Here is a 57,671-nt window from a genome sequence, read left to right on the forward strand (position 1 = left end):
GTCTTTTTGTGTCTAAATTTCATCATTTGTTGATGTACTAAGGAACATGGATTAAATAAAATACAAAGCTTCATCCTGTCTCTAGCTTCCCTCTCCTTTATAAGGAGAGGGATTGAGGGTGAGGTAAACCAGGGACATAAATTGTATGTTATTTAATTCTTATTCCTAACCACCAAGGGTTGTGCTATGTGAATTAGACTCATGACTCCTCACACTCTAGCAATCTTATCTGATTTGTGAAATCCCCGACTTCTTTAAGAAGTTGGGGATTTCACTTTTTACGAATGATTTATATGCCTTTCTATATTTGCAGATATATATCAAGATAAACGCTCTGAAGACTTATCTATATAAACAAATATATTTCTTGTATAGCATAGTTTAAATATTAATTTATACCTTGTATTCTCTAACAAAAAGCTCGATGATTGATTGAGGAAGGACATAGTTATAGGTTAGTTAATAACAATGTCAATATAACTCATTATTTTTTCTGATTCATCCCAAGAAAATATCTGATATTCCTCTGAAATTTATTCATGTCGGAGTTTAAATAATCCAATGCTACAAGGATGGATTCAAATTGCGTTAACGCTACTAATTATAGTAGGAATCACTCCATTTTTTGGGCGCTACATGGCGCGTGTCTACTTAGAAGAAAGGACTTTTCTCGACCCAGTTTTAAATCCGGTTGAGCGACTGCTTTACGCCTTGGTTGGCGTTACAAGCAAAGAAAATATGACGGGCTGGCAGTATGGGCGGGCAATCGTCTACAGCAACGTAGTAATGGGGTTACTGCTTTTCTCGATCGTTACGAATCAGGGATGGTTGCCCCTCAATCCCACGGGAATAAATGCCCCAACTTGGGATACAACGCTGCATACTACTATTTCATTTATTACTAATACCAACCAGCAGCATTATTCTGGTGAAACCTATCTGAGCTATGCCAGTCAAATGTGGGGGCTGGGTTATCACATGTTCACCTCTGCTGGCACTGGTTTGGCGGTAGGAATTGCTTTTATTCGGGGATTGACTGGTAGATCGTTAGGCAACTTTTATGTAGACTTAATTCGCTCAATTACCCGAATTTTGCTGCCTATTTGTATTGTGGGCGGCATTGTGTTGATCGCTGCTGGTGTTCCCGAAACCCTGGCGGGTGTAGCTGTATTCCCTACCTTGGAAGATCCGAATATTAGTCAGGCGATCGCACGTGGCCCTGTTGCCCACTATGAGATTATCAAGCAATTAGGAGAAAACGGCGGTGGCTTTTTCGCCATCAACTCAGCACACCCCTTTGAAAATCCCAGCGCATTTACAAATTTAATTCAGATCGTGGCAATGCTTTCGATTCCCACGTCCCTGATCTATACATACGGTTTGTTTGCCAATAACACCAAACAAGCGTTGTTACTCTACGGCATGATCGGGGTAATTTTTCTAGGATTTCTGATTGTTACTGCCATTGGAGAATATAACGGCAATCCGGCTGTGAATGCACTGCTGGGTAGTCAGCAACCGAATCTAGAGGGTAAAGAAGTCCGGTTTGGTTGGGCACAATCTGCATTATTTGCCGTAAGTACAACTGGTACTATGTGCGGCGCAGTCAATAGTTTACACGACTCCTTTATGCCCGCCGGCGGTTTTATTTTTCTTTCTAATATGTTCCTGCAAATCATGTGGGGTGGACAGGGTACTGGAACAGCTTATTTGTTTGCCTATAGCATTTTGGCGGTCTTTGTAACAGGTTTGATGGTGGGACGCACGCCAGAATTTTTGGGACGCAAGATTGAAAAGCGTGAAGTTGTACTTGCTAGCTTCCTGATTTTGCTAGTTCACCCGATCGCTATTTTAATTCCGGGGGGAATCGCCTTAGCTTTTCCTGACCAATTGGCAGGGATTAGTAATCCTGGCTTCCACGGCTTTTCTCAGGTGATTTACGAATATGCCTCAGCTGCTGCAAACAACGGTTCTGGGTTTGAAGGTTTAGGAGATTCACAACCTTCACCGTTAGCGATCGCTACAGGTACAAAAACAACTGTAACCGCTTTGTGGTGGAACTTGAGTACCTGCTTTAGTTTACTCGCTGGACGCTATATCCCAATTTTAGGTTTGCTGTTATTAGCAGATAGTATGTCTCGCAAGCAAGCTGTTCCTTACACCACTGGGACACTGCGAACCGATACCGGACTATTTACAGGCGTTACCGCAGGCGTAATTTTAATCTTGGGCGCACTTACATTCTTCCCAGTGCTGGCATTAGGCCCCATCGCTGAAGCCTTTTTTATCGCCAAAGGTATTGGGTAGGGAGTGGGGAGGAAGCAGGGGGAGAAAGAACTAATACCCAATTCCCAATTCCCCATTCCCAATTACGAATTACGAATTACGAATTACGAATTAATTTAATGTATGCCAATTACTACTGATTCTCCTTCAACCCGTACTCCATCTGGAACTCGTGACTCACGCAGGCACACCCCCAAGTCAGATATGCGGGGACTTTATCAAAGAGCAATTCGTGAGTCATTTGTCAAGCTCGATCCTCGAATTACTGTCAAAAACCCAGTTATGTTTGTTGTTTGGGTGGGGACAATTGTCACCTTTTTAGTAACCCTTAACCCAAATCTGTTTGGCACAGTCCAAGCAGATATCAATCAACAACGTTTGTTGAACGGGTTGATTACCTTCATTCTCTTTTTTACACTGGTTTTTGCTAACTTTGCCGAAGCCGTAGCTGAAGGACGCGGTAAAGCACAAGCTGATTCACTGCGATCGACGCGATCGGATACGATCGCTAACAAAATCCTCCCTGATGGTTCTGTACAACAAGTCAATTCTACGGAACTGCGACGGGGCGATTTGGTTAAGGTGGTTGCAAATAATATGATTCCCGCCGATGGGGATGTGATTAAAGGCATCGGCTCAGTGGATGAGTCTGCAATCACTGGGGAATCTGCCCCGGTATTGAAGCAACCGGGTACAGATATTGCCAGTTCGGTTACAGGAGGTACACGCCTACTCTCAGATGAGTTGACAATTCGGATTAGTGCCGATCCTGGACAAGGCTTTATCGATCGCATGATTTCTCTGGTAGAAGGCGCACAACGTAGCAAGACTCCCAATGAGATTGCTTTGACGGTATTGTTGGCAGTGCTAACGCAGGTGTTCTTGATTGTAGTGGCAACTATGCCGCCATTTGTTAGCTACATCGCCAACTTTATCAGCACAGCCTTTGGCCCGGAAGCGGGAAACAGTTTACGTACTGGTGGTAGCGTTGCCATTCTCATCTCCCTACTGGTAGCTTTAATCCCTACAACTATCGGTGGTTTGCTCAGTGCGATCGGTATTGCCGGAATGGATAGGGTTGCCCAATTCAACGTCATTGCTACCTCCGGTCGAGCAGTAGAAGCCTGCGGTGACATCAATACCTTGGTGCTAGATAAGACAGGCACAATCACATTAGGTAATCGAATGGCTGATGAGTTTATTCCTCTGGATAATCACTCATTAGAAGAAGTGGCGCAAGTCTCCCTAGCTGCTAGCTTGTTTGACGAAACACCAGAAGGTAAGTCAATTGTAGTTTTAGCAGAAAAATCTCAGGCTGCGGTAGACTTCAATCTTGACAAAGCCGAAGGTGTGGAATTTTCTGCCAAAACCCGCATGAGTGGCACAAATCTACCTGATGGTAAACAAATCCGCAAAGGTGCAGTGGATGCCATTAAGGGATTTGTCCGTTCTCGTGGTGGTAACGTTCCTGATGATATAGACGCAGCTTATGAGCGAGTTTCTCGGTTAGGTGGTACACCATTAGCTGTTTGCCAAGATGACAAAATTTATGGTGTCATCTACCTGAAAGATATTGTGAAACCCGGTCTGCGGGAACGATTTGACCAACTGCGCCGCATGGGTGTTCGCACCGTCATGCTTACAGGTGACAACCGAATTACTGCTTCGGTAATTGCTGAAGAAGCTGGAGTGGATGATTTCATTGCCGAAGCGACTCCAGAAGACAAAATTGAGGTGATTCGCTCCGAACAATCTCAGGGTAAACTGGTGGCAATGACCGGGGATGGTACTAACGATGCACCTGCTTTGGCTCAAGCAAATGTCGGTGTGGCGATGAACTCTGGGACGCAAGCTGCCAAAGAAGCTGCTAACATGGTGGACTTGGACTCTGACCCCACGAAGCTAATTGACTTAGTAACCATAGGTAAACAACTGCTAATTACCCGTGGAGCCTTGACAACATTCTCCATCGCTAACGATATTGCCAAGTATTTTGCCATCATTCCGACTATCTTTGCGGCTGCTGGAATTGGCGCACTGAATATTATGGGATTAAAGAGTGCCCAATCTGCGATCGTCTCGGCGTTGATTTACAACGCCTTGATTATTCCGGCACTTATTCCGTTAGCACTCAAAGGGGTGAAATTCTTACCTTTAACAGCAGATCAACTACTACGCCGCAACATCTTCATCTATGGACTTGGTGGCATCGTTGCTCCCTTTATTGCTATCAAACTGATAGATATTATCTTACCTTTGTCTTAATTTACTATGAAACCTGTTCGTATCCGCCGCACTATCCTTGCATCACAAGTACTTGAAGAAATAACTGATATCTGGTGTCAATGGCGCAGACAAAAGCTGCCACTGTATTTGTTCCTGGCGATGTGTTTCAACCTAGTGGTTGCACCTCTAGTCTATGCAGCTACAGGTGAAGAACTTACCCGCAGTCAATCTTGGGGATTAGGACTGTTAGGAATGGTGACGCTAGGGCTTTCCATCTATTTATTTTTTGTAATGTTTGTACCGGAGAAATTCTAATGAGTTTTGCACGTGAAGCTAGTAGAGCAGTTCGTTCTACCTTGGTACTCTGGGTAATTGGTGCGATTATTTATCCTTTTGCGATGATTGCTATTGGGCAGATTGCCTTTCCGTTTCAAGCCAACGGCAGTTTACTGAAAAATAGCGCCGGTCAAGTTGTGGGTTCTGCTTTGATTGGTCAACCCTTTACTAGCGATCGCTATTTTAACAGTCGTCCCAGTACCACGAGCTACAGTACAGCCGATCCCAAAAAAGATGATGCCGGAGTTTTGAAAACTGGGGTTTCCGGCGCTAGTAACTTGGCTCCCAGTAATCCCGCATTGCTGGAACGCATCAAAGGTAAAGATGATCCAGACCCCAGCAAAAAAATTGAAGGCGATTTGACTCGTCTGAAAACCGCAGGAGTGCAGCCCACTGGCGATTTAGTCTATACCTCTGGTTCCAGCCTTGACCCTCATATTACTCCCGAAGCTGCGATCGCGCAAATTGCACGAGTAGCCAAAACGCGAGGATTTCAGCCGAACCAACTAGAAACTTTGATTGCTCAAAACACCGATGGTCGCTTTCTCGGCATCTTTGGCGAACCTGGAGTGAATGTGTTGAAGCTGAATTTAGCTCTGGATCGGATTAATGGAAAATAGTAGAGACGCGAAATTGGGCTTCGCTACGCTAACGCCTCTCTACTTTGTGGAATATATTATCTAAGCCTTTAATACCCGATTTCTTTCAGGAGTCGGGTATTTCTTTGTTCGCAAATGATTAAGTCTGACTATATCTCTAAATATATGCCTATTTAGCTAATCAGTAAACATATATTTTACTTTTCTAATCCATTTTGTATATCTGTAAAATATATCTTTAAAAAAATATTTCTTGTATGAAATAATGCACAATAATATTAAAGCTAAAAAAATATTTTGTGTTCAAAAACAACAGAAGTTTAGAGCCAAGCTTGTTTGGTGTTTTAATCCAAACTAATAGTGTTTATCTCGGCATTCATTTAACTGAAATTCAATTACCCGATCGATGCGCTTTTCTAGGAATTTTAAGAGATAATCAAGTCTTTTCAGCAACAGAGAACCCTTCTATTTTCGCTGGAGACTACATTTTAGCAATAGCAACCCATCCGATGATGATTCCCGCTCTCAAAGTCACTCTTAAGAAAATTCATTCTGTTTACTATTCTCTTAACAGTTGCCTACTGGAAGCTCGACCAACAGTCAGCCAAGCGATTAATTCAGATGATTCAGATGTACCAAACAACTTCAATTCCATATATTTATTAGATAAATGAACATTTCCTTTTTCTCCGATCGTGCATCTGACCCAAAGATGATTAAAGATTTAGGTGCTAACATTACAACTTTTGTTTGTATCCTTCTCTAACGAGACGCTGCGTATAGCTTGATTCCCCGCAGGGGTATGCGGTTCATTTTTTATCCTCCGGGGTAAGTCAAAATTCCGTATGTAAATTAAACTTGCACATTTGGGATGCTCCCGTTTAATTTAGATTACCTTGACTGAATCTGAGTCAAATAACTAAAGATTTTTAACATGCATAGTTTGGGGCTTTTTCAACTTTATGTATCCGCCCAAAGAAGTGTTCATCAATCTACCCTGGTTGAAGCAAACCTGGCAAATACAACACATCATGACACCAAACCGCAGGGCGGAGATATACCTTTTGTAGCAGTGTTTTTAGCTCACATTTCCTTCATGATTGTTTGGGGAATTGTCGTTTATCTCGTTTCGTCTGTCTGCAAAGCACTAGAAGATCCTCCAGAAAATGTGGCGCAAGATAAAAACGAAATAGTAAGCATTAAACATGTACAACAACATCCCTGTAGAAGCTGCAAATTTTTTCATAAAAACTCTTATCTAAAGTGTGCAGTAAACCCTGCCAATGCTCTAACTAAAGAAGCGCTCAATTGCTCTGACTACAGTCCTAAATAAGTGAGTCTATTTTCCCATTTTGATTTTATTTTCTGTTGCTGAAGCCTTTCAAATCGCCATAAAAAAATAAGTTTTAATTCCTCATTTTTAGATTGGAGTTGGTATTTATGAATCTCTTGTTACGACCTTTGATTGCGATGGCATTTTTCCTTACTCCCTCTTTAGTTACCCAAGGCAATAATTTGCTTCTAAATCATGTAATTCAACAGCTTCAAGAAACCAGAAAATGTTTTGGCTGTAATTTATCGGGAGTTAACTTTTCCGGGGCAAACTTACAAAGAATCGACTTGCGATCGGCAAATCTTCAGGGAGCTAACCTCAAAAATGCTAATCTCCGGTATGCAAATTTAGAGTGGGCAGATATTCGGAATGCAAATCTGCAAGGAGCCGATCTAACTGGAGCGATTCTCAAAAATACATTGCTAGCTGATGCTGATTTACAAAAGGCAAATTTGGAAGCGTCTAACTTAGAAGGAACGGATTTTAGAAATGCTAATCTTAGCCACGCTAATTTAATCAAAGCTTCAAAAAACAACGATATTCAGGGTCGCAATTCTATTACTCTCTGTGAAACAGTATTGCCAAACGGAATGATATTAAGTCGCTGCGAGCGGCAACCTAATATCTGAAAAATCAGGTTCGATCTATTGTGACTACTGAATTGTTAGATTCTCTCCAACTTTTAGAGCAACATCACCGTTAATCGGTATTGGTAGCGAGTAAATTAATGGCACAACCAAATTATCAAGATAAAAATAGCTTTTTCTACCCTCGAAGTCGCTATTACGGTCAAATTAAGCCAGAGAACCTAGTATTTAATGCCAACCTCCAAGAATTTGCTCAAAGAGTTGGTTATATCACTAATTTAGAGACTGCTGGAAAACTATCTCCAGAAGAAGCTTTCTGTCAACTGGAAGCACTCTGGAAACAGTTAGTAAATAGTAAAATTAAGCTGGAAATCAGTAGTGATATATCAGTTTAATTTAGTTGGACGATCGTGATGCAGTGATTAGTAATCTGAGAACGTTTAAACATAGTTTGACAAGTACAAACTTCATTTGAGAACCCTAAACATATTTTATGAAATCAAAAGAGACGATATTTGTTATTCCGACTCATCGATTGAGAGATGTAGCACAGACCATCGAAAAGTATGATGAGAATTTCCGGGCAAATGGTCATGCTGTAAAAATTATCGTTTTTGATGATTCCAGCATTGCCAACCACGAGAAATATTACCCACTTTTAGAGCAGACGAAGACAGTCAATGATGTGTATTATGTCGGCCCTCAGCAGAAAGAAGAATTTATTACATTTTTAAATGAAAGACTGCGCGATCGCAAGCTAGAATCACTCGTCAAAAACTTATTCCGACCTAGTTACGGAGGAAATCGCAACTTCACGCTAATGTATACCCTTGGTCATTTAATGGTCAGTGCAGATGACGATATGCGACCAGATGCATTAATTGAAACTAGCCCAGAATCTTTAACAGGCGATGAAATATGTCGAGGAAAATTAATCAAGTCCACCCAACAAGGCGGCTATGTCCATAAATCTTTTGACTTACTCACGGCTTTTAGTGATGTTCTAGGTAAGAGAGCCAACCAAGTACCAGAAAACTTCGAGGCTGGAGAATTGGTTGTTGATACAGCAATGGATTTAGAAACCAACACAACTAAAGGCTACTTTCGAGAAAACAGCCTGGTCTTACAACAAGGAACAGTCTTGAATAATGCCATCGTCAAAATTGCCCAAACGTTTCGCACAGGAACTAATGATATCGATACACTTGATTTTATTCACATGTATCTCAATGATGAAAATCAAATCAGTCCCAATGACCTGAATGATTTTTATATTCTGACTAATTTTCGACCTGTCATTACTAACAAAAACTGGAGAATGGATTGTGGAGTTGCTGGATATGATAATCAGCTAGGTTTACCACCATTTTTTCCCACGCGGCTTAGGTTTGAAGACTATATCTACAGAATTTGGATACAGCAAGAGGGTATTGCAGCTGCACATGTTGATGCTGTCCAAAATCATATTAGAAATAACTATATGCGTAATCCTCTCGCTAGCGAACTCTTTAATGAGGAAATATGTAGTCTGCTGAAAAAGAAGATTAAGAGCAGTGTTTATCATCTTGATGACCTGGGAATCAAGTTTGATTACTCTGGCGAGGTTACATTGCAAGACTCTGAGGAAATCTTGGAAAAAATCTCTGCTATCCATACTCAGGTAGTTAAAGCCTCAATGTCTGCTCAGAATGAAGAACGTAAGCAGTCACTTCAATTGTTTGCTGAGAACTTATCGAGAGTATTTTATGGGTTTGAACCCGACTTTTTTCAGCAAAACGTTTCCAGAATTATCGATGATGTCATTAGCCAATTTCACGGTTCTCTAGAAATATGGCCAACTCTAGTTGAAATCTGTTACTTCTACAAAGATAAAAAGGATTTACCGCAAATTAGAGTTAAGAATAAGAAGCTAAAGTCCAGAAATAGCGCAAAATTGAGCGAATTTTAACCATAAGCTCTTAATCTCGCCAACAAAGCATCAGCAAGACTTTACGATTCTTCATCTGTAAAGTCTTGCGCTCCACACAGCAGTTTGCTTTTTAAGTGAGGTACAAAACGCAGGACTCAAAATCAGATATAAAGAGTTGTCTCCTGCAAGAACTGCCTCCAAGTAGTTCATGCAAAAAAAAACTGTTGTATCTTTCATGCAATCTGATAAGATTTTCAACAAGTAGAGTAACTGCCTGTTCTCTTTTTCTTGAACCCACCGATCTCGGTTCTTTTTTAGGAAAGGAAAATAAAAAAATGTCTCATTTATTGTGGAAAACTCTGGCACTAAGTCCAGTAGTTTTGGGAGTGACGGTGTTGGTTTCCGCTAGAGTTATGGCTGCTGAAGTAGCAGACTCTTCTGAAGATATAAAGGCAAAAGCTGTTCAGACAGAAGCACCAATAGCTTCTAATGCTTCAATATTTATTCAAACAGAGCAACCAAAAGTTAATCAGCAATTAGTTGCCCAAAAGACTGATAACAATCAGGTTTTAGAAGAGATTAACCGCTACAGCAGTGAAAGCAAGAATCAGAATTCGCTGTCTCAAGTCACATCAGTTTCTCAGTTTTCTGATGTACAGCCGACTGACTGGGCGTTCCAAGCTTTGCAATCCCTGGTTGAACGCTACGGTTGTATTGCTGGATACCCAAATTCCACTTATCGAGGCAACCGGGCATTGACTCGTTATGAATTTGCCGCAGGTTTGAATGCTTGTTTAGATCGGGTTAATGAACTGATTGCCACTGCAACTGCTGACTTGGTGACAAAACAGGATTTGGCAACCCTCCAGCGTCTGCAAGAGGAATTCTCGGCAGAACTAGCAACTCTGCGTGGTCGAGTAGATGCCGTAGAAGCACGGACAGCTGAACTGGAAGCACATCAGTTTTCTACTACCACAAAATTGGTGGGTGAAGCAATTTTTGCCGTCACAGATAACTTTGGCAGCAACGACAACAACAACACTGTTTTCCAAGACAGGGTGCGCTTAGATTTGCAAACCAGCTTTACAGGTAAAGATACCTTGCATACTAGGCTTGCAACTGGTAATGCAGTTGGATTGGCTTTACCAGGTGGCACATTTGAAGGGACTCAAACCTTTAACCTATCCCCTTCTACCAACAACAGTGTTTTTATAGACTGGTTGTCCTATTACTTCCCTCTTGGCAACTCCCAAGTTTACGTAGCTGCTACTGGAGGTATTCACAGCGATTACGTTCCTACCGTCAACCCATATTTTGAGGATTATGATGGCGGTAACGGTGCTTTGTCTACTTTTGCCTCCGAAAGCCCAATCTATCGGATTGGTGGCGGTGCGGGTGCCGGTGTTAACTTAGCCTTTGGTAAAGGTGGCGGTGGCTTTCAACCTTCATTAACCCTTGGCTACTTGGCATCTCAAGCGAATAACCCTGGTATAAATACGGGTTTATTAGAGGGTAACTATGCTGCTTTAGGACAGTTGAACTTAAAAGTAGGCGATCGCTTCACCTTAGCTGCTACCTACGTCCACGGTTATCATAATGGTGGTACTGTTTTATTCGATGCAGGCTCTGCGAGTACAACAACTGGTGTAGTCGGTACTGCACAAGCTAACTTTGTCGGTGCTGGCAATCCATATATCAGTAATTCCTACGGCCTTGAGGCTGCTTTCAAACCGAGTGACAAACTCTCGATTAGTGGCTTTGCAGTTTACAGCGACATCACAGGACTTGGTGCTAATGATAATGGTCAAGTTTGGAGTTATGGAGCCGGGTTAGCTCTGCCAGACTTCGGTAAGAAGGGCAACGTTTTAGGACTTTTCGCAGGTGTTGAACCTTATGTTGGAGGTAATGCTGGTGATAAGCCTTACCACTTTGAAGGTTTCTATAAGTATCGCGTAACCGATAACATCTCGATCACCCCTGGGGTAATTTGGTTAACAAATCCTGGTCAAATTGCTGGCAACAATGATGATGCAATCATTGGGACGCTGAGAACAACTTTCAACTTCTAAAGGTTTATAGCAATTGGCAGTAGGGGCATAGATGTCACTGGTGTCATATTAAAGCTAAAACCACTTTAAAACTTCGTTTCCAGCCCCTGGAAACGAAGTTTTAAACTAGTGCCACGAATAAAGAAAGTGGAGCCTCAATTAGATATTGAGTTAAAGGTTGAAAGGATGACATGCTAATAACTGTTGACGTTGCCCTTCTGACCGTTACTAACCATCCCTAAGACATTCATCCGAGAAAATTTTAGATGATCTAAAGTTCGCTGGATCGTTGACGAGTCTGTTTTGTCCATCTTTACTACTAGCAATATGCCATCAGTATGTGGTGCTAGCAGGTTAGTATCAGCTAGCCCCAAAATCGGGGGAGAGTCATAAATCACCAAATCAAAAGCGTTATGGAAATCTATCATTAGTCGCTTCATCTTTTCAGACGAGAGCAGCTTTGTGGGATCGGGTGGTATTGGCCCAGAAGTTATTACAGATAATTGATTCATTGAAGGTAGTTGCCGGATTACCTCACTCATTGGTAGGTTTGTCAAGATTAAATTGCTTAATCCCCATAAGTTATTTAAACCTGATAAGGTGTGAATCTTAGGTTGGCGTAAATCAGCATCTACAATTAGTACTCTTTGTCCCATACCTGTAGCTACCTGAGCTAAATGAAAAGCAATAGTAGACTTACCATCACCAGGCATGGCTGAACTAATAATTATGGAAGCAATGGGGCGATCGGAACTGAGGAATTGGACATTTGTATAAAGTACCCGCAAAGCTTCTAGAAATTTTGTTGCATAGTTGCTATGCTCTCGATCGGCTAAAACAGCTAACCCAGGAATGCCTTGAAGAATAGGAGTTGGTATTCTGATTATGGGAAATTTTCGTGTGGGGATATGGTCTTGAGTATTTTCGACTTGCTTTTCAAATGGAATATTTCCCAACAACGGCAGTTTGACCTTCTCTTTCAGTGCCTGAACGCTATGGTAGGTATTATCAAGCTTTTCCAGTAGTAGGGCAACACCGATTCCTAAAGCTAGACTAGCAATCAATCCTGGGATTAAATAACGTTTGATGCTCGAATCAGAGATAGGAAATTGCGGCTTACTTGGTGCCTCAAGTAACTGCCAACCAAGTTCTGTCTGAGATATCTGAATTTGGAGATTTTCACGAGTAGAAAGAAAACGATTCAGACTCTCGGTCGCCACCTGTAATTTTCGCTGTAATTCAGTATATTGCCGTGCCAAGATTGGCCATTGTTTGCGCTGTAGTTCAATTTTCCGTTCTACTTTAGCAAGCTCTTGGCTTTGCACTTCTAAAGCTTGAAGTTGAGTCGTTACTGCTGCAATTTTTGTACCTAAAAAGCGTTGCTCTTCGTTTTTTAGCAAGGGTACCAAACTTGCCCGTTTCTGTTTCAATGTTTGCATAGCTGGGTTATTATCTTGCAAACGAGTTGACTCTGTAGCAATTTTAAGGTCTAGTTGCTGTACTTGACCCAATAACTGCTGATACAAAGTAGCATCATTAAGAACTGCCAGCTTGCCATTATTCTGTTGCAAAAAAGATAGATTGGCACGAGCTTCAGCTATTTTTTGATTGATTAATTGTCGTTGCTCAGACAAGTTAGTGACTTGACTAACAACTTGGCCAGATTGGGCTTCTGGGTCAACAAAGTCGTACTTTTGCCGGAACGTTTGCAGTTCTTTCTGAATCTGATCGACTCGATTTTGGATGAATGGGAGTTGTTGCTCAACGAACTTAATCCCTTGACGTAAGTTGGTTTGTCGCTTTTGCCGACTGTAATCTATATAATCCTTAGAAATTTGGTTGAGTACAACTTGAATCTGATTTGGATCGTGGCTTCGATAACGAACTTCTATAATCTTGGTTTCAGCAAACCGAGAAATCGTCATGTTTGCGATCAGCGAATTATAGCTAATATCTGAATACTTAGCTTCCAATTGCTTCACAATCTTTCCCATCAATTCAGGACTTTTGAGAACCTGAATTTGACTTTCATAATCTAGACCAGACTTGCTTACATTAGGGTCTTTGACAATATCCACTACTTTAGTGTCATCATTTACAGGTTCCACTAACAGACGAAAATTGCCTTCATATACTGGTAGCTCCCGGTTTAGTATCAAGCTAACAAAAACAACTGTCGTGAGAGTAATAGTTACCCCTGCGATCGTTAGCGCTCGTCGCCGTACAACACTCAGAAATTGAGGAAAACTCCAATCACTCTCTTCCCCTTCAGACATCGGAAATGGTTGAGGCTGATGAATAAATGGCGGTACAGAGCTACTATTCTGGTTATAACTTGGGGATTTAGAAGAATGATTCTCCATCTATGTTAATAATATAATACGTATTAATTAAGCTACAAAAAAGGTGTATGCCAGTTTTAGTAATCTACGTAAGCCAGCAACTCCACAGAGGTTTCTTATTAGCCCCCAGTTAGAGTTGCAAGCTTCTTGGTGCAACAGGTCATCAATGGGAGGTGAGAATCAAAATTCTGATAATTTGTGGATATCGATTCATCTCTCAGATTAATTCTAACTCTCTGTTATACTTAAGTACACTTAGTTGTAACTCTTAAAGTTGTAGACTTTTTTGTTTTTTTCCGATTCTAGCTGATTAAACAACGATAATAACATCTTTGTTTTAAAGTATACATTTATTTAGTTCCATGTCATAGCTTAAGTTAAGCTTAACCTCTAATCGCATCAAAGTATGATTTGGATAAAGCGGGTGAGAAATTTATTAATATCAATCTAATAACACTGCAAAAATGACCAACTAGACTTAATAAATGTACAAATCTTCAGACATAAAAATTCATGTACAAAACGAGTTTCAGGGATTAAAGATTGACAAATTATACAAAAAATGCAGTCCTAAAAACCAGAAAACATAGGCGATCGCTATGCCAACATCCTCTCTGCGAGACGCTCCGCTAATCACAGAGGGACTGGAAATACGGATAATTTACGTCATCTCAGATTCAAGATTCAGATAATTTAACGCATAAGTCCTAAGTAACTCTTTTATGAAGCTTCTGTTTATGATATTATCAGGAGATGAATTTTTGATGAAATGTAGGAGTAAATTTCAAACATCCTTTTCTCATGGTATTCTGGTAAGTAATTACATATAAAATCGATATTGAATATAGTACTGCATTCAATAGTATATGTAATAAATCTTGCTTAGACAAATTTAAAATTAAGTAAATGAAAACATCAGAAATTCAATGGTCATAAGCTCCCGATTACTTAGCAGACATAAGTTTATAGTAGCTTTTGGTTTGTTTTAGGTAAGTAGAAAGGAGAATTTATTATAAGCCTGTAAAAAAGCACTATTGTGTAGGGTAATCTACATCTATATGATTACCGCAAGCGTTTAGACTGATTGCTTCTTGTTGTGTTCCCATCTCCCAAAATATCGCGTATACAAACTCAAATGAGTATAAATTATTGAGCGCTTTAATTCGCAGATATATCTGTGAATTAAAGTGTGGTTTATGTATACCAATAAATTAATCCTAATCACTTTGCCTGAAGCAAATTGAAAAAATTTGTTAATTCAGGAAAGTAAATGTGTGCAATTATTAATGGCTTGAGCGGTTCAGTAGTATCTTTAACAAGATTTCTACAGCAGGGCATAACATGAGACTTAATGAATGGATTAATCAAAAACTTTTACAATCCATTGCTACCCGATTAGATGTTAAAAATGACTATTCTCTAAAAACTCAGCAATCCATCAAATTGTCTGTAATCACCCAGTTTTTCCCACCAGACTATGCTCCTACAGGACAATTGATTGAGGAACTGGTGAAACAGTTAGGGCAGCAAGGAGTGGATATTGAGGTTTTTACGAGTCAGCCAGGATATGCGTTTGACTCTCAAACTACTGCTTTAGCAGTTGAACGTGTGGGTGGAATCCGAATTCAGCGATCGCGCACAGCCCAACTTTGGCCGGGGCGAATTCGTGGCAAAGCTGTGAATGGTGTCTTATACACCTTGCGGGCTGTACTATATATGCTCCGAGCTTGGCGACGCAGCAACGTATTATTAGTAACTACAGCCCCACCATTTTTACCAATCATCGGATATCTGGCTTATCTGGTGTTCCGACTTCCCTATGTTTGCATTCTCTACGATCTTTATCCCGATATTGCGATCGCGCTGGGAGTAGTCTCAAAGGATAACTGGCTGGCTCGGTTATGGCGTGCCATTAACAAACAGATTTGGCTAAATGCTAAAGGGATTGTGGTTCTTAGTCCAGCCATGAAACAGCAAGTGCTAGCAAATTGCCCGCAAGTAGCCGATAAGATTTCGGTAATTCACAGTTGGGCGAACCCGGAATTGATTGTGCCAATTGCCAAGCAAGAAAACTGGTTTGCCTTGAAGCATAATTTAGTCAACAAATTTACCGTCCTCTACTCCGGGAATATGGGGCGCTGCCATGATATGGCAACTATGCTGCAAGCAGCCCAGCTACTTCTAGATGAGCCAGTTCATTTTGTCTGCATTGGTGGTGGAGCGAAAAAGGATGAATTGATTCAAGAAGTGAATCAATTAGGACTCTTGAATTTTACCTTTCTGCCATATCAAGACAAGCAGGTGCTGCCCTATTCTTTAACGGCTTGCGATCTATCACTAGTGAGTGTAGATGCATCAACCGAGAGTTTAGTCGTTCCTAGCAAGCTTTACTCAGCTTTAGCATCTGGAAGACCGATAGCGGTGATTTGTTCGCAGTATTCATACCTGAGACAACTAATTGCCGAAGCCAATTGTGGTAGCACCTTTGACAATGGAGACAGTCATGCTCTAGCTCAATTTATTCGCTTACTCAGTCGCGATCGGCAATTAGGAGAGCGGATGGGCAAGGCAGGTCGTCAGTATTTGCGATCGCACTTCACACCTAAGATTATCTCTCAACAATACCTTGATGTTTTGCAACGAGCGGTATTACCTGATGGTGTGATATCTATGTCTCAAAGTCATACAAAATAGTTCTTTGAGAAATAATTAGCACAGATTTGTGTAGGTTCCAAAGATTTTTAGCCTCATAACCAATTCTCGAAAATACAGCTACCAATCATTCTCCTTTGCCCCTTCCTCTGGCCTCTGCTACCAGTGAAATGGTATTAGCCAGTTCAGCCGATAGAAAATGGGGTATTTAGAGGAAGTATTTGCCATCATCTCTTGAGTTTGGCGGTACTTTCTCGGTATTGGAGTATAGGCACAATAGACTGTTTTACCAGGGAGATGTACCTTTTTATTGAAGCTAGATTAAAGCCTTGCTTGAATAAAAACTATTAAATATTTTTTAACAAAAATTTAGCTTTTGGAGGGGTTTATTAATGCGTAATTGAAGTGGAAAACGATTCTCACAATGAATTGAGAATAATAGCTAGTAGTTAGGCTGATAGATGATAAGTCGCTTGTGAGTCTTACTTTTTTTCATGCATAAACTTCTAAAAACGATGCTGAAAATAGTTTTGTGTTCCGATTGTGATGAGTTTGATTAAGATCGTATAAATTCACCAGAATATGTTATGCTTTTAGACAGATTGACAGAGATAAATAATTTACTTAATTAAAAAAATCAGGTAATCCTATTGTCTGATAACAAGATTAAGCTTGTTGCCAAATTTAAAAAATAAATTCCTGATTTGAGAATATTTGTCAATCAGCATAGTGTAATTAAATAATACTTATGTTTTAACTTTAGGAGATGGGCTTCGATGGTCTTTTTGATCTCAGTCCCTCCAACGTAACCTTCCGAATTTCACTGTTTATTTACTAGAAGTGGGAGGTCGAATTGCAGAGAAGGTGTGACCGAAATCGGAAACGTTCCAAACGGCGGGATATCTACTGTCCCAATCATGGCTGCTACCTTGAAAGCAGGAGTCAAAAATATCAATTATTTGCCGATCGAGCAGGACAGTTGCAGCAACGGGGCATGAGTCGCCGAAGTGCATTGATGTTGGTAGCAAGCCAAACCACAGTTAGCATCGGGGGAGAATGGTTGGAAGCCTTTTGGTGCGATCGCTGCCAGCAAACAATCTGGTATCACGTCTGCAAGTCAAACGAACGCACCTATAAAGTTTGCGTAGCGCCACAAGAGCTTTGGCAGCAAGTGACAGGAGTAATTAACCCTGAAGGAAACCCTTCTGTTGGAGAATTTACTCGCAAGCAGGCAAAGATGCTTAACTATCAGAACATCAAAGATTTTCAGTTTGTCAATTAATGCTTAAAAGCAGCGGTCTTGAATCAATATTATGAGTAGTAAAGGAATTACCTCAAAGCCAGAGTTAGTAATAGAAGCTGGACGTAGTGAAGAGCAGTATTGGAAAGACCTGTGGCGCTATCGAGAGCTATTTTATTTTCTGGCTTGGCGTGACATTCTAGTTCGCTACAAACAAACAATGATTGGTATGCTCTGGGCACTAATTCGACCATTTTTGACGATGATCGTCTTCAGCGTCATCTTCGGAAACTTGGCGAAATTACCTTCAGAGGGAACAGCACCTTATCCAATACTGGTATTTGCTGCCTTGCTACCCTGGCAGTTTTTTTCCAGTGCCCTCAGTGAGTGTAGCAACAGCCTAATTAGTAATGCCAACTTGATTTCTAAAGTCTATTTTCCGCGCTTAATTGTGCCTGCTAGTTCAGTAATTGTGAGCTTTGTAGACTTTCTAGTTTCTGCGATAATTCTTTTAGGACTGATGGCTTGGTATAATTTTGTTCCCAATTGGCAAATATTATTATTGCCGTTATTTATTGGTATTGCCTTTGCTGCTTCACTAGGAGTAGGGCTGTGGTTGGCAGCTTTGAATGTGGAATATCGAGATTTTCGTTACATTGTGCCGTTTATTGTGCAGTTTGGCCTATATGTCTCACCCGTCGGTTTTAGTAGCAGCATTGTGCCAGAACAATGGCGTTTGCTTTACTATTTGAACCCAATGGTCGGCGTGATTGATGGCTTTCGCTGGGCAATTTTAGGGGGAGATTCCAAACTTTACTGGACTGGATTCACACTATCTCTAGGACTAGTTGCTCTATTACTAGTAAGTGGCATTTGGTACTTCCGCAAAATGGAACGGACATTTGCTGACGTAATTTAGCATGGAACTGTGCAGATGTCTGAGAATATGATTAGTGTTGAAAATTTAAGCAAAAAATATATTATTGCTCACCAGCAAGAGCAAAGCAGTAGCTACAAAGCACTGCGGGATGTAATTGCTGATGGTGCTACATCTTTTGCCAAGGCATTTATCAAACCTAGTGGCAAAAAAATGCCCAACCCAGCGCGGGAAGAATTTTGGGCATTAAAAGATGTTTCCTTTGAGATTCAACAAGGTGAAGCCATTGGTGTGATTGGACGCAATGGTGCCGGTAAATCCACCCTTTTAAAAGTTCTGAGCCGGATTACCGAACCGACAAGGGGACGTATCGCCATTAAAGGGCGAGTGGCAAGCTTATTAGAAGTAGGGACGGGATTTCACCCAGAACTTACGGGACGAGAGAACATTTATCTCAATGGTTCCGTTTTGGGGATGAGTAGAGTTGAAATTAAAAAGAAATTTGATGAAATAGTAGCTTTTGCTGAAGTTGAGAAGTTTTTAGACACGCCAGTAAAGCGCTATTCATCAGGAATGTACGTCCGCCTTGCTTTTTCTGTTGCAGCCCATTTAGAACCAGAAATTTTAATTGTCGATGAAGTTTTAGCTGTAGGTGATTCAGCCTTTCAGAAGAAGTGCTTGGGGAAAATGGGTGATGTAGCCACCAAAGAAGGACGAACAGTTTTATTCGTCAGTCATAGTATGCAAGCGATCGCCCAACTCACCAAACGTTGCATCCTGCTTTCTAAAGGTAACATTCAGTTTGATGGTCATACTGGCAAAGCAGTGCAATTATATCTGGCTGGCCAGAAAGATGAGTCTGCATCACCAGCATATTACCAAGCCCCTATCACCAAAACTGGCAATCATGTAGCTTGGGTAAGGGCACACACCTCTGAAGAAGAAGGAATCCACTGTTGGGGAAACCCGATTACCTTTGAGTTTGCTCTACATGTAACTGAACCCCATGAAAGTCTGCGTTTTTCTTTTCAGATAGTAAATTTTTTACAACAAGCTATTTGTATCTTCTGGTTTTTCGAGTCTGATGCTCCGTTTTGTCGAGAGCCAGGAATATTTATTCTCAGATGTGAAATTCCCAAATTTAGATTATACATGGGTTCTTACACCTTAACTACATGGTTTTCTAACCGTCGTAGCGAGACTCTGCTAGAAAGTCTTAAAGAAATTTGCCCATTTGAAGTAACTATGCATACTTTTGAGCGTCCAGAGTATCAATGGCAAGCTGATGAGTGTCTTTATTTAGAAGATGCTATTTGGCAAACCGTGGAAAAGCATTAATTTGAAGGCAGATTAAGTAATGGCAGTAAATGATGATGTCAAGTTAGGCAAAAACGTAAAGATTTTTCATCCTCATCTTGTAAACCTATACGGTTGCGTTATTGGTGATGATACAAAAATTGGTACATTTGTGGAGATTCAGAAAGATGTCACGATAGGAAGTCGCTGTAAAATTTCATCTCACAGTTTTTTGTGTGAAGGAGTTGTATTAGAAGATGAAGTGTTTATTGGTCATGGAGTCATGTTCACTAACGACCTTTATCCTCGTGCAACCAATGAAGATGGTAGTTTAAAAACTGAAGATGACTGGTATACAGTCAAGACTTTAGTGAAGCGCTGTGCATCTATTGGTAGTAATGCGACCATCCTGCCAGGAGTAACTATTGGTGAGAAAGCCATCATCGGTTCTGGTGCAGTCGTAACTCGTAATGTTCCCGATTATGCAATTGTAGTGGGAGTGCCAGCTAATATTGTAGGTGATGTGCGCGATGGGCTACGCCCTGCCGTAAGCGATCGCCAAAATTTAGAAATATCAGCTAACAGTTTGTGAGAGCCTTACTTCTGTGTTTGTTGAAAACTAAAGCCTTGCAAAGATAAAGATTTTTTAAATAAAAAAGCAATTAATTTGCAATTCACCCAGAAACTATTGCCACCTTTTAGTGGCAGTGGTTAATAATGCATAAAAAATAAATTTTGATTAGTTAAAAGCAATGGCAAATATCATTAATATCGGTGTCATCGGCTATGGTTATTGGGGCCCGAATCTGGTAAGAAATTTTGTAGAGATGCCAGGAGTTCAGGTTAGAACAGTCAGTGATTTTAATCCAGAACTATTGGCAAAGGTGCAAGCTCGGTATCCCGCTATCCAAGTTACAAAAGATTGTCGAGACATATTTATAGATCTTAAGATTGATGCTGTAGCGATCGCCACACCAGTTTCAACTCACTTTGAATTAGCTTTAGCTGCCTTGCAAGCTGGTAAACACGTGATGGTAGAGAAGCCAATGACAACTACCTCCGACCAAGCAGTGCGGCTGATTGAAGAGGCAGAAAAACGCAACCTAGTGTTAATGGTCGATCACACCTTTGTATATACGGGTGCGGTACGCAAAATGCACGATTTGATTGCCACTAATTCCTTGGGTGATATTTACTACTATGATTCTGTCCGCGTTAACCTGGGACTGTTTCAGCATGATGTTAATGTCATCTGGGATTTGGCAGTCCACGACCTCTCAATCATGAGCTACCTATTGCCATCCCAGCCTTATGCTGTCTCCGCTACAGGCATCAGCCACGTTCCTGGAGAACCAGAAAATCTCGCCTATTTGACCTTATTCTTTGAAAAAAATCTCATTGCTCACATTAATGTCAATTGGTTAGCACCAGTAAAAATCCGCCGCACATTGATTGGTGGTAGTCAACGGATGATTGTTTACGATGACTTAGAACCAAGTGAAAAAGTCAAGATTTACGATAAGGGGATTACAGTCAACGGCAACTCCGAAAGCGTGTACCAAATGATGATTGGTTATCGCACAGGGGATATGTACTCACCCAAGTTAGATATGACAGAGGCATTGAAAACAGAAGGATTGCACTTCATTAATTGTATTGAAAAAGGCGATCGCCCCATTACTGATGGAAAAGCAGGACTGCGGGTAGTCAGAATTCTCGAAGCTGCAACCCAATCTCTTAAGCAGCAAGGCCGATTAATTGAACTGAATGTGGCAGAGGTAGCAGCATGATTCCATTTGTAGACCTAAAAACTCAATACCTGAGTATTAAAGACGAAATTGATACTGCTGTTTTAAAAGTACTTGCAAGTACGCAATTCGTTTTGGGCAATGAAGTTAAAGCCTTTGAAGAAGAATTTGCCAGTTACTGCAATGCAGATTATGGCATTGCTGTCAATACAGGTACTAGCGCCCTCCATTTAGCATTACTAGCAGCTGGCATTGGTGCTGGTGACGAAGTGATTACCGTGCCTTTCACCTTCGTTGCGACCACAGCAGCAATTTGTTATACCGGAGCCACACCTGTTTTCGTAGATATCGATCCTGTTTCCTACACAATAGATGTTACCCAAATTGAAAAAGCGATAACCGAACGCACCAAAGCGATTTTACCCGTGCATTTGTACGGTCAACCAGCAGACATGGAGCCAATTTTGGACATTGCTCGCCGTCATGGTTTAGTCGTTATAGAAGATGCCGCCCAAGCTCATGGGGCTGAGTACAAGGGGCAGAGGGTAGGTAGTATCGGTGATATTGGTTGTTTTAGTTTTTACCCTGGTAAGAATTTAGGGGCTTACGGTGAGGGAGGTATGGCAGTCACCAATAATCCTGAATATGCCCATACTATGGGAATGCTACGCGACTGGGGTCAAGAACGCAGGTATCACCATGTATTGAAAGGTTACAACTATCGCATGGATGGCATCCAGGGAGCGATTTTACGGGTGAAGTTACGCTACATCGAAGCCTGGACAGAAGCCAGAAGAACACATGCAGCCCACTATGACCAACTTTTGGCAGAATCTGGTGTTGGTATACCTGCTGTGATGCCTTACAGCCGTCACGTTTATCATGTCTACGCGGTGCGATCGCCTCAGCGAGATGCCCTACAACAAAGTCTGCAAGAGCAGGAAATTCAAACAGGTATCCATTACCCAATTCCTGTCCATCTCCAGGCAGCATACTCTGACTTGGGTTATAAAACTGGAGATTTTCCGCACTCAGAAGCAGCATCTAGCCAAGTTTTATCCCTGCCTATGTATGCAGAACTCAGCACAGAGTCACAAACTCAGGTTGCCAAAGCCGTAATTAGCTTAACATAACCGATAAATTTGATGTCCGATCCAGGTAAAATTAAGATAGTCACAGCTATCCACGGCTTACAACCAGAAAAGCTAGACCCTGACTTTGAAATTCAACTAGCAGAATATTTAAATACTCAATATGAACAAAAATCATTAATCGAATTATATGCCCGCTTTGCTACCAGTGATGGCGACTTTGACGGGCTAATGCGGCGAACTATTTGGCGGGCGGTAGCACGTAAATTCGGACATAATATTCGGATTGGCAATGGCGTAGCTTTTAAGCATCTCGAAACCTTTGAGATTGGGAACCAGGTGTTTATTGGCTCACAAAGCTATATTCAGGGAAGGTTCGATGGTACTTGCATCATTGGGAACCATGTTTGGATTGGCCCACAGAGCTACTTTGATGCCCGTAATTTAATCATTGAAGATTATGTGGGATGGGGCCCAGGTGCAAAAGTACTCGGTTCATCACACACTGGATTGCCGATTGATGTTCCCATCATCCAAACAGACTTAGAAATTAAATCAGTAAAAGTGGAAACAGGAGCCGATATTGGCATGAATGCGGCGATCCTACCTGGGGTAACAATTGGCCGAGGCAGCATTGTTGGTGCTGGTGCAGTTGTAACCAAAGATGTACCACCTTATGCGATCGTCGCTGGTGTCCCTGCTAAGTTTTTACGCTGGCGGGAAGGATATGAACCATCAAAGGAAGAATATGCAAAATAAACGAATTTTAATTACAGGTGGTGCAGGTTTAGTTGGTTCCCATATTGCCGATTTATTGGTAAAGGAAGGAGTTTCAGAGATTATTGTTCTAGATAACTTCACCCGTGGACAACTGAAAAACCTTGCTTGGGCAAAAGAAAATGGCCCTTTAGTAATTGTAGAAGGCGACATTCGGGATCAAAAACTCTTGGGTGAAGTCATGCAAGGCGTGGATATAGTCTTTCACCAAGCAGCAATCCGCATTACCCAATGTGCCGAAGAACCGCGTTTGGCATTAGAAGTTTTGGCAGATGGTACTTTCAATGTGTTGGAAGCAGCAGTGAAAGCTGGGGTAAAAAAGGTAATCGCTGCCTCATCAGCCTCGATATACGGCATGGCGGAGGAGTTCCCAACCACCGAATCTCATCACCCATACAACAACCGCACTCTTTACGGTGCGGCAAAGGTCTTTAACGAGGGCTTATTACGCAGCTTCTATGATATGTATGGGCTGGACTATGTAGCATTACGCTACTTTAACGTCTACGGCCCGCGTATGGATATTTACGGTGTATACACGGAAGTATTGATTCGCTGGATGGAGCGCATTGCAACAGGTCAGCCACCACTGATTTTCGGTGATGGCAAACAGACAATGGACTTTGTATATATCGAAGACATTGCCAGAGCGAATATCTTAGCTGCCAAAGCTGATGTTACTGATGATGTGTTTAATATTGCCAGCCATGTGGAAAGCAGCCTGAACGACCTAGCCTATAGTTTGGCTAAGGTGATGGGGTCAGATTTACAGCCAGAATATGGCCCAGAACGCAAAGTCAACCCCGTGGCCCGCCGACTGGCAGATGTGAGCAAAGCCAAACAATTGCTGGGTTTTGAGGCGCAGGTATCTCTAGAAGAAGGATTGCGTCGGCTAGTGAGTTGGTGGCGCGAACAGAAATTGGCAAAGGAAGCAAGCAATGTCTGAGAAAATCCAATCTATTCCGATCGCTAAACCTTGGCTAGGTGAAGCTGAGGCGGAAGCAGCTAGCCGTGCAATTATGTCTGGCTGGGTAACACAAGGCCCAGAAGTTGCCGCCTTTGAGCAAGAGTTTGCAGCTTACTTAGGAGCAAACCATGCTTGTGCTGTCTCCAATTGCACCACAGCATTGCATTTAGCGCTATTAGCTGTGGGTGTGCAACCTGGGGATGAAGTGATTACCGTCAGCCATTCCTATATTGCCACCGCTAACAGTATTCGCTACTGCGGTGCAATACCAGTGTTTGTGGATATTGAACCACAGACATACAACATCAATCCGATGTTAATTGAGGATGTGATTAGCAAGCAGACTCGTGCTATCCTGATTGTCCACCAGATTGGGATGCCTTGCGACCTCAAAGCCATCCTGGATATTGCTCACCGCTACGATTTGCCAGTAATTGAAGATGCAGCTTGTGCGATCGGTAGTGAAGTTCTCTGGGATGGAAACTGGGAAAAAATTGGCAAGCCGCATGGGGATATCGCCTGCTTTTCCTTCCACCCCCGCAAAGTCATCACCACAGGTGACGGTGGAATGCTTACTACCAACAACCTCGAATATGACAAACAGTTTCGCCTGTGGCGGCAACATGGGATGAGCATCCCCGATACTGTCCGCCACGGTGCAAAACAGGTAATATTTGAGTCATATCCCATGCTCGGTTACAACTACCGCATGACTGATATTCAAGCAGCAGTCGGGCGAGAGCAACTCAAACGTCTTCCAGAAATTGTGGAACACCGACGTTACTTGGCACAGCAATATCAGGAAAAGCTAGCAGATATACCGGGATTAAAGTTACCCACTGAGCCAAATTGGGCAAAGAGTAACTGGCAAAGTTTTTGTGTGCGGCTAACAGAGAAATACGACCAGGTACAAGTGATGCAGGAAATGCTAGATGCTGGCATTTCCACGCGACGCGGGATTATGTGCGCTCACCGTGAAACTGCTTATCAAATCGAACCTTGGTCATGTGGAGTTGAGCCAAAAGCTTGTGAGTGTGAAGTTGGTCAGTGCGATCGGCTTTGGGAGAGTGAGCAAGCACAAGATCGTACTGTCCTACTACCCCTGTTTCATCAGATGACTCAACAGGAACAGGATTATGTGGTAAAAGTTTTGAAAATGGCTTTTAGATAATGTTGGCGACACATAAATTATTCGTAAATAAGATTGTCGTGCCCCTACCCATCTGTGACATTATTTTTCCAAATTGGCATGAGAACTTCTTCTGGCAACGTTTTTATCTTCGGTAGTAATAAAACTTTATTAGGAAATACCTATGAGCATCCTTTTTACCAATCAAGTACCGACCATTCCAAATACCACTGATAACAGTCCCTACGAATTAGGGATGAAATTCCGCAGCGCCAAACAGGGACAAATTACCGCCATTCGCTTCTGGAAAGCCCCTAGTGAAACAGGAACTCATACTGGCAAAATCTGGACTAGAACGGGAACACTCTTGGGAAGCGTCACTTTTACTAACGAGACCGCTTCTGGCTGGCAGGAGAAGGCTCTGAGTACCCCAGTTAACATTCAAGCTAATACAACCTATGTTGTCTCTGTCAACGTCAATGCCTATTATGTCTCCACTTCTGGTCAACTGGCCAGTTCCATAGTCAATGGCGATCTCAGCTCAGTGGCAGACGGTAACAATGGGGTGTTTAATGGGACTCCAGATGCCTTTCCCGTTTATTCTTTCAACAACAGTAACTATTTTCGTGACATCAACTTTGTGCCTGTTGCTCTGCCGACGATTACAAAGATCAGCGGTGATAATCAGAGTGGTGCAGCCCAAAATCCCTTGGTCAACCCCTTAGTTGTTCAGGTCAAAGACAGTGCTGGTAATCCTCAATCAGGCGTAACGGTGAACTTTGCCGTTACCAATGGCGGGGGGTCAGTCTCACCCGCTAGTGCAGTAACTAATGCTAGCGGCCAGGCTAGTACCACGTTAACGCTCGGAGCTAGTCCTGGTGCGACAATTCCTGTTGCTAATACTGTGGATGCCACAGCAGCCAATGTTGGTAGCGTTACCTTTTTAGCAACTGCTAATCCATTAGCGAACACACAAACAGTTTTGACGACTCAAGTTCCGAGCATTGCAAATGCCACTGATAACTCTCCCTACGAATTAGGCATGAAATTCAGCAGCGCCAAAGGGGGGCGCATTTCCGCCATTCGCTTCTGGAAAGCCCCTAGCGAGACAGGAACTCATATTGGCAAAATCTGGACAGCAACGGGAACTCTCCTGGCAAGCGTCACTTTTATTAACGAGACGGCTTCTGGTTGGCAAGAGCAGCTTTTAGAAACGCCACTTAACATAGTGAATACGACCTATGTGGTTTCTGTCAACATAAATGCCTATTATGTCGCCACTTATAATGAACTGGGCAGCTCCATAGTCAATGGCGATCTGACCTCAGTGGCAGACGGTAACAATGGAGTGTATGAATTAAGTCCGAATTCTTTTCCAACTAGTTCTTTCCGGAATACTAACTATTATCGCGACATCGCCTTTGTCGTTGGTAGCACCTTGCTTAAAGTCAGTGGAGATAATCAGACTGGCACAACTGGCGTGGCTCTGCCTAACCTGTTAGTCGTGCAAGTCCTGGACGCTGAAAACAATCCCCAATCGGGAGTCACCATAAACTTTGCCATTACCAGTGGCGGAGGGTCATTATCATCTGCCAGCACAGTCACCAATGGTAGTGGTCAAGCAAGTACGACTTTGACACTGGGATCAATTCCTAGCGGACCGGAAGGTGTGGTAGTAACGGCGACAGCACCAGGCATCGGCAGTATCACCTTCTCGGCTTCAGCTACTCTGGCAAACCCCAATGCCATCTATGTGGAAAACCAAAATCTGGGCACAACTAACTGGAAGCTTGTCAACCGGGGTAATGGCGAGATCGCTGGCTATGCCTCAGCGACTAGTGTGAATAAAGGGGGGTCGCTGGACATTAAGGTTTCTCTTGGACAAGCTGGACAATATACCATCGATGTGTACCGCTTGGGCTACTATGGCGGCACAGGAGGACGGCTGATGGTGAGCAGCGGCACGCTCAATGGCACAACCCAACCCCCCTGTACCTTAGACTCTGATACCCGCTTGGTCGAGTGTAACTGGACAACTTCCTACGTTTTGCAAGTAGGAAATAACTGGACTAGCGGTATTTATGTAGCCAAGCTGACTGACCAGGCGACTGGTGTAATAGCACATGTATGGTTTGTTGTCCGCGATGATAGCAGTAGTGCCGATATCCTCTTCCAGAGTAGCATTTCTACTGTTCTAGCCTATAGCACGACGGGGGGGTACAGCGTTTACAATGCTCAAAGCATTGACGGTCAACGGGCTTTTAAGGTTTCCTACGACCGACCCTTCTCCGAGGCAACCTATGCATCCGACAACCAGGCCGCCTCACCCTTGCGATGGGAATATAATATGGTGCGCTGGCTGGAATCTCAAGGTTACGATGTCACCTACACCGAGAATATGGAGGTTCATACCAACGGACAAAAATTGCTCAATCATAAAGTATTCCTGTCTGTGGGTCACGATGAGTACTGGTCTAAAGAAATGCGCGATCATGTCGAGGCTGGTCGTAATGCCGGAATTAATTTGGGCTTCTTCTCTGCTAATACTTGCTATTGGCGAGTGAGGTTTGAAAATTCTACTCTGGCTGCTGGGCAAGTGAAGCCCAACCGCGTGATGGCCTGCTACAAACAGGATTGGGCATTGGATTCAGTCGCCCAGCAGCAGGGACCATCAGCAGCCACGAATAAATTCCGCAGCGTCCAAAACCAGCGCCCGGAAAACGCCTTGTTAGGAGTTATGTATGGTAGCGACACCTCAAATACCTACGGTGGTTATAATTTCGTTGTTACCAACAGCAGCGATCCTTACTATGCAAATACAGGACTCCAGAATGGCGATCAACTACTTTTGTTAGTGGGCTATGAATGGGATTTTACTGTTAATAATGGATCTGCCCCTGCTGGACTTGTCACCTTGTCTGAGTCGTCAGTCCAGCCCTCTGCCCTATTACCAAACTTCGATGAACCAGCTGGAGAAGAAGCCCTGCCTCCAAATCAGGATTTTACCAAATCCAACTCAGCCCGCTACACCGCTGCTAGTGGGGCTAAAGTCTTCGCTTCCGGCTCTATTCAGTGGGCGTGGGGGCTAGACACCGACGGTGTTAGCCCAGTGCGGGAAGATATTCGCGTCAAGCAAATAACAGTCAATATCTTAGCAGATATGGGAGCTAAACCTCAAAATCCAAATCCCAACCTCATCATCCCCTAAAATATCCCATAAGAAGTATAATATGACACCATTGAAACGTCGAGAATTTGGCCAATTGGCAGCTGCCAGTTTGACTTCCACTGTTGTTGCTGGTCTCTCTACTAAAGCGCTTGCTCAGAATAAGGAAACGCTCAAGGGAACTATTTATGCAGTAAATCTTCTTACCTCCGATAGTCAAAATCTGGAAAACGAAACTCCAGCAGTGGTGTTGAGCACTGCCGACCTAGCGACCGGAAAAATTCTCTCTAAGGTCAATCGCCTAGCTCTATCCGTTGAAAATCCTTCGTCTGTACCGAAAAGTCCTCGGGCCTTCTTTCTTCGCGACTCTAACCGGGTTACAAAAGTCATAAAGCTTGGAGATGGGAGTATTCTAATTTCTACGGTATCTCACAGGAAAAATGGTTATTTTAACCATCTCATTTCTACTGTCGGAAATGCTAATATCCCTGTATTTAGAGGGAAAAAAGTACTGGGCTTCAAGAAATCCAATCAGACTCTTGAAAGTGTGCTAAGCCTTCCCAATAATCAACTTCTGTGCCTAGTCGCAACTGAGGGCATACCGCCTTGTGCCCTGAAAACGCTCGATTTGAAAACTGGGAAAATTCTTTCTAACGATGAGCTGGACTTACCTACACTGACGCCTACCCATAGATTCGCTCACCTATGTCAACTGAAGGAAAATATTTTCGCAACCGAGACCGGCTCAGAAGGCTTCACCAGTTTAATCTCGATGAACTTACAGGAGAAAGCCATACTTACTGGTAAGGTGAAAATTAACAGACTGTCCCCACTAAACTTTAAAGGACGCCCTCTCGTAATTAAAGACTTGAACTTCTCTACTTCCGGTCAATTGTATGCACTTGCTACTAACAATAATGGAAAAAAGAATGGCCTGTATACGGTGGACATAAAAACTGGCAAGATGGAGCTAGTAAGAGACTTTGAAGCCGATAAGTTTGTACTTTCTTAATACAAAGCTTCACATCTAATATCAATTTCACAAAAGAAGAAGCCTATTTAGTATCGATTGCTTGCAGCAACACACTAGAGTCGGGCTTTTTAATTTGATAGGGTAGAGATTTTGTCAAAAGCATGGGTGAGAAATTTGCTTGAGTTGGGAGTTAAGAATCAAAGAATTACCGTCTCAACGTTATTGACAGACCACGGGTTTGTCTGTTGTTTTTCTCTCCCCTGCTTGCTCTGCTCAAGAACAGCCTGCCTCAACACTTGAAGAAGAATTCAGAAGTCAGAAGTCAGGAGCGGAGCCGGAGACGCTCCGCCTCCAGTCAGAATCAAGGCCCTCGCTTGCCGCCGGCGCTATCAGTCGGGGATTCAGACCGGCGCAGGTCTTGCACCCCCACTAAATTTTCAATTTAGTGGGGGTGCAAAAACGCCGATTATTCAGACGCGACTCGAAAATACTCGCTTACCGCCGGCGCTATCCGACAGTCGTACAGAATACCCAACTGAATTCTGACTCCTGACTCCTGAATTCTGTTCGATAAATCTCCTTAACTCAAGCGTATTGAATTATAGATAATCTTGCGCGGGGAAGGGAATTGATGCATTTATCGTGATAGCGTTTCCAAATTCGCCATAATTTTAAAACAAAAAAGATGAAAGTTAAACGGTATTTTACTGTGGTGACTTCTGACAGTGGAATTATTGACAAACTAGCATATCAGATGCGTATATTATATAGTTTGGGAATTGCCTGTGAATATCAATATGTTCATACCCCCATTTCTTTTGGGAGAAGCTGGCAGTCATATTATTTAAAAAAATTTATCGATAAATTTGAAAAAATCTTATTTTTTAGATTAGGGTTGCGGATACCCACATACATTGAAAAAGTTTTCAGTCGAGTGGAGAGATTATTAAATAAATTAGATGATTTTTTAGATAATTTTTATAACAAAAGAAAGTACGATCATCTCAATCGATTTCTCGGACTAGATAAGTTTGAATTTTATATCAATGATAGCAAATTCTCAGAGTACACAGTTGTAGATATTCCTTTAGATAAGATATTAGCAGAAACACATATCTCTAGCCTTTCTCAACTCAGAGAAGCTATGGAAATATTCCTAAACAAAACGGATGGCGCAATCTGTTGCTTTTCAGCCATGCGGATGTATCCTTATCTATCTGAAATAACGCGGATACTTGCCAAATCAGATATTGATATTGATAACTATCAATACCTCAATTTCTCTGAAAGATACTGGACAGGAAAGGATAAGTCTTTTCTAGATTTGCCTTTTAAATCTGGAAAAATAAAAGTTGTCATACACATTAGACGTGGTGATAGTATGATTATTGATCTTGGTAGTCAGAAGATCTATTTGCACGGTGAAGTGATGACATCTGAGGATTTTAAACGATTATTAGAAGTTGATGCTGGTCGGGAAATAGAAATATGTGAGTATGAGCCGCTCCTACAAAATATTTTCAATGAATTTGGTGAAGACAAATTTTCCTGCATAGTTATATCAGATGGTTATGACCTGACCTTTAGTAGGATTGTCAGAGCCATATCAAGAGGGCAACTTAAGCTTAATCATCGGGAAGTAAAAATATTAAGAAAGATTGGTAATTCTCCGAAAGAACAGTTTGCGAACTTTTTGAAATATCCAAATGTATCTACTATTATTGGTGAATCTAATACCAATCTTCTAAAAAGTATTCATGCACTAGCCTGTGCTGATATTGTTATTTATAGCTCTATAGGATTTGCTTATGGTGTACACAAAATTTTTAGACAAAATCAGTCTTCAGTGATGATTAATGTCAAAAATCATGATGATAGTTATTTGAAGAGTATTGATGCAATAATAGCATCCCAAATAAACCAGTAATTGGTGATTAAGAAATATTAAATATAAATATGATTAACAATATTGCTAAGCCAAAACTTTTATTTTTTCAATGGAAAAATGAGAGTCTATCTAAATTTGTGGTTTTGCATAGACAACAGCATGTTAAATGTCTATCAGAATTTTTTGACGTAATTGTAATTAACGAAGACTGTGACTATCAACAAAGTTGCGATCGCTATCAACCAGAAGTAACACTTTTTGAAGCTGGCGTCAATTATAAAGGTTGTCGAAAACTGCAAATTAGCAACACTAATGCTTATCCTGATATACCTAAACTGGGCTTCCATAATGGAGACTCTTGGTGCAATGCCCGTGCTGGCTTTATCAGCGATATGGAAAATTGGGGTATAGAAACATTCTTTACTATTTGCACTACTACGGCTGAACATACACAAGAGATTGCCGACAACTTATTTGTGTGGCCAAATTTTATAGATGTTGAGACATATCGAGACTATGGAGAATCTAAAATTATCCCCGTACTATTTAGTGGATACATAAATAACCTCTACCCTTGGCGGCAAAAAATATACAAAACAGTTTCTCAATATTATCCTTCACTCATTTGTCCTCATCTGGGATATGACGAGCGGTTTACACGAAGGATGCTGCATGGTGAACAGTATGCCCGTACAATAAATGCTTCTTCTTTTGTACCAACATGCGGAACAATCGAAAAAGAGATTGTTCGCAAACACTTTGAGATCCCAGCTTGCAAATCTTGTCTGATTACAGAAAAGACTGCCTCTGTTGAAGCTAGCGGATTTATGGATATGCAAAATTGCATATTTGCTGATGAAAATGACGTTCTAGATAAGATTGATTATTTGTTTCAAAACCCAGAAAAACTAGAAATGATCATTAACGCCGGGTACGATCTTGTTCATTCTAGACATACTTTCAAACAACGAGATCAGATTTTTCAGTGGTTTAATCTTTATAAAAATCTTCAACCGAATCAAAAAATTATTCAAACAGACCCTTTTCAGCCACTGACTGTTGTAGAACAATCATCTGGAATTAAAAATTCACATATCATCGGCAATGGATTAATTATAGGGCTTCTACGCGAAGCAGATGAAAAAGTTGCAGCTGGTAAATATGAAGAAGCAGAGGCTGTATATCTACAATGCGTAAATTATATTTTTTGGATGCCTGAACCAAAATTGCGATTAGCAATATGTAACCTTTATAAAGGGGATTCAGAGACAGCACTGTATTGGATTACTCAACCGATAAAATATACTCTTGAAGAATACCAAGCTTCAGATCCCGATCCGGTGGAGTGGGCTTATTTTATTATTTGTTTACTTTGTCATGGAAAATTAGATGAGGCTATTAAATGTGCCGACCAATTTCCATGTATTTCTCATCCAATTCTAGATCGGACTCGTTGGGCTATTGATTTACTTAACGATAGAATCAATAACGATACATTGCCGAATTCAGATAAATCAAAGTATCGCGCTAGCGTTCACCAATTACCTGAGCAAAGCTTAGATGATTTGATGAATAATCTCTGTATTATGCTCGCATCTTGTAAGCAGTTTGCTTTAGAGAAAAAGCTAAAAAATTGGTCTAATTCCAAAAATGAGTTTAAAACCAAAAAGATTAATAATACTTTTCCAGATGAAAATATTAGCTTGACTAAGTATTATTTGCAATATCCTAAATTTAATCAGAAAAAATGGATAGAATCTAAGATAAAATCAATAGCTGGTAAATTTTTCAGGTATTTAGAAAGTGTTTTTGGTGAGTTTCTTCCTTATAAATTATCAAAAATAAGACAGGATGAATTTTTATCAGCTATTAAAGTAATAGCAACAAATGAGAATGTTCAGTCAGTTTTGTTGATTGGAGCATCTAAGGGTGAGGCCGAAACTGAAGCTTTGTTAGCGGGGATAAAGGAAAATATTAATAGTCCAGCTTTATTCTCTATCAACGGTTTATCATCTAGATTGATAGGACTGCAAAAGTACTATTATGATAATGGGCGCATTAAATTTAATCAAATATCATCTTCATCTATATCTAATGAAATAAACAACGATCTTCAAAAAATCAAGGGGGAAAATCAGATTGATTTCTTTGATTTGGTAGTGATTAAGAGTGATAAATCTTATGTTGATATTGAGTTAGAAGAACTTTTAGGCGCAAAATTTATTATCTTAAAAGGTATAAATACCTCTGAGAATTACAAAAATTGCCAGAGAGTACTAGCAGATGAAAGTTATAGCCTAGTTTCTCATAATCCCTCTCACCGAAATGGATATGCCATTTTTCAGAAAGACAATAATCATGAGCAAGCTTTAATTGAAAGAATAAGTCTGCATATGTAGTGTAAGAATTCAGAATTCAGAATTTTGATGAACACCAGGGTTAGACAAAAAATATATGAAAAATGAATATTCTACATATTAATCAATCTGATAACCTCGGTAATGGAGCCGGGATTGCAGGCTACCGACTACATGAAGGTTTGCTAGCTCATGGTGTAGACTCTCGCATACTTGTAGGAATGCTCAATACAAGTAGCGATCGCCTAGCCATAATTCCCCGCACTCAACGACTAATCGAAAGAATACTTTATGAGTTGACTCGGCGTTATGGGCTAAACGATATTAACTGGATTAGCAGTTTTGATATTCCCAAGCATCCTTTCTACAAAAATGCAGATATCCTCAACTTTCATAATCTTAATACTGGTTACTTTAATTACTTAGCAATTCCCTCTTTGACACTAAGTAAACCTGCTGTGTTTACACTCCATGATATGTGGAGTTTTACCGGACATTGCTCTTACAGTTTCGACTGTGAAGGCTGGAAAACTGGCTGTGGTAAATGTCCATATCCAGATAGCTATCCAGCCATTGCTAGAGATAATACCCGCCTAGAGTGGAAACTGAAAAACTGGGTTTACAGTCGCTCTAACTTAACCATTGTGACTCTTAGTAATTGGCTGACTGAGCAAGCTAAGCAGAGTATGTTCAACGGCATACCAATTCATCACATTCCCAACGGGATTGATACACAAGCTTATCAGCCTCTTAATTCTCAACAATGCCGATCGCTCTTGGGCATCCCAGCAGATAAAAAAGTTTTGATGTTTGCAGCTTTAGATATCAAATATACTCGTAAGGGTGCTGATTTGCTATTCAAAGCTCTGCAAAGCTTACCAGAATCACTAAAAGCCGAAACCATGCTTTTGACTATCGGTAATGGTGGTGAATCTATTGCGGATGCTGTGGGGATGCCTAACCTCAATCTGGGCTACGTAACCAGTAATCGCCTTAAGTCTATCGCCTATTCTGCCGCTGACCTATTTGTTTTTCCTACTCGTGCTGATAATCTACCTTTAGTGCTGCAAGAAAGTATGGCTTGTGGAACTCCAATGGTATCCTTCAAAATTGGTGGTGTCCCCGATCTAGTGCGTCCGAGTATCACTGGTTACTTGGCGACACCGGAAGATACTCAAGATTTCTGTAATGGAATTGTGCAGCTTTTAGAAGATAGCCAACAGCGCGATCGCATGGGTGAAAATTGTCGAGCGATCGCTCTCGAAGAATACCCATTAGAACTACAGGTTCAGCGCTACATAGAGCTATATAGTCAGATATTAAGCAAAAATTCCTCATAATTTCGGTTTCACTGGCTCTTGCTTTTAACCGATCCCAGAATAGGCAAGCAACAAGAATGAACTTAACCCCCTTAGTCTCAGTTGTCATACCTTGTTACAACGCTGAACGATTCTTAACTGAAACTCTAGAAAGTGTTTTCTGTCAAACCTTGTCAGATTTTGAGGTGATTGCCATTGATGACGGCTCTATAGACGGGACTGCAAACGTTATTCGCTCTTTTAGCTCAAGGATAAAATCTGAGTTTAGCTCTAATCGTGGTGCTAGTGCAGCCCGAAACCTGGGAACTGAGTTAGCTAAAGGTAAGTTTATTCAATATTTGGATGCAGATGATATTTTACGACCTGATGCTCTAGAAAAACGAGTTAAGGCCTTAGTTGACAGCAATGCTGATGTAGCTTATTCAGATTGGCAACGACTAGAAGAAACAGAAAAGGGCGAATTTCATCCAGGTAATGCGATCGCCAGACGGATTGAAGATATTCATGCCGATCCTCAAATTGCCTTGTTTACAGACTTCTGGGCGCCACCTGCTGCCCTTTTGTACCACCGTCGAATTGTAGAAGTTATTGGTTCTTGGAATGAATCTTTGCCTGTGATTCAAGATGCTCGCTTTTTATTAGATGCAGCTTTGATGGGGGGGAAATTTGTTTATGTACCTGGTGTGCAAGCAGATTATCGAGTCCACAAAACTAATAGTTTATCTCGCCGTAATCCGACTAAATTTGTTTTAGATTGTTTCAATAATGCTTGCCAAGTGGAAAATTTTTGGCAAGTTAATGGTGGCATAACTCCAGAGCGTTGTATCGCACTTGAGAAAGTTTATGGACACACAGCCCGATTCTTTTTTGAGTATGACCGCCCAAAGTTTCACGAAGTACTGGCTAGAATTCATCACCTAAATCCAAACTACCTTCCTTCTGCTCCGAAAGCTTTACAAAAACTGTCAAAATGGTTTGGATATGAGCAGGCTGAGGCGATCGCTTTAGCTTACCGTCAAGTTAAGGAGGTTTTATATACAGCAGGTAATAGGGAATAAGCTTGGGAAAGTCTTTTTTTCAACGCAAAGGTACGCGGAGGTTAACGCAAAGGTACACGGAGGTTTTTTCAAGATAATTCGCAATTGGGGGCATCTTCATAGAGAAAATGAATTTAGAGACTATGTTTTATTGCTGACAGAGGATTAAATGTGCGAGTTATTCAAGTTCCGTTCTGTTTCTATCCGGACTCTGTAGGCGGTACTGAGGTATACGTGGAAGCTTTATCCCGGAACTTGCAGCAACAGGGAGTCGAAGTTTTGATTGCTGCTCCTGGGGAAGTTAATCAATCCTATTTATATAATCAGCTAAGAGTACGCCGCTATGCGATATCGAATCAAGTCGAAAATCTCCGGGAAATGTATGGAGAAGGCGATCGCCAAGCTGCTTTAGAATTCAGCCGCATCCTCGAAACAGAACAGCCTGATTTGGTGCATTTCCATGCCTTTACTAGCGGCGTTTCCCTGCGCCTAGTGCAAGCTGCTAAACAACGGCAAATCCCCGTTGTGTTTACCTACCATACTCCTACTGTGAGTTGCTTGCGGGGAACGCTGATGCAATGGGGGACTGAGATTTGTAATGGGAAAGTAGATTTAAAAACCTGTAGCCAGTGTACATTACAGGGGTTGGGACTGGATAAAACTAGTGCTGGGGCGATCGCTAATTTGCCACCCCAGCTAGGACACTGGCTAGGTAACTTGAATTTACAGGGGGGAGCTTGGACAGCTTTACGAATGACCGAATTAGTTAATCTGCGTCATAAAGCTTTACATACCCTACTCTCTGAAGTTGACCATATTGTGGCCGTGTGCAACTGGGTCAAAGATGTTCTGCTACTCAACCACGTTCCCTCGGAAAAAATTACCGTCATCCGCCAAGGGCTTTGTCACAATTTACCCGAAAAAACTAACTCTAGTCAGCAGTACGCTCAACCAACTTTAAACATTGCTTTCTTGGGTCGGCTTGACCCTACAAAAGGAATCCATATTTTAATCAAAGCCTTGAAAGCAGTTCCTAAGTTACCAATCAGCTTAGACATTTATGGTATTTCCCAAGCGAGTGATGCCTACATAAGAGAATTACAGGCTTTGGCAGCCAAAGACCCCCGTATTACTTTTAAACCACCAGTACCGACTGAAAAAGTTATGGCAACCTTGACTGACTATGACCTATTGGCTGTACCATCCCAATGGTTAGAGACTGGGCCAATGGTCGTTCTAGAAGCCTTTGCGGCTGGAGTTCCTGTCATCGGTTCTAACTTAGGGGGCATTGCCGAACTGGTCGAGCATGAAGTCAACGGTATCCTGGTAGAACCTACCTCTGTAAGGGACTGGAGTCAAGCCCTACAGCGATGCCAAGATAGATATCTGCTCAGGCGACTGAGTGCTGGCATCAAGCCTCCTTCAACAATGGAAACAGTAGCAACCCATATCCGATTGATTTATCATGCCACAATTGCACAGTTTTTATAAACAAGAATATGCCAAAAGTTATTGAAAATAATAGAAATGCTAGAAAATAAAGATAAAAGAAAGTTACTAGTATCACATATTTTGTATATACAATACACTAATCCAGGAGGTTATCCGCCCTTAGAGCAAAGTTCGAGTATTCTAGCGCAAGAAGGTTGGGAAGTTCTGTTTTTAGGAACTGAAACATTTGGTGCATCGGCTGCTTTGTGTTTTCCACCTCATCCCAATATCACAGTACAACTAATGTCTTTTTGTCCAGGTGGCTGGCGACAGAAGTTGCATTACTTACAATTTTGTCTTTGGGTGTTAATTTCGACATTATGCTGGCAGCCTCAATGGATATATGCATCAGATTTATTATCTTGCCCAGTTACTTTATTGTTGAGTTTTTTACCTAATATCAAAGTTGTTTATCATGAACACGACTCACCTAACACTACAGCCGAAAGTTTGTTTATTCGCTTTTGTTTGAACACTCGCAAATGGTTAGCAAGCAGAGCTAAAATATGCATTCTCCCAAATCAACAAAGGTTAGAGCAGTTTTCTTGGGATACAGGCATTAAGCATAATCTTTTGTGTGTATGGAATTGTCCCGCACAAGCTGATGCTATTCCTGGGCGTTCATCTGCCTCAAAAGATGATTTGCAGATTTTGTATCACGGTTCGATTGTGCCATCACGTCTACCAATAGCTGTTTTAAAAGCTCTGGTAATGTTGCCCGAACGTGTGAAATTGCGTGTCATTGGCTATGACACAATTGGTCATCAAAGTTATACGCAACAGTTACAAGAGATAGCGGAGCAATTGGGAATTGATAGCCGAGTAGATTTTGTAGCTGCTATGCCCAGATATGAACTTTTAAAATGGTGTCGAGAGTGTGATGTTGGGCTGGCATTCATGCCGATGAATGGCAATGATATTAATCAGCAACGCATGGTTGGTGCATCCAACAAACCTTTTGACTACCTCGTCTGTGGGCTGGCATTACTAGTTTCCGATCTCGCAGAATGGAAAAAAGTATATGTAGAACCTGGTTACGGATTGGCTTGTAACCCTGACGATCCAGAAAGTATTGCTGCTAGTTTGAAATGGTATCTAGAGCATCCCGTGGAAAGGCAAGAAATGGGCGATCGCGGTAGACAACGTATTCTGAATGAATGGAATTATCAGCAACAGTTTATGAAGGTTCGTGATAGGTTATGTCAGTATTAAATCAATAAATAAAAAATACTTGAAATTTTTATGCTAGCAATTATAGATACACATCCTATTCAGTATCGCGCTCCTGTATACCGAACTCTCAGCGAGCTGTTTGGTATCCCAATAACTGTTATTTATGGTTCAGATTTTAGTATTGTAGGTTACAAAGATCAAGAATTTGGTGTTAAATTTGCATGGGATATTGACCTGCTATCGGGATATACATCAGAATTTCTCTCTCAAGTCAAAACTGGAGGAGCGCAGAGTTTTGAAACAGTTTCTGCTCCAGGAATAACAGCAGTTTTACAAAAAATACAACCAAAAGCTTTACTGATTACAGGATACAATCACCCCTTTTATCGTGCAGTTCTTTATGAGGTATGGAAAGCCAAGTATCCAATTATCTTTCGGGGAGAAACCACTGACCATGCACAAAAACGCAGTCCATTCAAAGGAGTTTTAAGGGACTCGATTTTATATTGGATGTACCGCCAATTTGCTAAAACACTTTATATTGGTCAGCACTCTAAAGATCATTTTCAACGCTTAGGCTGTTCCCAAGAGCAACTAGTTTTCTCACCATACTGTATCAGTACTAGTTTCTTTCAGTGCAGTGAAGACGATCGCTCTCAACTCCGTCACGTCACTCGCCAGAGTCTAGGCATTACAGACGACCAAATTGTACTACTTTTTTCGGGAAAACTTAGCAGTAGAAAAAGACCAGACCTTTTGCTGCAAGCAGTTAAACAATTGCCTTTAGAAGTTCGCACTCAAATTGTCATTCTCTTTCTTGGCGACGGAGAAATGAAATCATCTTTAGAAAATCTTGCCCAAATTTCACCAGCAGTAACAGTTCATTTTCTGGGATTTCAAAACCAGAGTCAGCTGAGTCCCTATTACCACACTGCGGACTTTTTGGTATTGCCAAGTGACTATTCTGAGACTTGGGGTTTGGTCGTCAATGAAGCATTACATCACGGATTACCTGCAATTGTCTCCCAAGCCGTTGGTTGTGCGCCAGACCTAATTAATCCTGGTGTGACTGGAGAGGTTTTTGCAACAGGCTCTGTTGAAAGTCTGACTCAAGCAATTGAACGTAGTCGAATGCTAATTGGTAGACCTGATATTCGGGAACAATGTCGCCAAAAGGTAAGTGATTATTCTGTAGAAAAGGCAGCAGCAGGTATTGTTAGAGCATACAGAGAAACAATTAGATGAAACTTTTAATAGCTAGCCTGTTAGGTGGAACTAATATAGGAGGAGCTTTTTTTAAAGCCGCTAAATCTCTTAATTTAAACTTGAGCTTTTTTGATATTCAGTCAGCTTATACAGCCCCTAAATGGCTACAACGAATTAATTGGCATCTGAGAGGAAAATACCCATCAAAACTAGAAAGTTTGAGCCAGAAACTAGTATGGGAATGTGAGAATTTAAAACCGGATTTATTGATTTCTACAGGTATTACTCCAATTAATCAAAAAGCACTACTTCAACTAGATAGAATGGGCATCAAGAAAATTAACTTTCTCACTGATGATCCCTGGAATCCGGCTCACTATGCCCCTTGGTTTTTGAAAGCATTCCCTCATTACGATATTATTTTTTCTCCTCGCCGGGCTAATCTTAATGAACTCGTGCAGGCTGGTTGTCACAATGTGGAGTATTTACCCTTTGGGTTTGACCGTGAGTTATTTTATCCAGAAGAGTTCATTAACTCAGAAACACGACTTCAGTATAGTTGTGATGTTGTGTTTGCAGGTGGTGGCGATCGCGATCGCCTAGAGTATATGTCTGCTTTAATTAATTCTGGAATCAATGTCAACCTCTATGGCGGTTATTGGGATTGCTACCCAGAAACTAAAGCTTATAGTGGCGGTATCGCTGACGTTCGGACATTACGTCTAGCGATCGCATCTGCCAAAATTGCCCTTTGCCTGGTTCGCAAAGCAAATCGAGATGGTAACTGTATGCGAACATTTGAAGTCCCAGCAATCGGAGCTTGTATGCTCACCGAAGATACTCCAGAACATCGAGAAATTTTTGGTGAAGAAGGGGAAGCAGTTTTATATTTCCAAACAATTCCAGAAATGTTGGAGAAAGTACGCTGGTTGCTCAACCACGATACTGAACGTCAACGCCTCGCCCAAAATGCCCACTCATTAATTTTTCAGGGCAAGCACACGTACAAAGACCGTCTAGAAAGTATGCTTTCTTTGACAGAAAAGCTACTGTTTAAAAAATGAAACTTAAAATCGCGATCGTAGTACATGGTCGTTTTCATGCCTTTGATTTGGCAAGAGAGCTAATCAACCAAGGGCATAATGTGACATTATTTACAAATTACCCAAAGAAAATTGCAGAAAAATTTGGCATCCCCCAAAAAAATGTTCAAACATTTTTACTACATGGTCTTTTAACTCGCGTTATTTATAAATTGCATGGAGTTGTAGGTACTCCTAATTTTGAAGCTTTTTTGCATTCTGCATTTTCCCAATGGGCTGCTCGAATTATTAATAAATCTGAATATGACATTGTTCACGTTTTTAGTGGAGTTGCCGAAGAGATTTTTCAGGCACTTTCAACTAAGCGTGTGTTAAAAAGTCTCATGAGAGGTTCAGCACATATTCTGACCCAATCCCGACTCCTCTCAGAAGAAGAACAGCAAGCTGGTATATCAGTCGATCGGCCAAGTAACTGGATGATTGCCAGAGAAGAGCGAGAGTATCAGCTTGCTGATGTAATTTTAGTACTCTCAAGTTTTGCTCAACAATCTTTTAATGAGCAAAACATTAGCCTAGATAAATTGAGAATTCTACCTTTAGGCGCTCAAATAGATAAATTTCGTCCAGTTGAGGAAGTTATTCAAGAACGGTGTCAGCGAATTCTTGCTAAACAACCACTTCATGTATTAATGGTGGGGAATTTTTCATATCGAAAAGGGGCAAATGATTTTGTAAAAATAGCTGAATTAGCCTCTATAAGCTACCAATTTAAATTTGTTGGGACTGTTACCAGTGAAGCTAGTGAACTAGCTGAAAAAAACAGTAAAAATATTGAGTTTATTGCCAAGCAACCCCAATTTGAATTATCCAAATTCTACGCCTGGGCAGATATATTTATTTTTACAACTATTGAAGATGGCTATGCTATGGTATTAGCCCAAGCTCAAGCAGCTGGTTTACCAATTTTGGCTACCACAAACTGTTCAGGCCCCGACATCATCCTCGAAGGACAAACAGGCTGGGTACTGCCAATTCGTAGCTCCAAAAGCTTTGTAGAACGATTGAAGTGGTGTAATGAACATCGCCAAGAACTAGCACAAATGGTCTGGAGAGTTTATGAAAACTTTCAACCCAGAGATTGGGCAGAGGTGGCTACTGACTTTGTTAGCATTCATACAGGTTTATTAAAGTAAAAGCTTGGGTGATTATGCTTACAGACGATCCGCAGCGACAGTGGTTAACTTTTTGGCTATGTATTTGGGTTGTGGTTGTAGCTTTAGTCATCCGCAGTCAGTGGAATAAGAAATTACCTAGCGTCGGTCTGCCGATGATTTATTTAATCCAGCTATCTATTTTGCACTGGTTCGGAGCGATGATTTATGCTTTTCCGTGGTATAACCCCAAGAGTGCCTATTTAATTAGTCAAAAAATCACTTTAACTAATACTGCCATAGGTTTTACCCAAGCAGTTTACGGTGTCATCGCCTTTGGAGTTGGCAGTATTATACTAGCTCCCTTAGTGGAGAAAATGCTCAAACCTTCAGGGCGGTCATATCTGCCGAAACAGCCTAACCTAAAATTTCCTAAGAATTACATTTTATTGGGAGTGTTCTTTTACTTTGTTCTCGGGCCGATTTTAGGTCGTATTCCTAGTATTAGTGTTTTGGTTAACTCCGGTTTTGTGATGTTATCTACTGGGTTATGTTTGGCTTGCTGGAAAGCGTGGTATATGCGCGAAAAACACGCCTTGATGCGATGGCTGCTAATTAGCTGCTGTATACCTTTTGTTAGTATAATAAACTCCGGATTTGCCAGTTTTGGGGTGATGGCGGTAGTGCCTGTGTTGATATTTGTATTCACTTTTTATCGCCCACGCTGTAAATCCATAATCTTATTAGTATTGTTTCTCTCACTGGGCTTATCTTTCTACACTAATTATTTCCGCGATCGCAATTTAATTCGCGCTCAAGTTTGGGGTGGAAAAGGTATTGAATCAAGAATTGAGCAGTTGAAAAAAACGGCAAGTAACTTAGAGTTTTTTGATCCTTCTAAGCAGGCGCATTTAGAACTAATTGATGGTCGTTTAAATCAAAATCCTCAAGTCGGTCAAGGTGTCAGGTACATCAGTAGTGGCGCGATTGATTATGCAAATGGTGAAACTTTAGCAGAGGCAGCAGTCGCAGTAGTACCTCGAATTCTGTGGCCAGGTAAACCAATTAGTGGAGGTAGTGGAGATCTTGTCAATCGCTACACAGGTGTGAAGTTTGCTGAAGGAACTAGTGTAGGGGTGGGCAATATTTTAGAGTTCTATATCAACTTTGGAACAGAAGGAGTAATTTTAGGATTTGCTATTCTCGGAATTCTGTTACGAGTCATAGATATCATAGCCGGAAAAAAATTACTCTCTGGTGATTGGGAAGGGTTTACTTTCTGGTTTTTGCCTGGATTAGCTATGATAAATCCTGGCGGTTCGTTAACAGAAATAGTCGGATCTGTAGCAGGTTCAGTGGTTTTAGTTTATCTGATTAACAAGTTTTATGTGCAAAAAAGAGATCGTTCAAAAGCTTTAACAACTGCTTCTTATTAATATGACTCCTAATATCCAACTAATAGTCTGTGTGATTAATTACGAACCTTGTAAAATTACAGCAATTTTCAGGTAAATAGACCACATCTGTTGTAGGGGCACAGCACTGCTATGCCCCTACAACAGATGTGGTTCAAATACTTGAATTCTGCTGTAATGACATGAAGCAGTAGTCTGTTTGATTAATTTTGACCAATCTGAGCGTCTTGCTTACGACGCGAGCTTTTCGGCTCGCACTACCCATCAATTTAAAGTATCGGGGAAGTCCCCACCCTCAACAGTCAGCTATAACTATGCAGAAATCAAGAGATCGTTACCACCTTTGGTTTCCAGATTTATTCAACGCCAAAGGAGGAATTCAGCGTTATTCCTCCTTTTGTTTACAGGCATTCCAAAGTCTCTATCCCAATTTTGACTACGACATTTTTATTAAGCACGATACTAAAGTGCCTTCAAATTTTTCTAATTTATGCTTTCATGCCATTGGGAACTGGCCGCTATCTCTACGCACTCCAGCTTTTGCAGCTTACTTAATTAGTCTTGGTTGTTTGCACCGTCCAAGCCTTGTGTTTTCTAGCCATCTTAACTTTAGTATTGCTGCCTATCGGTTGCGACAACTAACTGGTACTCCATACTGGGCTGTAGGACACGGTATAGATGCTTGGAACATTCAAAATCCAGCTTTACAGACTGCTTTACACCATGCCGATCGCGTTTTAACTGGTAGTGACTATACACGCGATCGCCTCCTTCGAGAACAAAATCTGGATCCCAAAAAAGTTTTAGTTCTACCCAATACCTTCGATGCTGATAATTTTCAGATTGCACCCAAGCCTGATAGCCTCCTCAACCGATATGGTTTGAAACCGGAACAACCGATTATCCTCACTGTTGCTCGTCTAGCTAAATCGGAGCAATACAAGGGCTACGATAAAATTCTGGCTGCTTTACCCCAGATTCGTCAGGCTATTCCTAACGTTCATTACGTTTTAGTAGGTAAGGGAGACGATAAACCCCGAATTGAACAGCTAATTTCTCAATATCAACTCCAAGATTGTGTAACCTTAACTGGCTTTGTTCCCGATGAAGAACTTAGTTCCTATTACCATTTGTGCGATCTATTTGCTATGCCAAGCAAAGCTGAAGGATTTGGCATTGTTTATCTAGAGGCTCTCGCCTGTGGTAAACCCACCCTGGGAGGTAATCAAGATGGGGCACAGGATGCGCTTTGTCACGGTGAGTTAGGGGCATTAGTCGATCCAGACGATCTTTCGGCGATCGCCCAAACTATAATTCAAATCCTCCAGGGTATGTATCCTAATCCCCTCATCTATCAACCGGAGGCATTGAGAGATCGGGTAATTAACCAATTTGGTTTTGAACGCTTTAAAAAAACTCTTGGCGGTTACTTAGAAAAACATTTGGAATCCATCTAAGAATATTCCAAATAACTCACCTTGTTATGGCTTATGCAAAACTACGCTTTGTAGTGGAAAATCATCAATTGCGGCTATATGAAAATTAGGTTTTTGGCTATTTTTTGCCTAATTTCTGTTGATTAAGGAAATTATTAATGTATACTAATTCTGTCTTATTTGGAACTATAACTTTTTTAAAACAAGCTTTTCAGTCTCAGAATACTTTCAAAAGTAAAGTCGGAGTTCTATATGTTTAATCCAGATTTAACCAAGATCAGTACCAGTCAAATAGTTAATGACCTGAAAACTAAAGGATTTTTTGCTTTTGAACAAGCATTGACTGCACAGTATGTTGAAGAATTACTTCAAGAAATTGATTTCAATCAGCTTCTCCTAAATACTAATGATGTTGGTGTGGTTACGGCTCAAGACATCAAATTTTTTACCCATTGCCTAGCTAGCTCTAAAAAAACCTACGATGTAATTACATCCAGAAAAATTTTAGATGTTTGCAAAGAATATTTTACCGATGCTTATAAATTAACTAATCACAGAGTTTATCAAACGTCTAAAAATTCACACATGCCCTGGCATACAGATAATAACCGTCAGATAGGCAAACAATTATCTGAAAAACATAATATGCCTGGTCTATTATTTTTGTTTTATTTATCTGATGTTGAAAAAAATGCATTTCAATACATTAAAGATTCTCATAAATGGTCGAGAAAATATAGCCACGAAATTTATCTGAGCGATAGCTATATTGACAGTAAATATGGCAAAAATATACTAACTTTCCCGATGAAAAAAGGAAGTTTTATATTATGCGATATCCACGGAATACATAGAGCAGAGCCTTTTCAAGATAAAAGCTACAACAGAACTACTTTGCTTTTTCAAGTCGATCAAGTCGGGAGTGAGAATGTCGGACATGGTGAAAAAAATCTAGTGAATACTGAGTATCTTGAAAATCTCACCCCGGAGGTGATGGATTACCTAGGATTTGGTTTTAAGAGAGACTACCCAGCTTTTCCTAACACTTCAATTGCTACGATGAAGCTTCAAGATATTTTAGAGCTACAAAAGCAGTTGTTACCCAAGACATTAGAGGCTCTTAACAAAAATTTAGTAAAATCTCTATTACCTGCTGAGGCAATAATTAATGCCAAGCGAATTTTGTGGCATTTTAAATCGAAATACTCTAAGCAAAAATCAGATGTATAGCAAATAATGAAAATTTTGTTAATAGGTAATTACCAATTAGATGCAATTCAAAGCATGGATATATTTGCTTCTATGTTGGAAAATTACTTAACGCAACTTGGGCATCAAGTGAGAATTATTCGCCCAAATCCTTGGTTTGGTAAGCTGCTCTCATCGCCAGATTCACTCAGGAAATGGTTAGGTTATATTGATAAATTCGTTCTCTTCCCAGCACAATTGCGTCAAGCATTATCTTGGGCAGATATAGTTCATATATGCGATCAAGGCAATGCAGTTTACGTAAAATATTTGGAAAATATACCCCACGTCATTACTTGTCATGATTTATTTCCAATTCGTTCTGGTTTGGGGGAATTTCCCGAATATCGCACTGGATGGAGTGGTAAGCAATTCCAGCAGATGGTGATGAGGGGACTCAACAAAGGGCATAAAGTTGCTTGTGTTTCTGAACAAACTAAAAGTGATGTGTTGCGTCTTTCTTTTCTGTCTGAGAGTGCTGTATCTGTGATTCCTATGGGTTTAAACTATCCCTATACCCCGATGACAGCTACAGAATCTCAAGCACGTTTAGAAGCTTTGGAAATTCCTCAAAATTGTGAATTTGTTCTGCATGTAGGGGCAAATCACTGGTACAAAAATCGGTTGGGAGTTTTATCAATCTTTTATCAATTAATTCTCAATCAACCAGAATTTTATTTGGTTATGGTGGGTAAACCCATGACTGATAAAATGCATCACTTCATCAAAATGCATAATATTACTCAAAAGGTAATAGAGTTAGTAGAAATTGATAACGAAAATCTTAGAGCTATCTATTCTTCTGCTACAGCTTTGGTTTTTCCTTCTCTTTATGAAGGCTTCGGTTGGCCGATTATAGAAGCTCAAGCTTGTGGTTGTCCTGTGTTTACATCAAATCGTTCTCCGATGAATGATGTCGGAGGAGAAGCAGCTATATATATAGAACCAGACAAGCCGAAAGAAACCGCTGAAGATATTATTCGTAATCTCCCCACACTAAAAATGCTAAAGTCAAAAGGATTTGTGAATTCTCAAAAATTTTCACCAGAGAAAATGATTTCCGAGTATATTAAACTTTATCATCAAGCGATTGATGATAAATACGATCGTAAAGTAAAAACGGTTTAGTTTTATAGTTACTCCCTTGTCGCTCAAAGAATACCTAAATTTTTTTAATGTAGACGCTTCGGCTTGCCGCAGGCTACCGCAAAGGACGGAAAGAACGCAAAGAAGAGATAGGTAACCTTATGGCGAGAAGGGAGTAAGAAGAATCGTAAGTTTGGTTTCGTTCCTTAACCCAACCTACCTCTATTGATTTATTCTGAATTCTGAATTCTTCTTCAATGCCTTTTTTTTCAATAGGTTAAATGGTGCATCTTACTAGATAGTGCTGCAAATCTCTGTTATGAGAGTTCTCCATGTTATTCCATCTGTTACTCATGTGCGGGGTGGTCCAAGTCTTGTTGTTATGGATATGGTTAAGGCATTGCGAGCCAACAATGTTGATGCTGAAATTGCCACGACTAATGATAACGGCGATCGTTTACTTGATGTTCCTTTACAGAAACTTGTTGAATATAAGCAAGTTCCCATCTGGTTTTTCTCACGTTTTTCACCCACTGTGAAACTTGTTAGAGAATACGCCTTTTCTTGGCAGTTAACAGTATGGCTCTGGGATAACATTTCCCAGTACGACATTTTACATATTCATGCGATTTTCTCTTATGCATCAACGATCGCAATGGCCATCGCCCGTTTAAAAAATGTTCCCTATATTGTGATCCCACATGGCTTATTATCCAAATGGTCTTTGCAGCAAAGCACCCGCAGAAAGCAAATTTACATGAGGATAATCGAGAAAGCTAACCTCAATCACTCTCAGGCTATCCACCTTACCTCCCAACTAGAACAGCAAGAAGTTGCTCAACTGGGACTCATTGTACCCAGTTTTGTATTACCTCATGGACTTTCCCAGCCTACACTGATTCTCAATGCCCGTCATCTACTTCGGCAACATTTGCAAGTCGCAGCAGATGAACCTGTGATTTTATTTTTATCCCGCCTGCATCCGAAAAAAGGACTAGACTATCTCATTCCGGCTTTAGGCAAACTTACTCATCACCGTTTCACCTTCATTGTCGCAGGTAGTGGTTCTAAAGAATACGAAGCGGAAATTGAGTCGGCGCTGGTTTCAACTGGTATTCGCGATCGCACTCATTTTACAGGATTTATTCTCGGAGAGACAAAAAACCTCTTCATCCAAGGCTCGGATCTATTTGCTCTAACATCCCACGCCGAAAACTTCGGTTTAGCAGTTCTAGAGGCTTTAGCTGTGGGTGTTCCCGTCCTTGTTACCCCTGGTGTAGCTTTGGCTTCTGTAGTTCAAGAACACCAACTGGGTTACGTTCCAGAATTGGATGTGCTGGCGATCTCTAAAGCTATTGAAGAACATCTTACTCATCCCCAGGAAGCTAAAGATATGGGCGATCGCGCTCGTCAAATGATTAGAGAACAATACACTTGGGACAAAGTAGCAGCCAAAATGGTTGATATTTATCAATATATTATTTTCAAGCATAATTCTTGAAAACAGTAAAATCAATTTCAATAAATTTACTACAGCAATTTAGCTATTTGGGAAATTTGAGCAGGATTGTTGTTGAAAAATTATTGAATTTATTAAACCAGCTTAATAATTAAATTATCTTTTATGTGTGGCATTGCCGGAATTTTAACGAAAACTGAAATAAAAAATAGCTTAGAAACTTTGATGCTGAGAATGCAAACCGCTCTACAGCATCGTGGCCCTGACGACCAAGGAATTTATATCTCTCCAGATAGAGAAGTTGCTTTTGCTCATACTCGCCTTTCTATTCTTGATCTCAGTGCCGCAGGTCATCAGCCGATGTCTACACCTGATGGACGCTATTGGATTACTTTTAATGGAGAAATTTACAATTTTTTGGAATTACGACAGACTCTAGAAGCAAAAGGCGAAAAGTTTTATTCACAAACAGATACTGAAGTTATTCTTAAACTTTTTCAGCAACAAGGAGCAGAATGTGTAAACAATTTGCGAGGAATGTTTGCCTTTGCTATTTGGGATAACCAAGAACAAAGCTGCTTTATTGCCCGCGATGCTTTAGGAATTAAACCTTTATACTATTGGCAATCTGGCTCAACTTTAATATTCGCCTCAGAACTTAGAGCAATCCTAGCAACAAAATTACCTAGTATTGCCTTAAGTCCAGAGGGTTTATATGGCTATCTTGTCAGTGGAACAGTACCAGAACCCCATACTCTAATTGCAGGGATTCACTGTTTAGAAGCTGGTCATTGGTTACGTTGGCAAGCAGGTAATCTTAGAAAACAACAATATTGGCAAATTAACTTTACTTCTGAAGCAATTTCTCTGACAGAAGCCAAGGAAAAAGTTCGTAATGCTCTGATTGATTCTATCGAACATCACTTTATCAGCGATGTACCAGTAGGGATTTTTCTTAGTGGTGGGATTGACTCAACATCAATTGTTGCCTTAGCCCGTCAAACTCAGAAAGGTAGTTTACGCACCTACTCAATTGCTTTTGAAGAAGATGAGTGGAATGAGGGAGAACTTGCCCAAAAAATCGCTAAAGAATTTGAGACAGACCATACAGAATATAAAGTTACGGCATCGTTAGGGAAAGAACTATTGCCTAAGTTTTTAGCAAGTATCGATCAACCCAGTATTGACGGCTTCAATACTTTTTGTGTGTCCCAAATTGCTCACAAAGATGGGACTAAAGTAGTTTTATCTGGATTAGGGGGAGATGAGTTATTCGGCGGTTATAAAACATTTCAACAAGTACCAAAGATGGTGCGATTGGGTCAGCAGCTCCAGAAAATTCAACCCATCAGTACTGGCATCGGTAAGGGATTGGCATCTTGGGGCAAATCCCCACGAATCAAGCGCTTAGGAGACTTTTTACAGCAAAAGCCAACAACCACAGCAGCTTACCGTAGTTTTAGGGGAATTTTCTCTCAAAGAGAAGCCTGGAAAATTACTCAGCACTATTTCAAAGATTCATGGGATCAGATGCCATCTCCCTTTCCTATCTGGGAGGAGGAGGTTTTTCAAAATACAAGCATCTCAACAAGTCTTCCTTCTCTAGAAGACGAAGTGAGCCGACTAGAACTAAGTTGTTATATGCGTAATCAGTTATTACGAGATAGCGATGTTATGAGTATGGCATGTGGGTTAGAATTACGAGTTCCTTTAGTGGATCGCACTTTACTAGAAGCGATCGCATCTATTCCTAGTAAAATACGTCTCGCACCCGGTAAACAATTATTAATTCAGGCAGTTACTGAGTTACCCAGCTGGGTACTTAATCGTCCCAAGCGAGGATTCTTTTTTCCCTTTCAAGAATGGATAGAGAAAGATTGGAACGATTATTTTCCTAATCATGAACTTAGCGCAGATATTAGCTTAATATTATGGTATCGTAATTGGAGTTTAGCGATTTTCCACCATTGGTTGAATGAAATTGCTGGATTATAATCCTCTCCACAATGTTCTAGTAATGGAAAATAAGATAAATAGGTATATTCGATTAATCAAACAAGCTTTGACTGATTACAAATGGGCATTATACTATTTTCAAATGCTCATTTTAAATCCCAAGTACAGGAGATTAATCGCAGATTTATTTTCCTATTTTCTCCCGAAAAGTCAGAATTTAAAAATTGATATTGAGACTAAAAAAAATATTAAAACCTTCCAAGAATATGGATTAGTTGTCTTAGACAACTTTGTGACGAAGACTCAAGTTGAGGAAATGAAGTCATATCTGTCTCCGAAATTATGCTTTGATCGTCATCGTCCAGAAAATGGGAGATTTAATGTCCCGAGATTTGCTCATAAATCTTGTATTCATGCCTACTATACACCAGAAGACATAATTGATACTCCCCATCTATTGGATCTGGCAAATGAAACAAGAGTTTTAAGCATAATAGAGGATAGATTTGGAGCCAAGCCAACAATTTCTTTGATGCAAATTTGGTGGCTATTGTCTGGCTTTGATATTGAAGCAAATTTAAATGACCGATATTTAACACATCCCGAAGAATTTCATAGAGATGTCGATGACTGGTCAGAAATTAAGTTATTTATATATTTAACTGATGTAGACGAAGATTCTGGATGTCATGCATTTATGAAAAAATCTCATACATGGTTACTACCACCTAGAACGAGAGATTTAGACATGAGGAGTCCTGATTTTCCGATAGTAAATAACTTAACAAAAATCACTGGTGAGGCAGGCTTGGCTTGGCTTGAAAATAGCTATGTACTTCACCGCTCTTTCGTTCCTAAAAACAAGGATCGGTTAATTTTAGCAATTACTTACACCTTATCAGCATTACCATTGGGACCAAGAGTTCCCTTAAGGTCATATCCAGAAAACAGTCAATTTGATACCTACATCAATAGAATATATCTGAACTAATATTAATGCAGTAGGACTAGTTGTTGTCATGCAAATAAAGAGTAAATAAATTTTTATCTTGATTTACTCTTTATTTGGAATATTAGGGGCTGAGAGTTCAATTTTTTGCTAGGTTAGAACTGTCTGGTTATTTTTGCCCTACTGTACTAGTTCAAAACGTTAAAGTTTTGGATAAACATGACATGAAAATCCTGCATATTATTCCTTCAGTAGCATCAGTGCGAGGTGGGCCTAGTCAAGCAGTGGTGGAGACAGTTAAAGCACTACGAAATTTAGGCATTGATACTGAAATCGTCACTACTAATGATAATGGCAATGATTTATTCGACGTACCTCTTGGTAAGCCTATAGAGTATAAGCAAGTACCAGTTCGGTTTTTTTCACGCTTTTCTCCTAAAGTTAATTTCATAAGAGAATTTGCCTTTTCTAGTCAGTTAACAACATGGTTGTGGCAAAATGCTGCTAAGTATGACTTGTTACACGTCCATGCAATATTTTCCTATGCTTCTACGGTGGCAATGGCGATCGCTCGTCTTCAAGGTATTCCTTACATTGTTCGCCCACTAGGACAACTGTGCGAATGGTCGCTTCAGCAAAGTGCCCGCAAAAAACAGATTTATCTCAACTTGATCGAACGGGCTAACCTCAACCACTCTCAGGCACTTCACCTTACCTCTGAACAAGAACAGCAAGAAGTTTCTCGTTTAGCTCTTAGCTCTCCTAGCTTTGTTCTACCCCACGGGCTGTCTATTCCTTCTGCTATCCCTAATGCTCGTTCTCTACTTCGAGAACATTTAAAAGTCCCAGCCGATGAACCAATAATTTTATTTTTGTCACGCTTACACCCCAAAAAAGGACTAGATTATCTGATTCCCGCTTTGGGCAAACTCACTAATTACCGTTTCACCTTTGTTATTGCAGGTAGTGGCTCTAAAGAGTACGAAGCGGAAATTGAGTCTCTTTTAATCTCAAATGGCATTCGCGATCGCACCCATCTGACTGGATTTGTTGCAGGAGAGACAAAAAACTTATTCATGCAAGGGTCGGATTTATTTGTCCTCACCTCCTACTCGGAAAATTTCGGAGTAGCTGTCCTAGAAGCTTTAGCTGTTGGTGTTACCGTCTTGGTTACTCCTGGTGTGGCTTTAGCTGCTGTTGTGCAACAAAATCAGCTTGGTTACGTTCCCGAATTGGATGTGTTAGCGATCGCCAAAGCTGTTGATAACTATTTGAGTAATCCTCAAGCAGGTAAAGATATGGGCGATCGTGCCCGTCAATTAGTTCTCGATAACTATACCTGGAATCGCATTGCAAAAAATCTTATGGAGATATATACAAAACTTCTTAAGCAGGAATTAGTATCTCAAACACTAATTTAGTATTACACTGACTCAGTTAAATAAACTTGATTTATGGCATCTATGCTAGAGAGAATTACTCCTCTCATCCTCACTTACAACGAATCTCCAAATATTCATCGCGCCATCGACCGCCTAACCTGGGCAAAGAAGATTATTGTTATTGACAGCTATAGTGATGATGATACTGTAGAAATACTACAAAATTATCCTCAAGTAGAAGTCTTTTACAGAAAATTTGACTCATTTGCCAATCAATGTAATTATGGTTTATCAAAAATTGATACGTTCTGGGTTCTCTCCCTAGATGCTGACTATATTCTCAGTCAAGAATTAATTAATGAAATTAAATATTTACCAGAAGAAGCTGAAATTAATAGTTATATAATACCATTTAAATACTGTATATTTGGTAAACCTCTACGTGGTACTTTATTACCACCACGTAAAGTTCTATATCAGCCCAAAAAAGCAATTTACCAAGATGATGGACACGCGCATCGCGTAATTGTGGAGGGAACTTCTAAACAACTTTTAGCCTGCATTTACCACGATGACCGTAAACCCTTAAGCCGTTGGCTGTGGGCACAAGACCGCTACATGGTGATTGAAGCGAAAAAACTACTAGAGACTCCAAAAGGTGAGCTTAGTTTAGGCGATCGCATCCGTAAACAAAAAATCCTCGCTCCCTGGATCGTTTTAATTTATTGCCTGATCTTCAAAGGTGGTATTTTTGACGGTTGGCATGGTTGGTACTACGCATTGCAGCGCGTACTTGCAGAAATTCTCCTAGCAATTCGGCTGATAGAAGCCGAAAAATTTCCAAATTAACTGTTGGAATTTGGAATTGTTTTTTTGAATTGATACCCATCAAATTTAAATATTAAATAACCTATGAATTTCGCAGAACAACAAGAAATCGGATTGCAGCGACGCTACTACGCCGAAACAGCCCATGAGTACAACAAAGTCCACGTTAACGAAAACGAAAAGGACGAACACTTTCTGGCATTAACTCTGATGGTAGCAGCGTTAGATTACCTTGAAATTCAGTCTATTTTGGATGTTGGTTCAGGAACAGGGCGAGTATTAAACTACGTTAAGAAAAAACGGCCTAATATCCAGATAGTCGGCATAGAGCCAGTTAAGGAATTGAGGGAAATAGGATATTTAAATGGTTTATCTCAGGACGAACTAATTAATGGTGATGCAACCCAGATTCAGTTTGATAATGGACAGTTTGATCTAGTGTGTGAATTTGGAGTATTACACCACATTAAAAAATCCCAAACAGCAGTATCTGAAATGTTACGAGTTGCTAATAAAGCAATATTCATATCAGACTCTAATAATTTTGGACAAGGTTCACCATCGGCTAGGTTCATCAAACAACTAATAAACGCTTTTGGCTTATGGGGTTTTGCAGACTTCATCAAAACCAAAGGTAAAGGGTACACCATCTTAGAAGGCGATGGGCTAACTTACTCTTACTCAGTTTTTAATAACTATAAACAAATTAGACATCATTGCCAGAGTGTGCATCTTTTCAATACCAACGATGCAGGAATGAATCTCTATAGAACAGCAAGCCATGTCGCTTTACTAGGAGTCAAATAATCAAAGACACAGTGGTGCTGATGTAAAAATAATCTTCAAAATTTGTCTTATTGGGGTATCTAAGCTGACAGATTGGAACCATCCTCAGATTGAGTTCATTAACTGATTTAAATTCTAGTTTATCAAAATTAATCAGATGAATATTCTCGGAATAAACGCTTACCACGGTGATGCTTCAGCTTCTCTCGTCCAAGATGGCCAACTGATTGCCGCAGTTGAAGAAGAACGGTTTAATAGAGTCAAACATTGGGCAGGATTTCCCGCAGAATCTATTCGCTATTGCTTAAAAGTTGGTGGTATTAGTGCAGCAGACTTAGATCATGTGGCGGTATCCTTTAACCCCAAAGCTAATCTAAATCGTAAGCTCCTTTTTACTCTCCAACAACGTCCTTCCTTATCATCACTTTTAGATCGGTTTAATAAACAAAGTAAATCTACAAGTCTTAAGCAACAGTTAGCAGAAGCTTGTTATTCTACACCTGAAGATATTCGGGCTACAATCCATAACCTGGAACACCATACAACTCACCTAGCCAGTGCCTTTTTCATTTCACCCTTTGAAAAAGCAGCCATCTTATCTATTGATGGGATGGGAGACTTTGTGAGTACTTTAGCTGCTGCTGGTGAAGGGAATCGTTTAGAGTACTTCGATCGCACTCACTATCCTCACTCCATCGGTTATCTTTACAATGCCATCACCCTTTATTTAGGCTTTCCCGCTTATGGAGATGAATATAAGGTGATGGGATTAGCACCTTATGGAGAACCAGAATATTTGGAAGCGTTTCGGCAAATTATTTATCCCAAAGGTGATAGTTTTGAGTTGAATTTAGATTACTTCACTCACCATGAGCAAGGTATTGCCATGAAGTGGGAAGATGGAGCGCCGATTGTTGAACCTTTCCACAGCCCAGAGCTAGAGAAATTATTGGGGCCAGCACGAGATTCCAAATCAGAAGTTACCCAAAAGCATCAAAACATTGCTGCTTCTGTGCAAGCGGTGACAGAAGAAATCATTTTTCATTTAATTAATCGATTGAGCGATCGCTACAAGAGTGAAAATCTCTGTTTAGCGGGTGGTGTGGCAATGAATTCTGTCACAAATGGCAAGATTACTCAAAATACTCCCTTTAAGAATATTTATATTCCAGTGGGTGCTGCTGACAATGGTACATCAATTGGGGCAGCCTTCTTTATCTGGAATAATCTGCTTAAGCAACCACGTAATTTTGTTTTAGATCATGCCTATTGGGGTTCGGAGTTTACTGATGAGGAATGCTTGTTAGCATTGCAATCGCACGATTTACAACCTCAAATTCGAGAGCGGGAAGCACTGCTACATCATGTTGTTGACGCGCTTTGTGAAGGTAAAGTAGTTGGTTGGTTCCAAGGGAGAATGGAGTTTGCTGCTAGGGCTTTGGGTAACAGATCCCTCCTCGCCGATCCGCGTCGTGCTGATATGCGGGATATTATCAACCTGAAAATCAAATTCCGGGAAAAGTTCCGTCCCTTTGCTCCCAGTATTTTGGAAGAACGGGTAGGCGAATTTTTTGAGGTTGATGAACCAGCGCCATTTATGGAAAAAGTCTTCAAAATTCGTCCTGAAAAAAGAGAGCAAATTCCGGCTGTTACCCATGTTGATGGCACTGGGCGTTTACAAAGTGTCAGTCGTCAAACTAATCCCCTTTATTGGGATTTGATTAATACCTTTGCTCAACGGACTGGTATTCCGATCGTTTTAAATACGTCTCTTAACGAAAATGAACCGATTGTTCGGACACCTACAGAAGCCATTCAGTGCTTCTTGAGAACTCACATGGATGCACTGGTTTTAGGTTCCTATTATGTAGAACGCAAAGATATTAAATCAGTGTAAGGTGATATCTCGCGCATTTGTGAGAGGTGAAGGCAAAATTACTTTACAGATGGCTTCTGGCAGGATAGCAAAATTACCATCATTAATGATGAATCGTTCAAAAGAATATAATTATGCCTTAGAAGGACTGCGTGGTTTAGCAGCAATGTGGGTTTTCTTTGCACATGCCTTCTCTTGGCAACTCTTTGATCCTGTCTACCGACTATCTTATCCTTGGCCGGAATATCTAATCTCATTTACTAGTCCTGCTCACATCGGGGTTTTGATATTCATCTGTTTATCAGGTTACGTTATTGGACTAACAAATCCTGCCAACAAGCCACTTTCACCTAAGCAATATTTGTTCAAAAGATTTATTCGCATCTATCCTCTCTATCTGCTGACTGTAGTTATCTCATCTTTGATTGCTGGATATACTCATCTAAGCCAAATATTTGGCCATTTAATCTTTCTAAACCCGCACTTTGTTGCTCCTTTGGCTGGAAACAACGTGCTTTGGTCGATTGGCTACGAAGTAATTTATTATCTGGTCTTTCTACTGATTGCTCTTTTTTTGCCACATAAAAGAACTATCTTTATTTATCTGATTCTCAGCCTTAGTATACTGGTATGCTTAGTGTGCTTGTATCCAGGCCAAGGTAAAATTCTAGCCAGCTACCTCAGCGGTTTAGTTTTTTGGCTCTTAGGTATGTATTTATCTTGGTTCTGTGTACCAAAGCCGCAATTTCATAATATTGAGACTGAAGAATTCCTGCAAAATAGGATACCGCTCTGGTCTATGCTACTACTTGTTGTAGCAACTGGAGCTTATGGTAATGGAGGATCTATTTTAAATGGTCTTCATTTAAGCAGTACAATAACTTCTCCACTGGGTTTGAATGATTTTTTTTGTATTCCTATTGTTATATATATTTTCCTAGCCTTAACACAAAATACAGTTAGTAAACTTTTTAAGAAACTTTGCTTTGTAGTTTCTTTCCTA

43 protein-coding genes and 2 pseudogenes (1 of these 45 running past the window's edge) are annotated in these 57,671 nt (G+C 40.7%); 44 read left to right on the top strand and 1 reads right to left on the bottom strand.

From position 1 onward, the window contains the following. Nucleotides 1-561 precede the first annotated feature (561 nt). From kdpA to CDG77_RS02325, 10 genes are all read left to right on the top strand, one after another. The gene (gene kdpA, locus CDG77_RS02280; RefSeq protein WP_094327683.1) at nucleotides 562-2,307 is read left to right on the top strand and encodes a potassium-transporting ATPase subunit KdpA; all 1,746 of its coding nucleotides are present in this window, start codon (nucleotides 562-564) and stop codon (nucleotides 2,305-2,307) included. Between the two features lie 102 nt (nucleotides 2,308-2,409). Further along, a complete protein-coding gene (gene kdpB / locus CDG77_RS02285) occupies nucleotides 2,410-4,551 on the top strand; it encodes a potassium-transporting ATPase subunit KdpB (protein WP_190233891.1) in 2,142 nt (713 codons plus the stop codon). A 6-nt stretch (nucleotides 4,552-4,557) separates the two neighbouring features. Then, nucleotides 4,558-4,827, top strand: a complete 270-nt coding sequence (locus CDG77_RS02290) for a potassium-transporting ATPase subunit F (RefSeq protein WP_094327684.1) — start codon at nucleotides 4,558-4,560, stop codon at nucleotides 4,825-4,827. Further along, nucleotides 4,827-5,468 carry a K(+)-transporting ATPase subunit C gene (gene kdpC, locus CDG77_RS02295; protein ID WP_094327685.1) on the top strand — a complete coding sequence of 214 codons (642 nt, stop codon included), beginning with the start codon at nucleotides 4,827-4,829 and terminating at the stop codon, nucleotides 5,466-5,468. The genes CDG77_RS02290 and kdpC overlap by 1 nt, the downstream gene beginning before the upstream one ends. A gap of 278 nt (nucleotides 5,469-5,746) precedes the next feature. Then, nucleotides 5,747-6,121: a TrkA C-terminal domain-containing protein gene (locus CDG77_RS02300; RefSeq protein WP_223269694.1), complete on the top strand. Its 375-nt coding sequence runs from the start codon at nucleotides 5,747-5,749 to the stop codon at nucleotides 6,119-6,121. A gap of 260 nt (nucleotides 6,122-6,381) precedes the next feature. Next, nucleotides 6,382-6,780, top strand: a complete 399-nt coding sequence (locus tag CDG77_RS02305; protein ID WP_094327686.1) for a hypothetical protein — start codon at nucleotides 6,382-6,384, stop codon at nucleotides 6,778-6,780. A 107-nt stretch (nucleotides 6,781-6,887) separates the two neighbouring features. Beyond that, nucleotides 6,888-7,409, top strand: a complete 522-nt coding sequence (locus CDG77_RS02310; protein WP_094327687.1) for a pentapeptide repeat-containing protein — start codon at nucleotides 6,888-6,890, stop codon at nucleotides 7,407-7,409. A gap of 98 nt (nucleotides 7,410-7,507) precedes the next feature. Beyond that, nucleotides 7,508-7,762 carry a DUF7219 family protein gene (locus CDG77_RS02315; RefSeq protein WP_094327688.1) on the top strand — a complete coding sequence of 85 codons (255 nt, stop codon included), beginning with the start codon at nucleotides 7,508-7,510 and terminating at the stop codon, nucleotides 7,760-7,762. 98 nt (nucleotides 7,763-7,860) lie between these two features. Next, nucleotides 7,861-9,315 (top strand): hypothetical protein, encoded by a 1,455-nt coding sequence (locus tag CDG77_RS02320; RefSeq protein ID WP_094327689.1) that lies wholly within the window; start codon nucleotides 7,861-7,863, stop codon nucleotides 9,313-9,315. Nucleotides 9,316-9,611: 296 nt separating this feature from the next. Beyond that, entirely contained in the window at nucleotides 9,612-11,345 is a 1,734-nt protein-coding gene (locus tag CDG77_RS02325) for an iron uptake porin (protein ID WP_094327690.1), read from the top strand. Between the two features lie 173 nt (nucleotides 11,346-11,518). Here the strand turns inward: CDG77_RS02325 and CDG77_RS02330 are convergent, their stop codons facing one another. Beyond that, nucleotides 11,519-13,687: a GumC family protein gene (locus CDG77_RS02330; protein WP_094327691.1), complete on the bottom strand. Its 2,169-nt coding sequence runs from the start codon at nucleotides 13,685-13,687 to the stop codon at nucleotides 11,519-11,521. 1,320 nt (nucleotides 13,688-15,007) lie between these two features. Between CDG77_RS02330 and CDG77_RS02335 the strand changes: the two genes are divergently transcribed. From CDG77_RS02335 to CDG77_RS02495, 34 genes and pseudogenes are all read left to right on the top strand, one after another. Then, nucleotides 15,008-16,360: a glycosyltransferase family 4 protein gene (locus CDG77_RS02335; protein ID WP_094327692.1), complete on the top strand. Its 1,353-nt coding sequence runs from the start codon at nucleotides 15,008-15,010 to the stop codon at nucleotides 16,358-16,360. 811 nt (nucleotides 16,361-17,171) lie between these two features. After that, nucleotides 17,172-17,600, top strand: a complete 429-nt coding sequence (locus CDG77_RS02340; protein ID WP_094327693.1) for a hypothetical protein — start codon at nucleotides 17,172-17,174, stop codon at nucleotides 17,598-17,600. A gap of 31 nt (nucleotides 17,601-17,631) precedes the next feature. Then, nucleotides 17,632-18,477, top strand: a complete 846-nt coding sequence (locus tag CDG77_RS02345; protein ID WP_094327694.1) for an ABC transporter permease — start codon at nucleotides 17,632-17,634, stop codon at nucleotides 18,475-18,477. Between the two features lie 15 nt (nucleotides 18,478-18,492). Further along, the gene (locus CDG77_RS02350) at nucleotides 18,493-19,773 is read left to right on the top strand and encodes an ABC transporter ATP-binding protein (RefSeq protein WP_094327695.1); all 1,281 of its coding nucleotides are present in this window, start codon (nucleotides 18,493-18,495) and stop codon (nucleotides 19,771-19,773) included. A 19-nt stretch (nucleotides 19,774-19,792) separates the two neighbouring features. After that, nucleotides 19,793-19,954, top strand: a pseudogene (locus CDG77_RS39025) (N-acetyltransferase); the annotation flags it as partial. Between the two features lie 165 nt (nucleotides 19,955-20,119). Further along, a pseudogene (locus tag CDG77_RS39030) lies at nucleotides 20,120-20,245 on the top strand (DapH/DapD/GlmU-related protein); the annotation flags it as partial. A gap of 238 nt (nucleotides 20,246-20,483) precedes the next feature. Beyond that, entirely contained in the window at nucleotides 20,484-21,521 is a 1,038-nt protein-coding gene (locus CDG77_RS02360) for a Gfo/Idh/MocA family protein (protein WP_094327697.1), read from the top strand. Next, nucleotides 21,518-22,612, top strand: a complete 1,095-nt coding sequence (locus CDG77_RS02365) for a DegT/DnrJ/EryC1/StrS family aminotransferase (protein ID WP_094327698.1) — start codon at nucleotides 21,518-21,520, stop codon at nucleotides 22,610-22,612. Before CDG77_RS02360 ends, CDG77_RS02365 begins: the two co-directional genes overlap by 4 nt. Nucleotides 22,613-22,624: 12 nt before the next feature. Continuing rightward, the gene (locus CDG77_RS02370; RefSeq protein WP_094327699.1) at nucleotides 22,625-23,329 is read left to right on the top strand and encodes an acyltransferase; all 705 of its coding nucleotides are present in this window, start codon (nucleotides 22,625-22,627) and stop codon (nucleotides 23,327-23,329) included. Beyond that, nucleotides 23,319-24,293: an SDR family NAD(P)-dependent oxidoreductase gene (locus CDG77_RS02375; RefSeq protein ID WP_094327700.1), complete on the top strand. Its 975-nt coding sequence runs from the start codon at nucleotides 23,319-23,321 to the stop codon at nucleotides 24,291-24,293. The genes CDG77_RS02370 and CDG77_RS02375 overlap by 11 nt, the downstream gene beginning before the upstream one ends. Further along, nucleotides 24,286-25,485, top strand: coding sequence for a DegT/DnrJ/EryC1/StrS family aminotransferase (locus CDG77_RS02380; RefSeq protein ID WP_094327701.1), 1,200 nt, complete (start codon nucleotides 24,286-24,288; stop codon nucleotides 25,483-25,485). The genes CDG77_RS02375 and CDG77_RS02380 overlap by 8 nt, the downstream gene beginning before the upstream one ends. 142 nt (nucleotides 25,486-25,627) lie before the next feature. Then, complete coding sequence (locus CDG77_RS02385) at nucleotides 25,628-28,651, top strand: N,N-dimethylformamidase beta subunit family domain-containing protein (protein ID WP_094327702.1); 3,024 nt, start codon at nucleotides 25,628-25,630, stop codon at nucleotides 28,649-28,651. 22 nt (nucleotides 28,652-28,673) lie between these two features. After that, on the top strand, nucleotides 28,674-29,621 hold the full coding sequence (locus CDG77_RS02390) for a hypothetical protein (protein WP_094327703.1): 948 nt from the start codon (nucleotides 28,674-28,676) through the stop codon (nucleotides 29,619-29,621). A gap of 646 nt (nucleotides 29,622-30,267) precedes the next feature. Next, nucleotides 30,268-31,509: a hypothetical protein gene (locus CDG77_RS02395; RefSeq protein ID WP_094327704.1), complete on the top strand. Its 1,242-nt coding sequence runs from the start codon at nucleotides 30,268-30,270 to the stop codon at nucleotides 31,507-31,509. A gap of 29 nt (nucleotides 31,510-31,538) precedes the next feature. Continuing rightward, a complete protein-coding gene (locus CDG77_RS02400) occupies nucleotides 31,539-33,869 on the top strand; it encodes a glycosyltransferase family protein (RefSeq protein ID WP_094327705.1) in 2,331 nt (776 codons plus the stop codon). A 62-nt stretch (nucleotides 33,870-33,931) separates the two neighbouring features. Then, nucleotides 33,932-35,167 (top strand): glycosyltransferase family 4 protein, encoded by a 1,236-nt coding sequence (locus CDG77_RS02405; protein WP_094327706.1) that lies wholly within the window; start codon nucleotides 33,932-33,934, stop codon nucleotides 35,165-35,167. Nucleotides 35,168-35,223: 56 nt separating this feature from the next. Beyond that, nucleotides 35,224-36,204 (top strand): glycosyltransferase family 2 protein, encoded by a 981-nt coding sequence (locus CDG77_RS02410; protein WP_094327707.1) that lies wholly within the window; start codon nucleotides 35,224-35,226, stop codon nucleotides 36,202-36,204. 150 nt (nucleotides 36,205-36,354) lie between these two features. Then, nucleotides 36,355-37,674, top strand: a complete 1,320-nt coding sequence (locus CDG77_RS02415) for a glycosyltransferase family 4 protein (protein WP_094327708.1) — start codon at nucleotides 36,355-36,357, stop codon at nucleotides 37,672-37,674. 36 nt (nucleotides 37,675-37,710) lie between these two features. Next, a complete protein-coding gene (locus CDG77_RS02420) occupies nucleotides 37,711-38,886 on the top strand; it encodes a glycosyltransferase family protein (protein WP_094327709.1) in 1,176 nt (391 codons plus the stop codon). Nucleotides 38,887-38,916: 30 nt separating this feature from the next. After that, a complete protein-coding gene (locus tag CDG77_RS02425) occupies nucleotides 38,917-40,092 on the top strand; it encodes a glycosyltransferase family 4 protein (protein ID WP_094327710.1) in 1,176 nt (391 codons plus the stop codon). Continuing rightward, nucleotides 40,089-41,117 (top strand): CgeB family protein, encoded by a 1,029-nt coding sequence (locus tag CDG77_RS02430; protein ID WP_094327711.1) that lies wholly within the window; start codon nucleotides 40,089-40,091, stop codon nucleotides 41,115-41,117. Before CDG77_RS02425 ends, CDG77_RS02430 begins: the two co-directional genes overlap by 4 nt. Next, nucleotides 41,114-42,289 carry a glycosyltransferase family 4 protein gene (locus CDG77_RS02435; protein ID WP_094327712.1) on the top strand — a complete coding sequence of 392 codons (1,176 nt, stop codon included), beginning with the start codon at nucleotides 41,114-41,116 and terminating at the stop codon, nucleotides 42,287-42,289. Before CDG77_RS02430 ends, CDG77_RS02435 begins: the two co-directional genes overlap by 4 nt. A gap of 14 nt (nucleotides 42,290-42,303) precedes the next feature. Next, nucleotides 42,304-43,683 (top strand): hypothetical protein, encoded by a 1,380-nt coding sequence (locus CDG77_RS02440; protein ID WP_094327713.1) that lies wholly within the window; start codon nucleotides 42,304-42,306, stop codon nucleotides 43,681-43,683. Nucleotides 43,684-43,976: 293 nt separating this feature from the next. Beyond that, the gene (locus CDG77_RS02445) at nucleotides 43,977-45,119 is read left to right on the top strand and encodes a glycosyltransferase (protein WP_094327714.1); all 1,143 of its coding nucleotides are present in this window, start codon (nucleotides 43,977-43,979) and stop codon (nucleotides 45,117-45,119) included. 231 nt (nucleotides 45,120-45,350) lie between these two features. Further along, complete coding sequence (locus CDG77_RS02450; RefSeq protein ID WP_094327715.1) at nucleotides 45,351-46,328, top strand: phytanoyl-CoA dioxygenase family protein; 978 nt, start codon at nucleotides 45,351-45,353, stop codon at nucleotides 46,326-46,328. 6 nt (nucleotides 46,329-46,334) lie between these two features. Further along, on the top strand, nucleotides 46,335-47,474 hold the full coding sequence (locus CDG77_RS02455; RefSeq protein ID WP_094327716.1) for a glycosyltransferase family 4 protein: 1,140 nt from the start codon (nucleotides 46,335-46,337) through the stop codon (nucleotides 47,472-47,474). A gap of 277 nt (nucleotides 47,475-47,751) precedes the next feature. Next, nucleotides 47,752-48,933: a glycosyltransferase gene (locus tag CDG77_RS02460; RefSeq protein WP_094327717.1), complete on the top strand. Its 1,182-nt coding sequence runs from the start codon at nucleotides 47,752-47,754 to the stop codon at nucleotides 48,931-48,933. Nucleotides 48,934-49,056: 123 nt separating this feature from the next. Continuing rightward, the gene (gene asnB, locus CDG77_RS02465) at nucleotides 49,057-50,886 is read left to right on the top strand and encodes an asparagine synthase (glutamine-hydrolyzing) (protein WP_094327718.1); all 1,830 of its coding nucleotides are present in this window, start codon (nucleotides 49,057-49,059) and stop codon (nucleotides 50,884-50,886) included. Nucleotides 50,887-50,953: 67 nt separating this feature from the next. After that, nucleotides 50,954-51,838, top strand: a complete 885-nt coding sequence (locus tag CDG77_RS02470; protein ID WP_223269695.1) for a phytanoyl-CoA dioxygenase family protein — start codon at nucleotides 50,954-50,956, stop codon at nucleotides 51,836-51,838. 182 nt (nucleotides 51,839-52,020) lie between these two features. Further along, nucleotides 52,021-53,217: a glycosyltransferase gene (locus CDG77_RS02475; RefSeq protein ID WP_094327720.1), complete on the top strand. Its 1,197-nt coding sequence runs from the start codon at nucleotides 52,021-52,023 to the stop codon at nucleotides 53,215-53,217. 42 nt (nucleotides 53,218-53,259) lie between these two features. Further along, the gene (locus CDG77_RS02480) at nucleotides 53,260-54,027 is read left to right on the top strand and encodes a glycosyltransferase family 2 protein (RefSeq protein ID WP_190233896.1); all 768 of its coding nucleotides are present in this window, start codon (nucleotides 53,260-53,262) and stop codon (nucleotides 54,025-54,027) included. Between the two features lie 63 nt (nucleotides 54,028-54,090). After that, nucleotides 54,091-54,813, top strand: coding sequence for a class I SAM-dependent methyltransferase (locus CDG77_RS02485; protein ID WP_094327722.1), 723 nt, complete (start codon nucleotides 54,091-54,093; stop codon nucleotides 54,811-54,813). Nucleotides 54,814-54,949: 136 nt separating this feature from the next. Beyond that, nucleotides 54,950-56,689, top strand: coding sequence for a carbamoyltransferase family protein (locus CDG77_RS02490; protein WP_094327723.1), 1,740 nt, complete (start codon nucleotides 54,950-54,952; stop codon nucleotides 56,687-56,689). 19 nt (nucleotides 56,690-56,708) lie between these two features. Then, on the top strand, nucleotides 56,709-57,671 hold the 5' portion of the coding sequence (locus tag CDG77_RS02495; protein WP_190233893.1) for an acyltransferase family protein. The gene runs 369 nt beyond the window's last position; the window shows 963 of its 1,332 coding nt (coding positions 1-963); it begins with the start codon at nucleotides 56,709-56,711; the stop codon falls past the right edge of the window.

It is taken from the genome of Nostoc sp. 'Peltigera membranacea cyanobiont' 213, assembly GCF_002245975.1.
Classification (GTDB): Bacteria; Cyanobacteriota; Cyanobacteriia; order Cyanobacteriales; family Nostocaceae; genus Nostoc.

Coding starts and splice junctions, on each gene's coding strand:
- kdpA (WP_094327683.1), top strand. CDS start 562: ATGCTACAAGGATGGATTCAAATTGCGTTAACGCTACTAATTATAGTA.
- kdpB (WP_190233891.1), top strand. CDS start 2,410: ATGCCAATTACTACTGATTCTCCTTCAACCCGTACTCCATCTGGAACT.
- CDG77_RS02290 (WP_094327684.1), top strand. CDS start 4,558: ATGAAACCTGTTCGTATCCGCCGCACTATCCTTGCATCACAAGTACTT.
- kdpC (WP_094327685.1), top strand. CDS start 4,827: ATGAGTTTTGCACGTGAAGCTAGTAGAGCAGTTCGTTCTACCTTGGTA.
- CDG77_RS02305 (WP_094327686.1), top strand. CDS start 6,382: ATGCATAGTTTGGGGCTTTTTCAACTTTATGTATCCGCCCAAAGAAGT.
- CDG77_RS02310 (WP_094327687.1), top strand. CDS start 6,888: ATGAATCTCTTGTTACGACCTTTGATTGCGATGGCATTTTTCCTTACT.
- CDG77_RS02315 (WP_094327688.1), top strand. CDS start 7,508: ATGGCACAACCAAATTATCAAGATAAAAATAGCTTTTTCTACCCTCGA.
- CDG77_RS02320 (WP_094327689.1), top strand. CDS start 7,861: ATGAAATCAAAAGAGACGATATTTGTTATTCCGACTCATCGATTGAGA.
- CDG77_RS02325 (WP_094327690.1), top strand. CDS start 9,612: ATGTCTCATTTATTGTGGAAAACTCTGGCACTAAGTCCAGTAGTTTTG.
- CDG77_RS02330 (WP_094327691.1), bottom strand. CDS start 13,687: ATGGAGAATCATTCTTCTAAATCCCCAAGTTATAACCAGAATAGTAGC.
- CDG77_RS02335 (WP_094327692.1), top strand. CDS start 15,008: ATGAGACTTAATGAATGGATTAATCAAAAACTTTTACAATCCATTGCT.
- CDG77_RS02345 (WP_094327694.1), top strand. CDS start 17,632: ATGAGTAGTAAAGGAATTACCTCAAAGCCAGAGTTAGTAATAGAAGCT.
- CDG77_RS02350 (WP_094327695.1), top strand. CDS start 18,493: ATGTCTGAGAATATGATTAGTGTTGAAAATTTAAGCAAAAAATATATT.
- CDG77_RS02360 (WP_094327697.1), top strand. CDS start 20,484: ATGGCAAATATCATTAATATCGGTGTCATCGGCTATGGTTATTGGGGC.
- CDG77_RS02365 (WP_094327698.1), top strand. CDS start 21,518: ATGATTCCATTTGTAGACCTAAAAACTCAATACCTGAGTATTAAAGAC.
- CDG77_RS02370 (WP_094327699.1), top strand. CDS start 22,625: ATGTCCGATCCAGGTAAAATTAAGATAGTCACAGCTATCCACGGCTTA.
- CDG77_RS02375 (WP_094327700.1), top strand. CDS start 23,319: ATGCAAAATAAACGAATTTTAATTACAGGTGGTGCAGGTTTAGTTGGT.
- CDG77_RS02380 (WP_094327701.1), top strand. CDS start 24,286: ATGTCTGAGAAAATCCAATCTATTCCGATCGCTAAACCTTGGCTAGGT.
- CDG77_RS02385 (WP_094327702.1), top strand. CDS start 25,628: ATGAGCATCCTTTTTACCAATCAAGTACCGACCATTCCAAATACCACT.
- CDG77_RS02390 (WP_094327703.1), top strand. CDS start 28,674: ATGACACCATTGAAACGTCGAGAATTTGGCCAATTGGCAGCTGCCAGT.
- CDG77_RS02395 (WP_094327704.1), top strand. CDS start 30,268: ATGAAAGTTAAACGGTATTTTACTGTGGTGACTTCTGACAGTGGAATT.
- CDG77_RS02400 (WP_094327705.1), top strand. CDS start 31,539: ATGATTAACAATATTGCTAAGCCAAAACTTTTATTTTTTCAATGGAAA.
- CDG77_RS02405 (WP_094327706.1), top strand. CDS start 33,932: ATGAATATTCTACATATTAATCAATCTGATAACCTCGGTAATGGAGCC.
- CDG77_RS02410 (WP_094327707.1), top strand. CDS start 35,224: ATGAACTTAACCCCCTTAGTCTCAGTTGTCATACCTTGTTACAACGCT.
- CDG77_RS02420 (WP_094327709.1), top strand. CDS start 37,711: ATGCTAGAAAATAAAGATAAAAGAAAGTTACTAGTATCACATATTTTG.
- CDG77_RS02425 (WP_094327710.1), top strand. CDS start 38,917: ATGCTAGCAATTATAGATACACATCCTATTCAGTATCGCGCTCCTGTA.
- CDG77_RS02430 (WP_094327711.1), top strand. CDS start 40,089: ATGAAACTTTTAATAGCTAGCCTGTTAGGTGGAACTAATATAGGAGGA.
- CDG77_RS02435 (WP_094327712.1), top strand. CDS start 41,114: ATGAAACTTAAAATCGCGATCGTAGTACATGGTCGTTTTCATGCCTTT.
- CDG77_RS02440 (WP_094327713.1), top strand. CDS start 42,304: ATGCTTACAGACGATCCGCAGCGACAGTGGTTAACTTTTTGGCTATGT.
- CDG77_RS02445 (WP_094327714.1), top strand. CDS start 43,977: ATGCAGAAATCAAGAGATCGTTACCACCTTTGGTTTCCAGATTTATTC.
- CDG77_RS02450 (WP_094327715.1), top strand. CDS start 45,351: ATGTTTAATCCAGATTTAACCAAGATCAGTACCAGTCAAATAGTTAAT.
- CDG77_RS02455 (WP_094327716.1), top strand. CDS start 46,335: ATGAAAATTTTGTTAATAGGTAATTACCAATTAGATGCAATTCAAAGC.
- CDG77_RS02460 (WP_094327717.1), top strand. CDS start 47,752: ATGAGAGTTCTCCATGTTATTCCATCTGTTACTCATGTGCGGGGTGGT.
- asnB (WP_094327718.1), top strand. CDS start 49,057: ATGTGTGGCATTGCCGGAATTTTAACGAAAACTGAAATAAAAAATAGC.
- CDG77_RS02475 (WP_094327720.1), top strand. CDS start 52,021: ATGAAAATCCTGCATATTATTCCTTCAGTAGCATCAGTGCGAGGTGGG.
- CDG77_RS02480 (WP_190233896.1), top strand. CDS start 53,260: ATGCTAGAGAGAATTACTCCTCTCATCCTCACTTACAACGAATCTCCA.
- CDG77_RS02485 (WP_094327722.1), top strand. CDS start 54,091: ATGAATTTCGCAGAACAACAAGAAATCGGATTGCAGCGACGCTACTAC.
- CDG77_RS02490 (WP_094327723.1), top strand. CDS start 54,950: ATGAATATTCTCGGAATAAACGCTTACCACGGTGATGCTTCAGCTTCT.